51 protein-coding genes are annotated in these 56,655 nt (G+C 65.0%); 20 read left to right on the plus strand and 31 right to left on the minus strand.

What is annotated here, in order from left to right:
* Positions 1 to 131: 131 nt before the first annotated feature.
* Together QRQ56_RS19465 and QRQ56_RS19470 are read right to left on the minus strand one after the other, a co-directional pair.
* Positions 132 to 1,361, minus strand: coding sequence for an ABC transporter substrate-binding protein (locus QRQ56_RS19465; RefSeq protein WP_438742372.1), 1,230 nt, complete (start codon positions 1,359 to 1,361; stop codon positions 132 to 134).
* 115 nt (positions 1,362 to 1,476) lie between these two features.
* On the minus strand, positions 1,477 to 2,403 hold the full coding sequence (locus QRQ56_RS19470) for a methyltransferase domain-containing protein (RefSeq protein ID WP_438742375.1): 927 nt from the start codon (positions 2,401 to 2,403) through the stop codon (positions 1,477 to 1,479).
* 134 nt (positions 2,404 to 2,537) lie between these two features.
* On the opposite strand from QRQ56_RS19470, the gene QRQ56_RS19475 reads away from it, so the two are divergent.
* From QRQ56_RS19475 to QRQ56_RS19495, 5 genes are all read left to right on the plus strand, one after another.
* Positions 2,538 to 3,575 (plus strand): ligase-associated DNA damage response exonuclease, encoded by a 1,038-nt coding sequence (locus QRQ56_RS19475; protein WP_438742377.1) that lies wholly within the window; start codon positions 2,538 to 2,540, stop codon positions 3,573 to 3,575.
* Positions 3,572 to 5,233, plus strand: a complete 1,662-nt coding sequence (locus QRQ56_RS19480; RefSeq protein WP_438742379.1) for an ATP-dependent DNA ligase — start codon at positions 3,572 to 3,574, stop codon at positions 5,231 to 5,233. Before QRQ56_RS19475 ends, QRQ56_RS19480 begins: the two co-directional genes overlap by 4 nt.
* A 292-nt stretch (positions 5,234 to 5,525) precedes the next feature.
* Entirely contained in the window at positions 5,526 to 5,828 is a 303-nt protein-coding gene (locus QRQ56_RS19485; RefSeq protein WP_438742381.1) for a DUF6460 domain-containing protein, read from the plus strand.
* Positions 5,829 to 5,858: 30 nt separating this feature from the next.
* The gene (locus QRQ56_RS19490) at positions 5,859 to 6,593 is read left to right on the plus strand and encodes an MBL fold metallo-hydrolase (RefSeq protein WP_438742383.1); all 735 of its coding nucleotides are present in this window, start codon (positions 5,859 to 5,861) and stop codon (positions 6,591 to 6,593) included.
* 1 nt (position 6,594) lies between these two features.
* The gene (locus tag QRQ56_RS19495; RefSeq protein ID WP_438742385.1) at positions 6,595 to 7,920 is read left to right on the plus strand and encodes an MATE family efflux transporter; all 1,326 of its coding nucleotides are present in this window, start codon (positions 6,595 to 6,597) and stop codon (positions 7,918 to 7,920) included.
* A gap of 151 nt (positions 7,921 to 8,071) precedes the next feature.
* Here the strand turns inward: QRQ56_RS19495 and QRQ56_RS19500 are convergent, their stop codons facing one another.
* Together QRQ56_RS19500 and QRQ56_RS19505 are read right to left on the minus strand one after the other, a co-directional pair.
* Complete coding sequence (locus tag QRQ56_RS19500; protein ID WP_438742387.1) at positions 8,072 to 9,169, minus strand: quinone-dependent dihydroorotate dehydrogenase; 1,098 nt, start codon at positions 9,167 to 9,169, stop codon at positions 8,072 to 8,074.
* A complete protein-coding gene (locus tag QRQ56_RS19505; protein ID WP_438742388.1) occupies positions 9,166 to 9,510 on the minus strand; it encodes a DUF952 domain-containing protein in 345 nt (114 codons plus the stop codon). Before QRQ56_RS19505 ends, QRQ56_RS19500 begins: the two co-directional genes overlap by 4 nt.
* A gap of 296 nt (positions 9,511 to 9,806) precedes the next feature.
* Here QRQ56_RS19505 and QRQ56_RS19510 point away from each other — a divergent pair, with 296 nt between their 5' ends.
* Entirely contained in the window at positions 9,807 to 10,460 is a 654-nt protein-coding gene (locus QRQ56_RS19510; protein ID WP_438743004.1) for a S24 family peptidase, read from the plus strand.
* Between the two features lie 12 nt (positions 10,461 to 10,472).
* Here the strand turns inward: QRQ56_RS19510 and QRQ56_RS19515 are convergent, their stop codons facing one another.
* Genes QRQ56_RS19515 through QRQ56_RS19525 form a run of 3 tightly spaced genes read right to left on the minus strand, consistent with a single transcriptional unit; the run spans position 10,473 to position 12,191 of the window.
* Positions 10,473 to 11,177, minus strand: a complete 705-nt coding sequence (locus QRQ56_RS19515) for an aquaporin (protein WP_438742390.1) — start codon at positions 11,175 to 11,177, stop codon at positions 10,473 to 10,475.
* Between the two features lie 7 nt (positions 11,178 to 11,184).
* On the minus strand, positions 11,185 to 11,676 hold the full coding sequence (locus tag QRQ56_RS19520) for a DUF3237 domain-containing protein (RefSeq protein WP_438742392.1): 492 nt from the start codon (positions 11,674 to 11,676) through the stop codon (positions 11,185 to 11,187).
* A 56-nt stretch (positions 11,677 to 11,732) separates the two neighbouring features.
* Positions 11,733 to 12,191, minus strand: a complete 459-nt coding sequence (locus tag QRQ56_RS19525) for an ester cyclase (protein ID WP_438742393.1) — start codon at positions 12,189 to 12,191, stop codon at positions 11,733 to 11,735.
* A gap of 95 nt (positions 12,192 to 12,286) precedes the next feature.
* Between QRQ56_RS19525 and QRQ56_RS19530 the strand changes: the two genes are divergently transcribed.
* Positions 12,287 to 12,898: a TetR/AcrR family transcriptional regulator gene (locus tag QRQ56_RS19530; protein WP_438742394.1), complete on the plus strand. Its 612-nt coding sequence runs from the start codon at positions 12,287 to 12,289 to the stop codon at positions 12,896 to 12,898.
* Between the two features lie 96 nt (positions 12,899 to 12,994).
* Positions 12,995 to 13,747 carry a carbonic anhydrase gene (locus QRQ56_RS19535; RefSeq protein ID WP_438742395.1) on the plus strand — a complete coding sequence of 251 codons (753 nt, stop codon included), beginning with the start codon at positions 12,995 to 12,997 and terminating at the stop codon, positions 13,745 to 13,747.
* 343 nt (positions 13,748 to 14,090) lie between these two features.
* Here QRQ56_RS19535 and QRQ56_RS19540 read toward each other — a convergent pair whose 3' ends face one another.
* The 14 genes from QRQ56_RS19540 to QRQ56_RS19605 form a co-directional block, all read right to left on the minus strand.
* Positions 14,091 to 14,636, minus strand: coding sequence for a tetratricopeptide repeat protein (locus tag QRQ56_RS19540; protein ID WP_438742396.1), 546 nt, complete (start codon positions 14,634 to 14,636; stop codon positions 14,091 to 14,093).
* Positions 14,637 to 14,754: 118 nt separating this feature from the next.
* Positions 14,755 to 16,611, minus strand: a complete 1,857-nt coding sequence (locus tag QRQ56_RS19545; protein ID WP_438742398.1) for a TniQ family protein — start codon at positions 16,609 to 16,611, stop codon at positions 14,755 to 14,757.
* A complete protein-coding gene (locus QRQ56_RS19550) occupies positions 16,601 to 17,695 on the minus strand; it encodes a TniB family NTP-binding protein (RefSeq protein WP_438742399.1) in 1,095 nt (364 codons plus the stop codon). Before QRQ56_RS19550 ends, QRQ56_RS19545 begins: the two co-directional genes overlap by 11 nt.
* Before the next feature lie 3 nt (positions 17,696 to 17,698).
* Positions 17,699 to 19,960, minus strand: coding sequence for a hypothetical protein (locus QRQ56_RS19555; protein ID WP_438742401.1), 2,262 nt, complete (start codon positions 19,958 to 19,960; stop codon positions 17,699 to 17,701).
* A gap of 6 nt (positions 19,961 to 19,966) precedes the next feature.
* Entirely contained in the window at positions 19,967 to 20,689 is a 723-nt protein-coding gene (locus tag QRQ56_RS19560; protein WP_438742402.1) for a hypothetical protein, read from the minus strand.
* Positions 20,690 to 21,199: 510 nt separating this feature from the next.
* Entirely contained in the window at positions 21,200 to 22,165 is a 966-nt protein-coding gene (locus QRQ56_RS19565) for a hypothetical protein (protein WP_438742403.1), read from the minus strand.
* A 350-nt stretch (positions 22,166 to 22,515) separates the two neighbouring features.
* Positions 22,516 to 24,393, minus strand: coding sequence for a hypothetical protein (locus tag QRQ56_RS19570; protein ID WP_438742405.1), 1,878 nt, complete (start codon positions 24,391 to 24,393; stop codon positions 22,516 to 22,518).
* Between the two features lie 2 nt (positions 24,394 to 24,395).
* Positions 24,396 to 24,899: an ABC-three component system middle component 2 gene (locus tag QRQ56_RS19575; protein WP_438742406.1), complete on the minus strand. Its 504-nt coding sequence runs from the start codon at positions 24,897 to 24,899 to the stop codon at positions 24,396 to 24,398.
* Positions 24,887 to 25,888, minus strand: coding sequence for an ABC-three component system protein (locus tag QRQ56_RS19580; RefSeq protein ID WP_438742407.1), 1,002 nt, complete (start codon positions 25,886 to 25,888; stop codon positions 24,887 to 24,889). The genes QRQ56_RS19575 and QRQ56_RS19580 overlap by 13 nt, the downstream gene beginning before the upstream one ends.
* Before the next feature lie 196 nt (positions 25,889 to 26,084).
* Positions 26,085 to 27,779: a lysine--tRNA ligase gene (locus QRQ56_RS19585; RefSeq protein WP_438743005.1), complete on the minus strand. Its 1,695-nt coding sequence runs from the start codon at positions 27,777 to 27,779 to the stop codon at positions 26,085 to 26,087.
* 183 nt (positions 27,780 to 27,962) lie between these two features.
* Positions 27,963 to 28,898, minus strand: coding sequence for a transporter substrate-binding domain-containing protein (locus tag QRQ56_RS19590; RefSeq protein WP_438742408.1), 936 nt, complete (start codon positions 28,896 to 28,898; stop codon positions 27,963 to 27,965).
* Positions 28,899 to 29,146: 248 nt separating this feature from the next.
* Positions 29,147 to 29,737 (minus strand): SCO family protein, encoded by a 591-nt coding sequence (locus tag QRQ56_RS19595; RefSeq protein WP_438742409.1) that lies wholly within the window; start codon positions 29,735 to 29,737, stop codon positions 29,147 to 29,149.
* 24 nt (positions 29,738 to 29,761) lie between these two features.
* Positions 29,762 to 29,956, minus strand: coding sequence for a hypothetical protein (locus tag QRQ56_RS19600; protein WP_438742410.1), 195 nt, complete (start codon positions 29,954 to 29,956; stop codon positions 29,762 to 29,764).
* A 123-nt stretch (positions 29,957 to 30,079) separates the two neighbouring features.
* A complete protein-coding gene (locus tag QRQ56_RS19605; protein WP_438742411.1) occupies positions 30,080 to 30,604 on the minus strand; it encodes a hypothetical protein in 525 nt (174 codons plus the stop codon).
* Between the two features lie 282 nt (positions 30,605 to 30,886).
* On the opposite strand from QRQ56_RS19605, the gene QRQ56_RS19610 reads away from it, so the two are divergent.
* From QRQ56_RS19610 to QRQ56_RS19640, 7 genes are all read left to right on the plus strand, one after another.
* Entirely contained in the window at positions 30,887 to 32,545 is a 1,659-nt protein-coding gene (locus tag QRQ56_RS19610; RefSeq protein ID WP_438742412.1) for an FAD-binding dehydrogenase, read from the plus strand.
* Positions 32,546 to 32,548: 3 nt separating this feature from the next.
* A complete protein-coding gene (locus QRQ56_RS19615) occupies positions 32,549 to 33,466 on the plus strand; it encodes an alpha/beta hydrolase family esterase (RefSeq protein WP_438742414.1) in 918 nt (305 codons plus the stop codon).
* Positions 33,467 to 33,580: 114 nt separating this feature from the next.
* Entirely contained in the window at positions 33,581 to 33,931 is a 351-nt protein-coding gene (locus QRQ56_RS19620; RefSeq protein ID WP_298245756.1) for a RidA family protein, read from the plus strand.
* Positions 33,932 to 34,087: 156 nt separating this feature from the next.
* Positions 34,088 to 34,453 carry a nuclear transport factor 2 family protein gene (locus tag QRQ56_RS19625; protein WP_438742416.1) on the plus strand — a complete coding sequence of 122 codons (366 nt, stop codon included), beginning with the start codon at positions 34,088 to 34,090 and terminating at the stop codon, positions 34,451 to 34,453.
* A gap of 277 nt (positions 34,454 to 34,730) precedes the next feature.
* The gene (locus QRQ56_RS19630) at positions 34,731 to 37,328 is read left to right on the plus strand and encodes a ligase-associated DNA damage response DEXH box helicase (RefSeq protein ID WP_438742417.1); all 2,598 of its coding nucleotides are present in this window, start codon (positions 34,731 to 34,733) and stop codon (positions 37,326 to 37,328) included.
* Positions 37,329 to 37,370: 42 nt separating this feature from the next.
* Complete coding sequence (gene pdeM / locus QRQ56_RS19635; RefSeq protein ID WP_438743006.1) at positions 37,371 to 38,042, plus strand: ligase-associated DNA damage response endonuclease PdeM; 672 nt, start codon at positions 37,371 to 37,373, stop codon at positions 38,040 to 38,042.
* 117 nt (positions 38,043 to 38,159) lie between these two features.
* Complete coding sequence (locus QRQ56_RS19640) at positions 38,160 to 38,591, plus strand: hypothetical protein (RefSeq protein ID WP_438742418.1); 432 nt, start codon at positions 38,160 to 38,162, stop codon at positions 38,589 to 38,591.
* A gap of 141 nt (positions 38,592 to 38,732) precedes the next feature.
* Here QRQ56_RS19640 and QRQ56_RS19645 read toward each other — a convergent pair whose 3' ends face one another.
* A complete protein-coding gene (locus tag QRQ56_RS19645) occupies positions 38,733 to 39,515 on the minus strand; it encodes a DUF2865 domain-containing protein (RefSeq protein ID WP_438742419.1) in 783 nt (260 codons plus the stop codon).
* Positions 39,516 to 39,725: 210 nt separating this feature from the next.
* The gene (pyrE, locus tag QRQ56_RS19650; protein WP_438742420.1) at positions 39,726 to 40,289 is read right to left on the minus strand and encodes an orotate phosphoribosyltransferase; all 564 of its coding nucleotides are present in this window, start codon (positions 40,287 to 40,289) and stop codon (positions 39,726 to 39,728) included.
* Between the two features lie 213 nt (positions 40,290 to 40,502).
* Between pyrE and QRQ56_RS19655 the strand changes: the two genes are divergently transcribed.
* Positions 40,503 to 41,129, plus strand: a complete 627-nt coding sequence (locus QRQ56_RS19655; RefSeq protein WP_438742422.1) for a glutathione S-transferase family protein — start codon at positions 40,503 to 40,505, stop codon at positions 41,127 to 41,129.
* Positions 41,130 to 41,296: 167 nt separating this feature from the next.
* On the opposite strand, the gene QRQ56_RS19660 is transcribed toward QRQ56_RS19655, so the two are convergent.
* From QRQ56_RS19660 to QRQ56_RS19670, 3 genes are all read right to left on the minus strand, one after another.
* Positions 41,297 to 41,932 carry a LysE family translocator gene (locus QRQ56_RS19660; protein WP_438742423.1) on the minus strand — a complete coding sequence of 212 codons (636 nt, stop codon included), beginning with the start codon at positions 41,930 to 41,932 and terminating at the stop codon, positions 41,297 to 41,299.
* A 223-nt stretch (positions 41,933 to 42,155) separates the two neighbouring features.
* Complete coding sequence (gene polA, locus QRQ56_RS19665; protein WP_438742425.1) at positions 42,156 to 45,233, minus strand: DNA polymerase I; 3,078 nt, start codon at positions 45,231 to 45,233, stop codon at positions 42,156 to 42,158.
* A 237-nt stretch (positions 45,234 to 45,470) separates the two neighbouring features.
* On the minus strand, positions 45,471 to 46,535 hold the full coding sequence (locus QRQ56_RS19670) for an acyltransferase family protein (protein WP_438742426.1): 1,065 nt from the start codon (positions 46,533 to 46,535) through the stop codon (positions 45,471 to 45,473).
* 194 nt (positions 46,536 to 46,729) lie between these two features.
* Here QRQ56_RS19670 and QRQ56_RS19675 point away from each other — a divergent pair, with 194 nt between their 5' ends.
* From QRQ56_RS19675 to QRQ56_RS19690, 4 genes are all read left to right on the plus strand, one after another.
* Entirely contained in the window at positions 46,730 to 48,046 is a 1,317-nt protein-coding gene (locus tag QRQ56_RS19675) for a UDP-glucose dehydrogenase family protein (RefSeq protein ID WP_438742427.1), read from the plus strand.
* 123 nt (positions 48,047 to 48,169) lie between these two features.
* Positions 48,170 to 50,644, plus strand: coding sequence for an ATP-dependent helicase HrpB (gene hrpB / locus QRQ56_RS19680; protein WP_438743007.1), 2,475 nt, complete (start codon positions 48,170 to 48,172; stop codon positions 50,642 to 50,644).
* Positions 50,645 to 50,806: 162 nt separating this feature from the next.
* Positions 50,807 to 51,319: a TIGR02281 family clan AA aspartic protease gene (locus QRQ56_RS19685; protein WP_438742429.1), complete on the plus strand. Its 513-nt coding sequence runs from the start codon at positions 50,807 to 50,809 to the stop codon at positions 51,317 to 51,319.
* A 191-nt stretch (positions 51,320 to 51,510) separates the two neighbouring features.
* Positions 51,511 to 53,010 carry a phosphomannomutase/phosphoglucomutase gene (locus tag QRQ56_RS19690; protein ID WP_438742431.1) on the plus strand — a complete coding sequence of 500 codons (1,500 nt, stop codon included), beginning with the start codon at positions 51,511 to 51,513 and terminating at the stop codon, positions 53,008 to 53,010.
* 159 nt (positions 53,011 to 53,169) lie between these two features.
* Here QRQ56_RS19690 and QRQ56_RS19695 read toward each other — a convergent pair whose 3' ends face one another.
* The 5 genes from QRQ56_RS19695 to QRQ56_RS19715 all read right to left on the minus strand — a co-directional run bounded on the left by QRQ56_RS19695 (position 53,170) and on the right by QRQ56_RS19715 (position 56,561).
* Positions 53,170 to 54,639, minus strand: coding sequence for a methyl-accepting chemotaxis protein (locus tag QRQ56_RS19695; protein WP_438742432.1), 1,470 nt, complete (start codon positions 54,637 to 54,639; stop codon positions 53,170 to 53,172).
* Positions 54,640 to 54,654: 15 nt separating this feature from the next.
* The gene (locus tag QRQ56_RS19700; RefSeq protein ID WP_438742433.1) at positions 54,655 to 54,975 is read right to left on the minus strand and encodes a hypothetical protein; all 321 of its coding nucleotides are present in this window, start codon (positions 54,973 to 54,975) and stop codon (positions 54,655 to 54,657) included.
* Positions 54,976 to 55,095: 120 nt separating this feature from the next.
* On the minus strand, positions 55,096 to 55,935 hold the full coding sequence (locus QRQ56_RS19705) for a sterol desaturase family protein (protein ID WP_438742435.1): 840 nt from the start codon (positions 55,933 to 55,935) through the stop codon (positions 55,096 to 55,098).
* A 9-nt stretch (positions 55,936 to 55,944) separates the two neighbouring features.
* Positions 55,945 to 56,265 carry a cysteine rich repeat-containing protein gene (locus QRQ56_RS19710; RefSeq protein ID WP_438742437.1) on the minus strand — a complete coding sequence of 107 codons (321 nt, stop codon included), beginning with the start codon at positions 56,263 to 56,265 and terminating at the stop codon, positions 55,945 to 55,947.
* Positions 56,266 to 56,339: 74 nt separating this feature from the next.
* Positions 56,340 to 56,561: a hypothetical protein gene (locus QRQ56_RS19715; protein WP_438742438.1), complete on the minus strand. Its 222-nt coding sequence runs from the start codon at positions 56,559 to 56,561 to the stop codon at positions 56,340 to 56,342.
* Positions 56,562 to 56,655 lie beyond the last annotated feature (94 nt).

Consider the following 56,655-nt stretch of genomic DNA (forward strand, 5'->3'; position numbering starts at 1 on the left):
CCAGCCGACAGAGAACTGTCACCCATCCATCCGGTCTACTTTGTTACCTATCTATCCGGTCTGGACAGCGCGCCACCTTCTCCCACAAGGGGAGAAGGGAAGAGGCGGCGGCGCCGCCTCGCGCCGCCGGACTACTCCGACATCGGCTTGTCGGAGATGTCCCAGTCCTTGCCGCTGAAGGTCGAGATGAACAGCGTCTTCATCGGCGTGTAGTCGTCGGGCGTGTAGTCGTAGGTGACGCCGTCGAGGAAATAGGGCGAGTGGAAGCCCTTGAGGTTCGACGCCTGCTTCAGCACGTTGGCGCGGGTGAGATCGTCGCCGCAGCGGCGCAGGATCTCGCCCATGGTCACCGCCTGGCCGTAGCCGGCAAAGGCGATGGTGTTGTCTTGATCAATCGCCGGCGTGTATTTCTTGCGCAGCTCCTCGAACGCCATCACGTCGGGGTCCTTCTCCCATTTGGGCAGGCCGACCTCCTTGTTGTAGCGGATGGCGACGATGCCGGTGGCGTTCTCGAGGCCGGCAGCATTGAGGATCGAGCGACCGGTCGAGCCCGCCGACAACAGCTGCAGCGGCTTCCAGCCGAGCTCGGCGACCTTGCGGATCGACTGCGACGTCGCCTTGCCGGTGGTGATGTTATAGAAGACATCGGCGCCGGATTTCGAGAGATTGATCAGCTGGGAATCGACCGTGGGATCGGTGAGATCGTAGGTCTGCTCCATGATGACGGATGCGGTGCCGCCCGCGTCGGCCAGCACCTTCTTGAAGGGACCTAGGAAGTCGCGGCCGAAATCGTCGTTCTGATAGAGGATGCCGACCTTGGCATTCGGCTTGGTGGCAACGACGTGCCGCGCCAGGATGCGCGCCTCGGTCGGATACAGCGGCAGGCCCGCCATCGTCCATTTGAACTCTTTCGGGTTATTCCATTTCGACGCGCCGGTGTTGAGCAAGAGCTGCGGCACGCCCTTGGAGTTCAGGTATTTGTGCACGGACGTCTGCGGCGCGGTGCCGAGCGAGCCGTAGAGCGCGAGCACTTCCTCCTGCTCGACCAGGCGCCGTGTCGCCTCGACGCATTTCGGCGCGCTGTAGGCGTCGTCCATGGTCAGGAACTTGATCTTGCGTCCGTTGATGCCGCCCTTCTCGTTCAGCATCTGGAAATAGGCTTCGCCGATGCGCCCGAGCACGCCATAGAGCGAGCCGGGACCGGAATGCGGCACGGTCTGGCCGATCTTGATCTCGGTGTCGCTGGCGCCCGCATCGTATTTTTTCTCCGCGGCCCAGACATAGGGCGCGGGCAATGTGGATGCGGCGATGGTGGCGAGCGCGGCGGCGCTGAAATCGCGCCGCGATGGATTCTTCGTCATTATTTGTTTCTCCCTGGCGCGCGCATTGTGCTGGCATCGCAGCACGGCTCGCAAGTGGGAAGTCGCGGCTTTGCGACGCAATGACGCTTAAATGTCAGGACGTTAGCGCCTAGACTCAAGTTTTCTCGGCGACGACGACGAGGCCGCGCACCGGCTCGTTGTTCTCGATGCGCGGGGACGCTGCCTGCAACGTCAGGAGCTTCAATCCGGTCCTGACGAGCGCGCTCCGCACATATTCCGCTGCATGGGCATAGCGCAGGCCTGCTCCGAGAATGATGCCGCTGCCATCGTGCGTCTCGAGCGTGAAAGCAAGCACGCCTCCCGGTGCAAGCACGCGCCTTGCTTCCGTCAGCACCGACGCGAGATCCGACAGATACACAAACGCATCCGCTGCCACGATCAGGTTTGCGCTTCCCTGGGGCTTGCCTTGCAAGCCCTCGATCATGTCGGCGATTTCGAGCTCGGCATAAAGGCCCGTCGCGCGCGCCTCCTTGATCATGCCGGGGGAGAGATCGATCCCCGTGAAACGATCGACCTGCCTGGCGAAGGCGCCCGCCGCAAGCCCGGTGCCGCAGCCGAGATCGATGGCGTGCTTGAACAGAGCGGGCTTCCTGGCGGCGACGCGCGCGGCGATCACCGCCTTGAAGATGAGGGACGGCGCGCGATAGTCGAGATCGTTGACGAGCACATCCTCGAAATGCGGCGCATATTGATCGAACAGGGCCTGCACATAGGCCTTCGGCATCTCGGAGAGTTGCTCGTCGCCCAGCCGTATCAAATGCAGGCTGGCGCCGTGCTGGTCCTCCGGGTCGGTCTCGCGCGCTTTCCGGAATGCGGCGATGGCCTTGTCGCGCTCGCCGAGTTCCTCGCGGAGTTCGCCGAGCGTGAACCACGCTGATGTGAAATTGGGCGCGAGCTCGAGCGCCTGCTCCAGCAGGTCGGCGGCGGCGGGCAAATCGCCCTTGAGCTGGAGGTCGCGCGCGAACTCGAAGCGGCGGTCGGCCCTGAGGTCGCCGGAGGTCTGGAATAGGCGCAGTGGCATTGGAGGAACCGATTGTCATCGCCGGGCTTGACCCCGCAATGCATCAAAAAAGGAACTCTTTAAGAGGATGGATGCGCGGGTCAAGCCCGCGCATGACAGCTTAATTTGGAGCGCTTGCAACCTATATACCAATCATGCGTCCGCAAGACATCCTGTTGCCAGCTGCTGCCGGCCTGTGCTGCAAGCCCGGCGGCTTCCATATCGATCCCGTCCGTCCCGTCGAGCGGGCCGTGATTACCCACGGCCATTCCGACCATGCCCGCGCCGGCCATGGCGCGGTGCTGGCGACGCAGGAAACGCTGGACATGATGCGGCTGCGCTATGGCGAGAACTTTGCCGGCTCGACGCAAGTCATCCGCTACGGTGAGGAGATCCGGCTCGGTGACGTCCGCGTGAAGTTTCACCCCGCAGGCCATGTGCTCGGTTCGGCGCAGGTCGCGGTCACTTGCGAGGACACCTGCATCGTCGCCTCCGGCGATTACAAGGATGCGCCTGATCCGACCTGCACGCCATTCGAACTGGTGCCCTGCGACGTCTTCATCACCGAGGCGACGTTCGGCCTGCCGGTGTTCCGGCATGGCGATGCCGCCGACGAGGTCAAGAAGCTGCTTGCATCCGTCGCGCTGTTTCCCGAGCGCGCGCATCTGGTCGGGGCCTATTCGCTCGGCAAGGCCCAGCGCGTGATCAAGCTGCTGCGGCAGGCCGGCTACGACGCGCCGATCTATTTGCATGGCGCGATGGAGAAGATCACCGAATATTATCAGAGCCGCGGCATCGATCTCGGCGAGCTCAGGCCGGTGAAGGGCGTCAAGAAGGCGGCGCTTGCCGGCACCATCACGCTGGCGCCGCCCTCGGCCACGTCGGACGTGTGGACGCGCCGCTTTCCCGATCCCGTCACCGCCTTCGCTTCGGGCTGGATGCGCGTGCGCGCCCGCGCGCGACAGCGCGGCATCGAGCTGCCGCTGGTGATCTCAGACCATGCCGACTGGGACGGCCTCACCGCCACGATCGGCGCGACCGGTGCCGGCGAAATCTGGGTCACGCACGGCCAGGAAGATGCGTTGGTGCATTGGTGCCGGAGCAAGGGCTTGAAAGCGCAGCCGCTCGATCTCGTCGGTTATGGCGACGAGGAGGAGACCGAGACGCCGGCCGCCGGCGAGGCCGAGGCATGAATCGTTTCGCCGAACTTCTGGACCGTCTTGCCTACGAGCCCGGCCGCAACAACAAGCTGCGCCTGCTCACCGGCTATTTTCGCGAGGTCGGCGACCCCGATCGCGGCTACGCGCTGGCAGCATTGACTGGCGCTCTCAGCTTCAAGCATGCCAAGCCGGCGCTGATCCGCAATCTCATCGCGTCGCGTACCGACGAGGTGCTGTTCGGACTGAGCTACGACTATGTCGGCGATCTCTCGGAGACGGTCGCCCTGATGTGGCCGAAGACCGAGCTTGCCGCTCACAACAACCCGCCGCCTCCCACCCTCACCGAGGTTGTCACCACGCTGCGCACGCTCGGCAAGACCGAATTGCCAAAGCAGCTCGAGCGCTGGCTCGACGAGCTGGACGAGACCGGGCGCTGGGCGCTGCTGAAGCTCGTCACCGGCGCGCTTCGCATCGGCATCTCGGCGCGCCTCGCCAAGACCGCGGCTGCGGCGCTCGGCGACAAGGACCCGCACGAGGTCGAGCTGATCTGGCCTGGCCTCTCGCCGCCTTATCTCGATCTGTTCGCCTGGCTCGAAGGACGCGGCGACAAGCCGGTCAATCGCGATCCCGCGCCGTTCCGCCCGGTGATGCTGGCGCATGCGATCGAGGACAGCGATTTCGCCGCGCTCGATCCCGCCGACTACATCGCCGAGTGGAAATGGGACGGCATCCGCGTGCAGGCCGTTGCCGGGCGCGACGAGCGCGGCCACATCATTGCGCGGCTCTATTCGCGCACCGGCGAGGACATCACGGGAAGCTTTCCGGATCTCCTGCCCTCGCTGCATCTGCCGGGCGCCATCGACGGCGAGCTGCTGATTTTGCGCGAGGGCCGCGTGCAGAGCTTCAACGTCCTGCAGCAGCGGCTCAACCGCAAGGTCGTCTCGCCAAAGCTGATCAAGGAATTTCCGATCCACCTGCGCGCCTATGACCTGCTCGGCGACGACGAGAACGATCTGCGCGAGCTGCCGTTCGCCGAGCGGCGCGAGCGGCTGGAGACGTTCATCGGCAAGCTCGGCGATCCCCGCATCGACCTGTCGCCGACGGTGCCTTTCGCAAGCTGGGAAGCTCTGACGGCCGCGCGCGCCGATCCCGCAAGTGCCGGCGCCGGCGAGGATGCGGACGCTGTCGAGGGCGTCATGCTGAAGCGGCGCGATGCGCCTTATTTGCCGGGGCGTCCGAAGGGGCAGTGGTGGAAGTGGAAGCGCGATCCGCACATCATCGATGCCGTGCTGATGTACGCGCAGCGTGGCCACGGCAAGCGCTCGTCCTACTATTCCGATTACACGTTCGGCGTCTGGACCTCAGGGGAGGGTGGTGACGAGCTGGTGCCGGTCGGCAAGGCCTATTTTGGCTTCACCGACGAGGAGCTGCTGCAGATCGACCGCTTCGTCCGCCGCAACACCACGGAAAAGTTCGGTCCCGTCCGCCATGTCGTGCACGAGCCGGAGCAGGGGCTGGTGCTGGAGGTTGCCTTCGAGGGCCTCCAGCGCTCGCCGCGGCACAAATCCGGTGTGGCCATGCGCTTCCCCCGCATCAGCCGCCTACGCTGGGACAAGCCGCCGCGCGAGGCGGACAGGCTGGAGACGCTGGAGCGGATGTTGAAGGGGGAGGCGGCGGAGATCGAGGCGTGATCTCGCCACGACGGCGGCGCGCTCCCTCCCCCACTTGCGGGGGAGGGTTGGGGAGAGGGCTGTCTCCGCGGTGGGACTCCCCCAGAGGAGAAAGCCCTCACCCGCGCCTTCGGCGCGACCTCTCCCGCAAGCGGGAGAGGTCGGAGCCCGCGGTCGGCAGTTTGTCCAAATCAAAGCCCGGTGCGCTTTGCCCGAATTAAACTCCCGTAACCCGATTGACGCCCGGTTGCGGGTTCCCCATGTGCCTCGCCGTGCCCTATAATGGGGGCTGAATTCGCCCAAGGAGCTTGAGATGGTCCAAGACGTCAGAGATTTGCCGGCCGGCCGCAGTGATGGCCTGCACCGCTTTCTCGGCGGCTCGCCGCTGGCGGTCGCGTTTCGCCTGGTCCTGCTCTCCATCCTGGTCGGTGTCGTGCTCGCGGCGATCGGATTCGATCCCTGGAACATCCTCACCAGCATCCGCCTCTTGTTCCAGCACCTGTGGGATCTCGGCTTCGATACCGTCAACTGGCTGTGGCGCTACTTCCTGCTCGGCGCTGTCATCGTGATCCCGATCTGGCTGCTGTCGCGCGTGTTCGGCACGCCGCGCCGCTAGTTCAGCTCAAAGGTTAAGGAGCCGCAGCCGATGCAATTGCGCTTTGTCGGCTGCGGCGACGCCTTCGGATCCGGCGGCAGGCTCAACACCTGTTTTCACGTCTCAGGCCGCGCGGCCAATTTCCTGATCGATTGCGGCGCGTCGGCGCTGCCGGCGTTGAAGCGGCTCGAGATCGAGCGCGACGAGATCGACCTGATCCTGATCACGCATTTCCACGGCGATCATTTTGCCGGCCTTCCCTTCGTCCTGCTCGATGCGCAGTTTTCGCGGCGGACCAAGCCGCTGACGATCGCAGGTCCGCAAGGCATCGAGAGACGTTTGCGTGAGGTGATGGAGGTCCTGTTCGAGCATTCCTCGAAAACCAAACAGCGCTTCGATCTCAGCGTCGTCGAGCTCGCGCCCGAGCAAAGCCGCACCTTCGGTGTCGTCACGGTCACGCCCTATTCCGTCGTCCACGGCGAATCCGGTGGCCCCTTCCTCGCCTACCGCGTCGAGGCCGAGGGCCGCACGCTCGCCTACAGCGCCGACACCGAATGGACGGAGACGCTCATTCCACTGGCGCATGGCGCGGACCTTTTCATCGCGGAAGCCTACATGTACGAGAAGGTGGTCAAGAACCATCTCAGCCTGAAGACCCTGGAACAGCACTTGCCTGACATCGGTGCAAAACGCCTCGTCCTCACCCATATGAGTGACGACGTGCTGTCGCGGCTGGATGATATTGCGCATCTCGCCGCCGAAGACGGCATGGTCCTCGTATTCTGACATGCACGCGCCTGCCCCCCTCGAGATCAGCTCCCGCCAGGTGTTCGCCATCGCCGGTCCGGCGATGGTCGCGAATCTGACGACGCCGCTGATCGGCGTGGTCTCGACCACGGCGATCGGGCGGCTGGACGATGCCGCGCTGCTCGGCGGGGTCGCGATGGCCTCCGTGCTGTTCGACTGCCTGTTCTGGCTGTTCGGTTTCCTGCGCATGAGCACGCTCGCCTTCACCGCGCAGGCGCTCGGCGCAGGCGATACGCGCGAGCCGGCCGCGATCCTGGCGCGAGGCTTCATCGTTGCCGGCCTGATCGGCGCCGCGCTGATCGTCCTGCAATTGCCGCTGGCCGCGCTCCTGCTCGACCTCATGGGCGGCAGCGAAGGCGTGACGCGGGCCGCGAAGACCTATTTCAAGATCCGGATCTGGTCGTCTCCGTTCGCGCTCGCCAATTACGTCATCCTCGGCTGGCTGATCGGCCTCGCCCGCGCCAATTCGGCGCTGCTGCTTCAGGTCGTCATCAACCTCGTCAACATGGTAGCGACGATCCTCTTGGTGCTGGTCTACGATACCGGCATCGCCGGTGCGGCGATCGCCGCGCTGCTGTCGGAAGCGGTCGGACTTGCCCTCGGCGTGATCGTCTGCCGGCACTATGCCGATGCCGGCTTCGCCGTGCCGTATGCGAAGCTGCTCGACCGCGACAAGCTGCTGCGGCTGCTGGCGGTGAATTCCGACATCATGATCCGCACCGCGGCACTGATCGCCGTGTTCCTGTTCTTCACCGCCAAGGGCGCGCAGGCCGGCGACGTCACGCTGGCCGCCAACTCCGTCCTCAACAATTTCCTGCTGATCAGCGCCTTCTTCCTCGACGGTCTCGCCAATGCCGCCCAGCAGCTCTGCGGCCGCACGCTCGGCGCGCGCGACCCGAAAGGCTTTGCCGCGTCGACCCGGCTGGTGCTGTTGTGGGGGCTCGGCTTTGCGGTCGTCGTCGCCGTGCTATTCGCGCTGTTCGGCCCGGCGCTGATCGATTTCATGACGACGAGCGACGAGGTCCGTCGTGCCGCGCGCGAATTCCTTCCTTTCGTCGTGCTCGCACCCATCCCCGGCGTGTTCGCCTTCGGCTTCGACGGCATCTATATCGGCGCGACCTGGGCGCGCGAGATGCGCAACCTGATGCTGGCCTCGCTAGTGATCTTCCTCGGCACCTGGTGGGCGCTGCAATCGTTCGGCAATGCCGGACTGTGGTGGGCGCTGCTGGCCTCTTATGTCTCGCGCGGCGGCTTGCAGGCCGCGAGGTATCCGGCGCAGTTCAGGGCGACGTTTTCGAAGCTATGACACGCGTGTCCCGGACGCGCTGCAGCGTGAAACGCTGCTGCGCAGAGCCGGGACCCATCTCTCCTCGAACTCGCTGCCACATAGGCCCCGGCTCTGCAGCGCACCACGCCGAAGACGGCACGCTGCGCTGCGTCCGGGGTACGAGAGTGCCTCACATCCCCGGCCAGTCTTCCGCCGTCAGTGTTGCGGCATCGGCGCCGACGATCTCGGACAGCGAATCGCGCCCGGTGCGGAGCAGCGTCGAGGTGAGGTCGCGCTTGATCTCGTCGACGAGGCCGAGGCCCTTGTAGACCAGTGACGAATAGAGCTGGATCAGGCTCGCGCCGGCGCGGATCTTTGTCAGCGCGGCGCCGCCGGAATCCACACCGCCGACGCCGATCAGCGGGAACGCGCCCTCGACACGCACATAGGTCTCCGCGACCATCCGCGTCGACAGGCGGAACAGCGGCCGCCCGGACAGGCCGCCTTGCTCCTTGGCGCGCATTGCCTCACGCAGCGTGCTCGGCCGCGCGATCGTCGTGTTCGAGACGATCATGCCGTCGACCTTGCGCGAACGGGCGACCTGCACGACGTCGTCGAGCTGGGCGAGGCTGAGATCCGGCGCGATCTTGAGCAGCACCGGCGTGTCGCCGGCCTTCTGCCTGACGCGCTCGCGCGCGTCGATCACGCGCGCAAGCAGCTCGTCGAGTAGCGCGCCTTCCTGCAGATTGCGCAGGCCCGGCGTGTTCGGCGAGGAGACGTTGACGGTGAAATAGCTCGCGACCGGCGCGAAGGTCTCGATCAGCTTGACGTAATCGGCGACGCGGTCCGGCGAATCCTTGTTGGCGCCGACATTGACGCCGACGATGCCGCCGTGCTGCGCGCGCGCGGCAAGCCGGCGCAGCGCGGCGTCCGCGCCGTCATTGTTGAAGCCCATGCGGTTGATGATGGCTTCGTCGCGCTCCAGCCGGAACAGCCGCGGCCTGGGGTTGCCGGTTTGCGGCTTCGGCGTCACCGAGCCGATCTCGACGAAGCCGAAGCCGAGCCGCAGCAGCGCGTCCGGCACCTCCGCGCTCTTGTCGAAGCCCGCGGCCATGCCGATCGGGTTGGGGAAGTTGAGCCCGAAGGCGCGCATCGCGAGCTTGGGGTCGTCCACGCGCGGCTTGATCGGCGGCAGGAAGCGCAGGCCCTGGATCGCCAGGCGATGCGCGTCTTCCGGATCGAGCCAGCGCAGCACCGGCAGCGAGAAAGCGTCGAAAGCGCGGATCACGGCGCAAGCTCCGGAACATCGTGGCCGCCGTCGGAGCGGATGCTGAGGTTCATCACCGATAGGACGGCGCCGAGGTCGAGCTCGCCATAGAGATGTGGAAACAGCTCGTCGTTACGCGAGCGCTCCCAGCGCAGTTCGCTGCCGAGCGCATCGCCGTCGACCTCGACCAGGAACAGCGCGCGCTGTCCGAAATAGTGCTTGCGCAGCGTCTCGGGAACCTGGGCGGCGGTGGAAAAATGGATGAAACCGTCGCGCGCATCGTCCGCGCTGCCGAGGTAGACACCCTGCCGTTCCGCCTCACGCCAGGCCGAGGCCGGACAGATTTTGTAGATCTTGACCACCGCTTGCGCAGCCCTGTTTGCTCTTTGAGTCTTTTGGGTTTTTTCGTCTCGTGCGGGGCCTTAAAAACCCCGGCGCGACCGTAAAGGCCGCCCCTGCCGAACTCAAGACCCAGAGCCATTTACGGCCCGATGAAATCCGAAGGGGGCCGGGAGGATTGGCATTTTGGCGTGTTTTCCGCCCGCGAACCGGCTGCCGCATCTCTTGAAGGGGCTTTCGGTCGCCGCCCCTTGCGCGAAAAACGGAAAACCGGTTGATTTGAGGACAGTTTTCCTGGGTTGCGACGGGCTGGACCATGATGGTCAGACAGGCCAAAGCGCAGAGGATACTCACACACGACCAGATCTGGGTCGCACTGGATCGGCTGGCGGCGCGCGCCGGTCTGTCGCCGTCCGGCCTTGCCAAGCGCGCCGGTCTCGATCCCACCACCTTCAACAGGTCCAAGCGCGTCACCTCGGACGGCCGCGAGCGCTGGCCCTCGACCGAATCGATCGCAAAGGCGCTCGCCGCCGCCGATTCCTCGATCGAGAGCTTTGCGCGGCTGATCGAGGATGACGCCGGCGACGGCCACTCGGTCCCGCTGCTCGACTTCGCGCTGGCTGGCGCGAGCGGTGCCTTCGACGCGGCCGGGCTTCCTTCGGGAAAGGGCTGGACCGAAACCGCGCTTCCCACCACCGAGGACAGCCGCACCTTTGCGTTGGAGATTTCCGGCGATGCGTTTGCGCCTGTCTATCGCGACGGCGACATCGTGCTGGTTTCGCCGGGCGCGCCGGTCCGCAAGGGCGATCGCGTGGTGATGCGCAGCAAGGCGGGCGAGGTGACGATCGCAACGCTGAGGCGCCGCACAGCGAAGGCCCTGGAGCTGCAGTCGCTCGATGCCTCGCAGGCCACGCGCACGATGGCGGCGGGCGACGTGGCATGGATTGCGCGGATCGTGTGGACGAGCCAGTGAACCGGCGCTTCGTCAGCGCAAATTCGGCACCAGCCAGCGAAACAACACCAGGGCCGCCAGGGCGCCCAGCGTCTCCGCAACGAGGAAGCCGGGGACGTCGATCGGACGAATTCCGGAAAACGTGTCGGTGAATGCGCGCGCCAGGGCGACCGCGGGATTGGCAAAATCCGTGGCCGTGAACCAGAAGCCGGCTCCGATATAGGCGGCGACCGCGCCGGCAAGAGCGGACGGCCGCAGGCGTGAGCAGGTCCACACCATTCCGATCAGGCCGAACGTGACCAGGAATTCGCTCAGCCATTGCGAGGGACCGCTGCGAAGATGAGACGACAGCGCGTAGGGCGGCATGTCGAACATCGCGTCCGCGAGGGCAACGCCGGCGACGGCGCCGGCCAGTTGGGCGGGCACGTAGAATGCGGCGACGCGCGGGGCGATATCGCCGCGACACGCCAGCATCAGCGAGACCAGCGGGTTGAAATGCGCGCCCGACAACGGCGCGAGCCAGACGATCAGGGCATAGAGCGCGGCTCCCGTCGAGAGCGCATTGGCGAGCAAGGCCAGCGCGACATTGCCGGCTGCCAGCCTCTCGCCGAGAATGCCGGAGCCGACGATTGCGATCAGCAGGTAGGCGGTGCCGAGACCTTCCGCGACCAGCGACCGCGCGAGTGAGGATTTGTCATTGCGGTCGCCGGCATGATGCAGCTCGCTCAACGCATCCACGGACGTCTCACAGCACTTCGAAGATCTTGTAGGCCACGGCGCCCTCGACGAGATAGCCCTTGCCGACACAGACGATGTCGTTGACCCAGGCGTAGGTCTGCGAGCCCGTTTCGAACAGCGGATTGGTGCGGAAATAATATCCGGCGGGATCGACCTTGGTACGCCCTGCGGGATCGGCCATCTCGGCGCGCAGGGACTGCGGCGTCACCCAGCGGCCGCCATAGGTCATGTAGATCAGCTCGCCGTCATGCGTCCGCAGCGACAGGCGGACATCGAGCGTCATGGCGCCGTCGGCGCGGAACAACGCCCAGTCGCCGCCGCCCCGTAGCACCTCGCCGCGCAGGCGTGGGCCTTCGAACGATCCCTTGGTCGCGCCGAACAGCACGCGCTGCCCGACGGGGCCTGCGCCGAAATTGAGGCGCGGATCGAGATCGACGACGATGTCGAAGAGATGCCGGGTTGCGAGATCGCCGAGCGATTTGATGCGGGGATCGGCCATGGGTCTGCTCTCCTTGTTGGGTTGGTTGATGTCCTGAATGGAAGGGCCCTGGCGACCTAGGCCGCCTGCGTCGCATCGCCGAACAGCTTGCGCCTGACCGCATCGGTCGAGAGGCCGGATTGCGCGCACAGCTCGGAGAGATCGAAGACGAAGCGTTCATGCGCGATCTTGTCGTCGCGGAAGGCGAAGGCGATGAACACCGGCAGCTCGGCGCGGCGCCCGTTGGGCTCGCCCCCGAAGCGATCGCCTGTCATCGTCATCCGGGCGGTGCCCCAGCAGATCAGGGTATCCGCTGAATTGGCGTGGCCATCGAGCGTGACGTGATAATCCGGGAACGACTTGAAGAAGCGCGTCAGGATGCGCTCGTTGTCGGCAAGGCCCTGCACCCGGGTACCGAAGGCCGGCGTCTCCAGCACCATGTCCGGATGCAGGACTTGCAGCGCCGCAGGGACATCCTGCCGGCTCTTCGCGATCGCCAGACGTTCTGCCAGCTCGAACATGCGCATGCCGTCCATCGCTTACTCCCATAAACATTCTACGTGTCTAATACATACATCGTGTATGTTGTATGGTGTTTGATACCGGCGCGTCAAGAGTTAGGTTGCGCGCGATGCGGGCGAAGGATCCTCCGAAAAGCCGTCGGGAAGAGTACAGCGAGGCCACCAGGCAGGCGCTGCTCGATGCCGGACGCGAGGCGTTTGCCGCGAATGGCTTTCAGGCGGCGGGCATGGAGGCGATCTCGCGGGCGGCGCGGGTCACGCGCGGCGCGTTCTACCATCACTTCGAGGACAAGAAGGCGCTGTTCGACGCCGTGGTGGTTGCCATGCAGCGCGAGGCGGCCGCCAGGATCGAAGCCGCGGCGCGGGGCGAGCGCAAGATCTGGGATCGTCTCAGCGCCGGCATCGACGCCTATCTCGACGCCTGCGAAGAGCCGGCCTATGCGCGCGTCGTCATCCAGGAAGCGCAGGCCGTGCTCGGCGAACCCCGTTACCGCGAGATCGAGGAGACCTACCCGACCGCGCTCCTGATCGCGACGCTGCGGGCGCTGAAGCGCGACGGCGAATTGAACGCGGAGGATGTCGATCTGCTCAGCCGGATGATCGACGCGATGATCTGCAAGATCGGGCTGTTGCTGCCCTACGCGGATGATTCCAGGAAGCTGCGCCGAAACGGTCAGAAGATCGTGGCGACGGTGCTGGAGACCTTCCGCAACAAGGCGTGAGCCTTCCCGATCCCCGCGATCGCCATTGCGACTCACCGACCCTCTCGCATAGGTTGCGCCGATACTACCGGCCCAGCTTTATCTTAGGGGAATACGATGAATCGCCGTCACGCCTTGAAGGCCCTCGCTGGCCTCGCGCTCTGTCCGCTGTGCAAGCCAGCTTTCGCCGCCGAAGGTGCGCATTGGAGTTATGAAGGCGTCGGCGGCCCCGCCAAATGGGGCGATCTCGATGCGGCCAACAAGGCCTGCGCGGTCGGCCTGCAGCAATCGCCGATCGATATCGAGGGGACGATCAAGTCGCAATTGCCGCTTCTGAAGCTGAATTGGGGCAAGAGCGCTGACACGATCGTCAACAACGGTCACACCATCCAGCTCAACTTCGCCGAAGGCAGCACCCTGATGCTCGGCGACGTCAAGTACAAGCTGCTGCAGGTGCACTTCCACCGGCCGAGCGAGCACATGATCGGCGGCAAGAATTTTCCGATGGAGGCGCATTTCGTCCATCGCAACGAGGCCGGCGGGCTCGCCGTGGTCGGCGTGCTGATGGCCGAGGGCAGGGCGAACCCGGCGTTCGGCAAGATCGTCAAGACCATGCCGGCAGCCGAAGGCCCGGCGGTAAAGGCCGATGCCGGCATCGATCCGCACGCCATGCTGCCCACCAAGCTCAGCTATTTCCGCTATCCGGGCTCGCTGACGACGCCGCCCTGCTCGGAAGTGGTGGAATGGCTGCTGCTGACCACGCCGATCCAGGTCTCGGCCGCCGACGTCGCCGCGTTCGCCAAGCTCTATCCGATGAACGCGCGCCCGGTGCAGAAGGACAACAGGCGCTACGTGCTCAAGTCGATCTGAGCTGCGTCACTTCGGGACGTCGCGACCTTGTTCGATGTCATTCCCCGCGAAGGCGGGGAATCCAGTACGCCGCGGCGTTTCGATTCTATAACCAAGGCCTCTGGGATACTGGATCGTCCGCCCCTGTGCGCAATTGCGCACTAGGCGGACGATGACATCGAGAGTTCGCCTCACGCGCTCCTTGCTGCTGCCCGACCCATAGTATGTCCGCAGCCGCCGAATTCCGGTCCTTGATTTTGTTAGAGATTTTTTAGATGGCAAAAGTGGATTTGCCCGCAGCTGGAAGCATAGTTCGCCCGCTGAAGACGCGCCGGCCAGGCTCCAGTAATTATCGGTCGGCCGCCTAATTCGCGTTTCTGTCGTGCCAGACGGCGTCGGCGGTCTCGTCCTTTAAGAAGCTTTTATAGAAGCTGGAGAAGGACGATAACCAGAAGATGCCAGTCAGGAGGAAGCCTGGCACGAACCAGTAGCAAGCCAAGAGCGCCCAGACGATCGCAGTCGTCGTAACGCTATAAGTCAAGGCTTTATGGGCCGCCCTCTCTGTCGGCTTCTTCGCGCTCCAGGCCCGCTCTGGAGAGTGTGAGACCATCTGCGGGCGGACCAAAGGCCGCGCAAAATGCGTTGCCGATCCCAGTTGAACCATTGCCTCCCTACGATGCTCTTTCGCCTTCCTGAGGTTCGGGTTGATGTGCAAAGCAACTTCAAAATCATCAATCGCCTTGTACAGATCCCCCTTTTTCTTCCAGGCAAGCCCGCGAGCATAATAGCTTCGATCATGATCAGGGCTGGCTACAATTGCCTTGTCGAATTCTGAAATAGCGGCATCGTACTCGAATTGCCGCGCATGCTGCATGCCGCGCTCATAATGATTTGCGTCGAGATCTCCCATTCCTTTAGGAAGCCCGCCCGCGTTTCAAGTGTCAACGGATGCTTTGTTGACAGACTTGGGTGGGCGGCAGCTTCACGGCTATCGATAACCAGGACCACTCAAAGCAGCGGCTGCGAATTTAGGCGCAAGTCCGCACGTCCACCCGCCGATAGAAAATCGTGAAGACCTCCTGCTTATGGAGTGCTGGTTTGATGCCCCAGCGATCGAGTTTGGCTTTCATGGTCGCGGAACGCAGCCCGCGGCCTCTGGCGAGTTCGCCGAGCGACACGTAACGTTGACGGAAGACCTTCACCGCCGAAGGCCGGATCCGGGCGATGCGATGGCCGGCGCGTTCGATGGCAGCGGATTTGACGTAGCCGCGCGCGACCAAGGCGTGCGCCGTCTGCTTCCGCAAGCCCAGCCGGTCGGCAAACTCGGACACCGAGATCGTCCTTGCCTCTCGTCCATGAACCAAGGCGCGGACCTCGCGCAGATCCACGAGGAGCGATCGGTAGCCGCTTTTACCGGCCATGGTGCCGACCCACTTCAGCCGGCCCTCGATGATCAGTCTGGCGATGTCGACCTGGGAGCACGCGACCTTGCGGGACGCGTCCAGAAGGGTCGCATGACTATTTTCCCTGACAGTCACGTGCCGGCCGCGCTTCAGCAGGGTATTGACGAATTTATCAACTGCGGTCGGAGAGAACGTCGCCCGAAGCCCCAGCTCGTCGTTCGCAATCGGATCGAGAAGGCCGGCCTTCACGAACATCTGCACCTGATATCGGCCGGTGCCGATCCGCTTGGCGGCTTCGTCGTACGAGAGCGCTGCGACGGCTTTGCGGACGATCCTTCCGCCGGCGGCGGCATCGAACACGATGTTCGGATTGGCCAACCGCGCCTGCTCCTCATCGATCAGTCCGGCGAGCAGGAGGACCTTCTTCACGCGGTCGGCGCCGCATCCGATCTCCTTGGCTAGGGAGGTCACGGAGTGCAGCCTCCTCACCGTGATGACCTCGCCGAGGACATTGTCGCCGGGCTTGAGCGGGAAGCTGGCTTTGATGAAATCGGAAACCACGTCCCGGAGGGGCGCGAACGCCGGCACCCGCCAGGTCGGGCGCTTCGGATTGACGTGCAGGTAGTTGTAGATGGAGGCGAACGCCTGGCGCACGATCTGGTCACGGACGGTCGTGCGCCGGCGCGCGTGGGTCATGGCCATGGTCCGCAGGAGCTCCTCGATGGCCTCCTTGCCCTTGCTGGCGATCTCGAACCCGCGGATGCGCGCCTGCCGCAGCTTTTCCCCAGCGAGGTTGTCGCGCTTGCCCTTGCGTCCGAAGCAGGCGGCCGCCCCCAGCATCTCGCAGGTCCGGATCGCCGCAAACAGGGGCATGGCGTCGAGGAACGGCGCGCCTGTGTCGCGGCCGTCCAGGCGGGCCAAAACGTAGTCTTGCAGGCCCGTCGGATCGCGCAGGGGCGCCTTGTCCGCCATCTCCGCGAGCCCGGCCGCCTTGAGGGCGAGGATGTCCGAGAAATCGAAGCAGTAAGCGGTGCCGGGCGCCTTGTGCACGGTGGCCATGGCGCAGCCGTGGACCGGGCAGGTGTCGACCGCGTCCAGAAGCCACTCGCCTTGGCAGACGTAGGCAACGTCAGACGGCGCCTTGCCTGCGTTCCGCGCGTCCTCGACGAGGCACCGGGGGCAGACGTCGAGGCGCCCCACGACGAGGCTCTCCCGGCGGAGTGCCTGGCCGCGGTAGGCGAAATCGTGGTCGCCGGTCCTGACGAAGGCCCACGCCGCCAGATCGGCCTCGTCGACACCGCCGAGGGCCGCGATCTTCGCGATCGAGGCATGGTCGCCGTTGGTCAGCTGCCAGTGCTTAATTCCGAAGTCGCTGCAGAGCTCCCTCGCCAACAGTTCGTGCGCCCGGGCCAGACGCGAGGCGTAGGCCGTGGGCGGCTCTCCGGAGCAGTGGGGAGGGGCGAGATCCAGCTTAGCGGTCATAGCGCCGGGCCTCCGACTTCCTGGCCGGCTTCTTGGCCTTCTCGGCCTGCTCATTCTCCTTTTCGAAGATGATGCTGGGGTCGATGGTCTGCCATGCGGCGGAAGCGAAAATGTTGAGTTCGTCGGGCTGAGCGGTCCGTTCGGCGTAGGCCTCGATCAGGTGGTCGATGCAGAAGGTCTTGCTCTTGGCAGTCACGGCCACCTCGATGGCGTCCAGGAGAATCTCGAACACGAGACCGAACTGGTAGGCCGCCGCGTGGATCAGGCGCTCGACGATGGTCGACCCGGCCCGCTCGACGTATTTCAGGCCGGCGGCCTCGGCGAAGTCCTTGACGGCGTCGCCAATCCAGGCGGCGTCGTCCGCAGCGACCAGATTGTCGAACATCACGTATTTGAGCCGGCGTTTGAGCTGCCGGTCCTTCTGGAAGATCAGGAGGGTCTCCTCGATCCCCGACAGCACCAGCTGCACCGGCCACACGCGGGAGATCATCAGATTGCGGAGGGTCGCCTGGATCTTCTTGATTTCCCGGTCATGCGCATTCTGCAGGACGTTGTGAACGTCGTCGAAGTGCAGAAACATGACGCGCTTACGGCGCAGGAGCTTGCGAACCCTCTTCCATGCCTCGTTCTCCCGCAGGGGCTTTTCGGCGTGGTAATCGAGCGCCTCCAGCGCGGCGTCACCAAGCTGTGTCAGCGTGCAGGGCGAAGGCACCAACACAGTCACGAAAACGCAGCCCGAGCCTGCGACCCCGTAGCCCGGAAAAGCCGGATGGTCCACCAGCGCCCGCTCAAGGGCGGCCGTCTTGCCCGAGCCGCTGCCGCCGATGACCACGAATCCAACTCCGGCCCGACGGTTTTCGTCGCCCTCCGGGCGTTTCGGATATCGCTTTTTCAGGGCGTTGCGGATAAGGCGCGTAATCTGATTGCTTACGGCCTCGTCGCGCTCGGATTCGATGTAGCAGGCCTGCAGCTTCTCTATGATCGCCGCAACGCGGTCGTCGTCGTGCTTCAGGAAGGCCTTGAGCGGCCCCGTCCGGTCGATCGGCGGCGCGAGCGCCTGGTTTTGCTGGACGTTGTTCGACATGTCTCACTCCTCAAATTTCCAGCGTGCGCGGCGGTCCTTGGCCAGCGACTTCTTTGCCGTGTCGCCCGGGCGGCCCGGAGCGGCCTTCCGCGCCGCCTTCGCGGCGGCCTGCTGCGGCTCGGCGCTCTGGGCGGCGTCCTCGACACCGGACGCGACCTGAGGTGCGTCACCGCCGACGACGAGGGAGCCGTCCATCAGGTCGACGGGCTCCTTGGCCGCCTCCTTGATCCGCTCGCTGGCGAATTTGACTCCGATGCCCATGCGCTTCTGGTGGTAGGCGAGCTTCTCCGCATCCATCGGCTCCTCGGCGATGTTCCGGCGCTTGCGGGCAATGCGTCCGACCTCGACCAGGTGGGCGATACTATCGTCGAGGATGTCGCGGGTGATGGCGTCGACGACCGCGTTGCGAGCCTGCAGATCGTCCCAGACGCAGATCCAGTCCTCCGCCGTGACGCGGAAGAGCTCGGGCGCGCCGTCAACCGTGACCCAGTCGTCACCGATCTTGGCGGAGATGGCGCCGAGATTGCGTAGGTCGACCCGGACCTCCACGTTGATGTGGTCCGCCTGCCTGAACAGCGCGTTGAGCTCGTCGGACTGATAGTCGATGCCTAGGACGCGGAGTCCGTGCGCCCCGAGCATCGGGGACAACCGTTGGCCGAACACAACACGGCGGAGGTTGTCGTCGGGCGGCGGGTCGACGCCGAGTTCCTCGGTCAGACGAAGCCAAGCGGCGCGGGGCGTTTCGCCGCCGAGCCCTTCGTGAGGGTGGTTGTGATAGTGGTCGATCTTGTAGCGGACGAGCGCCAGGACGAACTCGTCGATGGTGAGGCAGGCGTTGCCCTCACTGTCGTACTCGCCCTTTTCCACCACGTTGCCGAAGGTGCGACCGGCGAAGAGTGAGATGAACTTGTCGTCGATGGACCGGAAGATGCGCTCCACGCTGCCGCGGAGCCACGGTAGGCCGGCCACCGTAGTCGTGAACTTGATGCCGAGATCGACGTTCCTGGCGTGGAAATCGTAGTTGGCGAAGCTCGATCCCGCGTCGGCCACCGCGGTCTCGGGAGTGCCGCACATCTCCCACGGCGTCGTCGCGCCGGCCGCGTCAGCGTAGGACTGCTTGTCCGAGACCGTCATCTCCAGGCAGCGTACCGCGTTTTCCGGGCAGGCAGTGAGGGCGACGCTCATGCCCACGACGCACTTGGTGGCGACGTCGAGCGCTACGCAGAGCACCAGACGCACCTTTTCGACAGCCTTTTTCTGCGCCTCGCTCCACGTGTCCCACACGCCGGTCATGACGGCGAGCACATGCAAATGCACCTCCCACTCGTCGAACTCGACACGTTGCAGCGCACGGACCACGTCGGACAGTCCAGAGGTGATGGCGCGGAAGTAGTTTCGAGCGATGTCCGTTCCCTTTCGGCCAGCCATCATGTCGTAGGCGGGGATCGCGTCGATCTCTTCGCGGAGGCGCTTTTCCGACGGCACTTTGAGCTGGTCGGTAGGCGGTCGCCTCTTGTTTTCCGCCGCGATCGCGGAGGACATCTTGTCCCAAATCACCGGCGCCTTGGGCTGATCCGGCGTGGCGGCCAGGCGGGCGAAGCGGACCAGGAAGGCATATTCCTCGGGATGTAGGCGATCGAGCCTGTTGCCGCACCTGCGTAGCTGGTTGCGCAAGGCCAAAGGGTTCATGCCGCCGGCGATCAGCGCATTGCACCACTCGCGGAGGCACTTCTTCCCAGGACCCTCGACGACCACGATCTTCTGGCCGGCCCGCTTCCGCTTGCCGCCTTGCGCGATGACCTTCTCGAGCTTGCCGATCTCCTTGGCGATCTGCGGGATGGCGACCTCGAGGCTGTCGTCGCTGAACGAGATTTTCTCGGGGTGCGCCCGGTCGAGATGCTTCCGGCGCAACGCGGCCAGACACCAGCGCTCCTTCCAGAGGATTTCCTTCTGCTCCGCGTCCGGCAAGTCGCTGACATAAGGGACGCCGGCATGTTTCCGCGCCCGCGCCGCCTCCGGATTGTAGAAGTCCCGCTTGTAGCTGAAGCCCCTACTGTGGCGGACCACGTTCATATCGTCGCGCGACAGCGTCTGCGTCACGTTCGGGTTGTCTTCCCGCGCAATCGTGACCATGCCGCGCACCAAGCCGACGACCGTGTACGCCACCCTGTCGATGACGATCTGGTCGTGGGGCCCGTAGCGGAACGGCGGAGCACCGACCGGGATCGGCGGCGGGGCCGGGGGCTGAGTGCGGAGGTGCGCCATCGGGGCTCAGCGGCTCTTCGGGCGGCGAACAACCGCATCCGACGTGATCCGGACATGGTCGACCAGTTTGAGCTTGCGGTCCGCGATCGCGCGCACGATGGCGCGATAGGCGGCGCCGCGCAGCCCGCTGTCCACGCGCAGCGCTCCGACCGTTGTGGTGCCATGGAGGTCGGCGATCAGCCTCTCGATGACGACGTCGTGCTCGGGCACCGGGAAGCGGCGGGCCATGTAGATGGCCTCGGCGTTGAAACGGTCCTCGGGCTTCAGCTTCGCCTCGGTGATCAGGTTGATGCGGTTGGCTTGCGCCGGCGACATCTGCCGCTGCAGCAGGAGGTGGATCTCCTCCACCTCCGACGCCTCGACCTTGCTCGCCGGCTTGACCGAATGCGCGGTGCGCGACCCGTCAGCGTGGACCGAGGTAAAATCGAAGGTGAACCGACGGAGCACGCGATCGCGGTCCATGTACCGCACCTGGGGCCACTGGCTGACGACGTCGACGATGGCGGGCTGCGCCAGCATCCATAGGCCGCTGTAGAGCTCGAGGTCCGACTCCGCGCCCTCGACCTTGCCGTCCACGACGAAGACCGTGCGGGACGATCCCTTCGACGAGAAGCCGATCGAGCGCGCTCCGCGGGTCGCCTGCTCGCTGGGGAGCCTCCACCGGCGCGGCAGGGCCCGCGGCGCGGGGATGTTCGGATCGGGCGTCAGATACTGTTCACGCGTCATCATGGTCGGTTCGGTCCGGACAAGGCTCCGCCGTCGCCGGAAACGGGGTTCCCGGGCGTGACGATGGATTCCGTGGATCTGAGGAAGAGGTGCCGCGGGCCGGTCTTGCCAACCCGGCCCAGAGATGGTCTGGTCCGGGTGCTAGTTGGTGTTGGCCGGTTAGAGGCTTCCTCTTCCGAGGTTCTTCTCTGGTTTTCCCATCGAGAGCGCGGTCCGGTTGCACGGGCCGCGTTTTCGTTTTGGGGTCGCTTCTCCTTTTCGCTGGTTTCACCCTGACGATCGCGATCGTCGCGCGCAATAAGCTTGTTTCCAGGCCGGAGAGCTGCTCCAGCCGCCTGGCTTCAGAATTCGTTAACCTCGTTCATGGCCGCGGAATCGACGTTTCCGCCGATCCGCCTCCAAACGAGTCCTTGAGAAATCCGCCACTCGCCGGCGCCGTGGTCCGCCCGACCAGGGGTGGTTTTCAACAGGCTGTCCACAGCGATCACGCTGTCGCGTCAGATTCCGTTTCCATCATGGCCCCCTGAGCCGAGCCCAGCGCACGTCTGGGTCGGCATCGAGAATCGTCTCCTGGACCAGGTCGAAATCGTCGGGCCAGCGGTGTCTGACCAGCGAGCAGGCGAACGCCGCCCGTTCTGCCCAGAGCTCGTCGTCACGCATGCAGTGGGCCGCGATCGCGTAGGCGGACGGGTCCAGCGCGGTGAGCTCGATGGGACGCGTGTCCCGGCTAAAGGTCAGGCCCTTGGCACCGGGCCCCCGGAGCATGGCCTTGAGCTCAAGATGGGCATCGCCATCGAGCCGCCGAACGAAGTAGGTCGGCAGAAAGACCTCGGCCAGCAGGCGCCTTTCGCGCTTGGTCCGGATCAGGTACCGGTCGTCATCGTATTTCCAGGTGGCGCCTTCGTTGTCGACGTCGCAGGCCTCGGCAATCTCGGCTAGATTAAGGGTCTCGAGGTCCTCGGTCCGGGCGACGAACTGCAGGTGCTGGTCTTTGATCAGCGCCGCCGGTGCCAGGATCCCGGAGCCGCTTTCGTAGGCGAGCAGAGCGGTGCCGCCGAACACCGAAAGCCGACTTGAGGCCCCCGTGTACCAGAGCCAGTCGAGGGTCTCGGCCAAGCGGCCATGCAGCCGGGCGACGCCGTAGGCCTTCGCGAGCTTGCAGGACATCAGGACGTCCTCTCTCAGCTCCCTCCGGACCCGCCGGGCCTTCAACACGGTGCTCTCGAACTGCTCGAAAATGGCTTCGGTCTCCGGGGTCCGTCGTCCGAGGGATTTGACCTTCTGCTTGCCATCCTGGCGCGTGTAGCGCGTCAGGTACTCGATGCCGTCGACGGTCCGCCAAGCCATGCCGCCGCCGTCGGAAGCGGCCAGCACCTGCAGGGAATGGCCGAACTCGGGCCACAACTCCTCGATCCGGGCAAATTGCGCGGCCTGGGGGATGTTGAGCTGAACGAGATCGACCTCTTCTGCAGTCTCCATAAAATTCCAAATAAGCTATCAGGGGTTCCGTGTCAAGTGCGCACATGTGCGCCTGGTCTCCTCTGATGTTGCTGCCATGAACGGGCCGTGCATCATGGTTAACGCGGTCGAATCAGGGGGATAAGGTGGCTAAGACGGGTAAGCCGAAGGCGGAGCGGAATAGCCGGAGCGGACCTCGCGCGCCCGAAGGCAAGGCTCCGCTCCAGGTGCTAATCGACGAACAGACAATCGAAGACACCAAGATCAAGGCGATCCGAGACAAGACGAGTGTCTCGGCGGTGGTTGGAGAACTCTTGGCTGGGTGGCTGGATGGCACCTACAAGCTTCCGAAGCGGGAATAACAAGTTAGATCAGTCCACTCTCTTAACGGGAAACAGCCCGTAGCGTCCCGAGTTCGGGTTGGCCGTGAACGTCTGGATCGGCATCGGCTTGGCAACGTCGGCCGGCGGATCCTTGTTCTCGATGACGACGAACTGCGCGACATCCTTCAGGCTTGCCAGGTGATCGTAGAAACGCGTCGCCAAGCCCGTCCGCTGCAATTTCAGTTCGTCCGCAGACAACTCGCCGTATTTGCTCTCTAGCGGTTCGCGATAGGTAAGCAGAGGCGTATCAAGCACCACGAATCCGGGGTGTGGCAGATTGCGCTCGCGACAGTAAAGCAGCAGCGCAACGTTGACCGCCGCATGCAGAATGGCCTTCACGCCCTTTCCACTGTCTGCGCGAGCGTTACCACCAATGGTGACATCGCTGGTGGCCAGATCGAACTGCGCTTCGGACGCGTCGGGGAAGCCCCATATCTCGAGTATCTCCCGAACGACCTTCCCAAACGTGTATGCGGTGGGGCCGTCAATACCGACCTGCATCTTATCTTCGGGCTTCGTTGCCGCCGGCTTTTCCTCAACTTGAGATTTTTTAACTACGAGCGAGTCTCGTCGTGCGAGAAGCGAGGTGATCTTCTCGAGTTCACCTTTCTTCGAGAAGAAGACCTCGTAGTCGTTTCTTGCCGCAGCCTCTTTCGGCCGTGCATCGAGGATCGTCTGCTCAATGCCGATGAGCGCGCGATCGAGTTCTGCAATTAGGGATCGCAGTCCCCCGGTTTCAGCCGTCAGGGACGCGACGGTGCGTGCTAGAACGCGCTGCTCGCGCTCGATCTTGCGAACCTCGGCCGCGGCCGCCGCATGCGACCGCTCGATCTCATCAGCGGCGTGATTGTGCCGTTGCGCGCTCGGAGGAGCGCCGCATACGGCACAATCTTGTCCATTCATGGCCCTGAGAATGAACCCTCCCTCCTCAAGTGCCTCGAGCCTAGCGATGTCGGAGCTATAGACCGCGTCCAGGCTCGCGAAGCGCTGCAGAGTGACTTCGAGCTCTGCCAGGCGCGCGGAGAGTTCCAGTTTCTTGTCGGTCTTTGTCCGTCGTTCGGAGACCAGCGAGTCGATCTCGTCCTGGGCGCGCTGCATGGTTTCGTACAACGCCGCCAGAGAGGCATCGATACTCTCAATTTGCCTCTGAAGGTCAGCGCGATCAATCTCGCCTTCGCCCAACTGTTCGTCGATCTGTTGAATAAATTCGTCGAGGAGTTCGACCTTTGCGTTCGTAGCTACCGTGCGGGCGCCCTTCGACATCACCGTTTGAACGCCTGAATCATCCAGACCAGTCAGCAGCAACCGAAAGAGGTTCTTTTCAAAAGTGACTTCGGTGTGTTGCTGCGAATAGAGGATCGGACTGCGCCCAGAGATGATCCGGTCTTCTTCGACCAGAAAGAGGGGCGCGAGCAGCCGGATCGAAAGCGGCTCCTTATCCGCGCTGGCGTTTCTGACGACCTGTTTGTCGGCCAAGCCGATCGCGGCTAGCAGAAAGTGAGAGACGGTCTCGTCTTTCTTGTTGTCGGCGATCGCAAGCACGACGCCGCTGTTCTTCGGAGCATCCGTTACCAATCCATCATGAAGCCTCATGCCGCCGCCCTTGGTCGAGCGATACAAGGTGACCTCCCGCCCCGAGGGCAGCACCAGCCCGAGCCAGGCCGAGTCGTAGCCGTTACTTTGGGGGATCTTCGGCAACTTCGCTCGGGCCCCCAGCATGTAGGACATGGCCTTTACGATGAATGACTTGCCGGTATTCGATGCGCCAAAGACGACATTCACCCCGTCTTCGAACGACAGAGCCGCCGGCTCCCGTCCCGGGCCGGTGAATACGAGATGTCGAAGGGCGAGGCCGTGCTTGGGCACATTCAGCTCGTAGAAGCGTGGGGGATCCGGAATTCAGCCGTCCACCGGCCGATTTTCTCATCGACCAGATCGCGGATTGTCGCTTTAGACAGCGAGGCAAAATGTGCGGCTAGCCAGGCCGCGCGCTTCTTCAATTCAAGGGTATAGGGCGCCTTCAGCAATGCAAGAAAGCTCGGCGCGTCCTCGCTAGCCGTGAAGCCGATACCTTCCGCACCATCAACCACGTCGACCAAGTGCATTCGCTGCATAAGCCGTAGGCTGTCCTCAATTAGCCGGCGCCGGACAAGAAGCTCGCCGGTCCTATTGGGAAGATCCGGATGGAGGCTGATTGGAACGTCCTCGCCCGGGATGTCACCGGTATGCACGACCAGGTGATCGAACCAGGTAAGCTCGGTGAGGTCGCAAAGGCGCGGATGGAAAGCTTCGAGTATCACGAGGGCCCGAATGCCAGTCTCCAGCGCGGAGTTGAACGGGTGGGAGCGGGGCCCCTCTGTCACCTTCTCCATGGCAGCCGTCCTTCATTGGCGAATTGATGACAAGTTCCCTGCTTGACGGCAACTGTCGCATGCCGCCCCAAGACACCTGCCGGCGAAACTTGCGAGGCTTGCGCCAAGACCCTCAAAACACGGGCTAATCCGTCGTGATGCTGATCGCGGTACGTGTCCGCGACCCCATCGTAAAGGTCGCGCTTGAAAGTCACCAGATAGTCTGGCGGCGTCGAGTCGCGGTAATGTCGGTCGAACGAGGCGGCATCAAAATATCGAGTGCGCTGGTCTCGCAGATGCTGCCCCCACTCCGGGTCCGCCAGCGCTGCGTCGTAACCGTCGAAGCTGACGTTGAGCCGTTGCCCGTAAACATGGATTAGCTGCTCGATGTACGGCGCTTCCTCCTCCTGCGGCGCCTCCGGAGTGACCCCCGGAGGTGCGGCGCCGGGGTCATGGTCGAACCAATGTACAAGTGCCGCTTTCGCATAGGGATCGTCGGCTAACCCCACGGCATCGAGCCAATAGACGCGTTCGAACGTGAAGCGCCCTATGACGTCGCGAATCTCCGGCGTGAGCGCGATTACCTGGTTTTCGACGAGCTGCGGCGCGATGATCTCCTCCCATTTGTCGAGGAACGCTTGCCGAAAGCGGTTGGGATTGGCGACGTAATTTTGAACCTTCCGCACGACGCCTTTGGGCGCCACAAAGGTATAGGATCTTGGCAGACTGTAGTCCCCAGCCGCCGCGTGCATGAAAATTTTCCCGAGTTCGACGAAGGCGTCGTTTTCCGAGAGCCTTGCCGATAACTGCTTGCACTGGAAGTTGTCCCAGTCGCCTTCATGCCTATACGGCGTGGCGTATCCGACAACGTCGCGGCCCATGTCACCTGGGCCGGACCAGCGCTGCGTTTCCACGTAATCGCGCGTGCGGCGGCTCACCCAGTCCTTCACGAATGCTTCTAACCGCTCATCATTGAGAGCCCGGATATGGGCCGCGAAATTGGGTATCACGGGTTTCTCCGGATTCGGTTAACCGCCGAGCGCATGCGTTCGTGTCCATCTCTGCCGTCGAAGGGGAGACGATCATAGAGCCCGCCGTCGCGGGCCGCTGTCAAGCGCGTCGTTTCGTTGTCCGAGCGCAAATCGCCCTAAGCCTTCCTGTACCGATAGGGGCTTGCGGTGCTAGAGGCGCCCGGTCGCGGGCGCACTATGCTTCCGTTTGCGGGCCGACTTGGTCAGTCTGCGGGCTTACTTTGGGTCGGTTGGCACTTGCCAGCGCGCCGTCGATCATGTTGACGGCGTTCTGCACGCCATACACAGCGACGAAGGAGCCGAAGCGCGGGCCCTTCTCCTGGCCGAGCAGCACCTGGTAGAGCATGTTGAACCAGTCCAGCGTGACGCCGGGACGGCCGTCCTTGCCCTTCTTGACCTGGTCCAGGAACGGCTCGCGGCGGCCGATCTCGTAGACGACGTTCTGGATGTCCTCGGCCGAGGCGTCCGGCGCAAGCTGCGACAGCGCATCGCGCAGATCCTGCAACGCGGCGCGCTCGGTGTCGGTGGGCACGCGGAACGTCTTCGTCGGCGCGACGAAGTCGCGATAATAGTTGATGGCGTAGCCGACCATCGCATCGAGCTTCGGATGCGTCTGCGGGCTCACGCCCGGACGATAGCGGCCGATGAAACCCCACAGCGTCTCGGCATTCTCCGCGTTCGACGACGACACCAGCGTCAGCAGCAGCTGGAAGGTGACGGGCATGTCGGCCTTCGGCGGCTTGCCGTTGTGGATGTGCCAGACCGGATTGCCGAGCTGCTGCTTGGCGTCCTGCTTGGCGAAGCCATCGCTGAACTGCTGGTAGTCGTCGACGTTGCGCGGGATGACGTCGAAATACAGCCGCTTCGCCGCCTTCGGCTCGCGATACATGAACAGCGTCAGCGATTCCGGCGAGGCGTAGCGCAGCCATTCGTCGATGGTGAGGCCGTTGCCCTTCGACTTCGAGATCTTCTGGCCCTTCTCGTCGAGGAAGAGCTCGTAGTTGAAGCCTTCGGGCGGCGTGGCGCCGAGCGCCCGGGCGATCGCGCCGGAGAGCTTCACGGAATCGATCAGGTCCTTGCCGGCCATCTCGTAGTCGACGCCGAGCGCGACCCAGCGCATCGCCCAGTCGGCCTTCCACTGGCACTTGACGTTGCCGCCGGTGACCGGCGTCTCGACTTCCTGGTTCGTATCAGGGTCGACATAGGTCACCGTGCCGGCCGCGACGTCGCGGCGGATCATCGGCACCTGCAGCACGATGCCACTGGTCTTGCTGATCGGCAGGAACGGCGAATAGGTGGCGCGGCGATCGGGGCCGAGCGTCGGCAGGATGATCTCCATCACCTTGTCGTAGGCGGCGAGCATCTTGAGCAGCGTCGCGTCGAAGCGGCCCGACGTGTAGTAGTCGGTTGAGCTTGCGAACTCGTAGTCGAAGCCGAAATGATCGAGGAAGGCGCGCAGCCGCGCATTGTTGTGGTGTCCGAACGAGGGGTACTCGTTCGAGAACGGATCCGGCACCCGCGTCAGCGGCTTGCCGATATGAGCGGCCAGCATCTCCTTGTTGGGGACGTTGTCGGGTACCTTGCGGAAGCCGTCCATGTCGTCGGAGAAGGCGAGCAGGCGCGTCCTGATCTTGTCCTCGGTCAGCACGCGGAAAGCATGGCGCACCATCGAGGTGCGCGCGACCTCGCCGAACGTGCCGATATGCGGCAGGCCCGACGGGCCGTAGCCGGTCTCGAACAGAACCTCGTCCTTCGGGCTCTTCTTCAGCCGCGCGACAATGGCCTTCGCCTGCTCGAACGGCCAGGCGTTGGATTGTTCGGCGAGCGCACGTAAGTCGCTCGGGCTCATGCTGGGATCGATAACAGACATCAAGAAGGGCCTCCGGGCCGCGGAAAATAGCGATTTTTGCGCGGAATGCAAAAGTTGCGGGATGGTGTAACCACCCCCACCGTCATTGCGAGCGTAGCGAAGCAATCCAGAGTGCTTCCGCGGAAAGATTCTGGATTGCTTCGTCGCTGCGCTCCTCGCAATGACGACGAGGAGGCAGCGGGATTAGAACGGGCTCACCGAGAAATACCGCAGCCACAGGTCGGTGTAGCGGCCTTTTTCCCAGACCCGGAACAGTGCCCAGTTCAGGGCCTGGCGCAGCACGTCGTTGCCTTTGCGGACGGCGATGCCGACGCCTTCGCCGAAGAAGCGGCTCTCGACGAAGGGGCCGCCGGAGAAGGCGCAGCAATCGCCGGAATCGGTGCCGTTGATCCAGAACGCCAGCGAAATGGCGTCGCCGAAGATGAAATCGACCTCGCCCTTGCGAAGTGCGGCGCGCATCGCATCGTCGTTGGGATAGGGGTGCAGCTCGGCGTCGGTGAACATCGCCTTGAGATAGGCTTCATGCGCGGAGCCGGCGATCACGCCGACCTTCTTGCCCTCGAGATATTCGGGCCGGATCTCCGGCATCACCGCGTCCTTGCGTGAGGCGAAGCGCGCCGGCACGCGGTAATAGGGATCGGTGAAATCGACCCGGGCGCGCAGCTGCGGGCTCACTGCCATCGAGGCGATGATGGCATCGCCCCGGTTGGAGGAGAGCGCATCGACCAGCGTCTCGAAGCGGCGCATCTGCACCGTGCAGGTGACCTTGATCTCCTCGCACAGGCTGCGGGCGAGATCGACGTTGAAGCCGGCCGGGTTGCCGTCGGCGCCGGTGTAGTTGAACGGCGGGTAGTCGGTCTCGGTCAGGAAGCGGATCACGGTCAGGCGCGACAAATCCGGCCGTTCGGGACGACGTCGCGGATCCCAGAAGCCGGGCACGGCCTGCGGCGCCGCCTGGGGGGCGACCTGCGGCGTGGCCTGGGGCGCCGCCGGGGGGCGCTTGGCGGGTGCCTGGGCGTTTGCGGTGGGGAGGCCTGACAGCAGGCAGAGGCCGGCGGTCAGCGCCGCCAGCAAGCCACGGACAGATTTGAACGATTTCGCCTGGTGCGACGGAGCCATCGGCCGGAATGAACGAATTTCACTGGGATCGGAAGGCGTTATAGACCATCCCGGCGGGAACGCGAGCGCCGATTGTGGGCCGAAGTCTCTCCGCCGTCATGCCCGGGCTCGTCCCGGGCATCCACGAACTTTCCCGCCGCCCCAAGAACGTGGATGGCCGGGACATAGGCGAGCGGAAGCGACGCCGTCCTTCGGACGGCTATGCCCGGCCATGACGATGTGGATACGGTTGGGCCCAAACGCAGCCCTCAGAGATACTTCTTCAAATCCGCCGCCGCCTCTTCCGGGGTCCGTTTCATATTGAACGGCGAGACGAAACGGCCGTCGCGGTCCATCAGGTAGATCAGGGCGGTGTGGTCCATGGTGTAGTCGCCGTCCTTGGTCGGGACCTTCTTGGCGTAGACCCGGTAGGCGGTGACGACCTTGGCGGTCTCGGCGGGATCGCCTGACAGGCCTTCGAGGTGCGGATCGAAGCTCGACAGATATTCCTTCATGGTCGCCGGCGTATCGCGCTCGGGATCGACCGAGATGAAGACGGCGTTGACCTTGTCGGCATCCTTGCCCATCACGCGCAGCACTTCCGAGATCTCGAACAGCGAGGTCGGGCAGACGTCGGGGCAATGGGTGTAGCCGAAGAAGATCAGGGTCGGCTTGCCCTTGAGGTTCTTCTCGGTGACGGCCTTGCCGTGCTGGTCGGTGAGCTGGAACGGGCCGCCGATCGCGGCCGGCTGCGCCACCTTGCTGACGCCGCCCATGGCCCAGAACAGGATCAGGAGCCCGACAACGAGGCTTGCGGCGAAGGCGGTCGCGATCACCAGCGGACGGGTGGCGGAACTCATGAGCGGAAAACTTCCTGTCGCGGATCAGAAGCAGGCGGCGAAACCGGTCCTGATGATTTCGAAGAACATTTGCGTGCCGTAGTGAAACCACAGCCCCAGCGCGCCGAGCAGGAGCAATCCAAAGACCGCCGCGCCCGTCCACAGCAGCACGGACGGCGTTCGGCCGGCAGTGGACGAATTGTCCTGTAACGGATGCGTCGGGTGCAGTGGTTGAGCCATGACAACGATCGGGGGCGAAGGCCCCGGTTCCCAAGCCCACAGATAGGCTTTGGCCAGCCGGCGGGCAAGGCGCCGCCAGCCCTCAAGGCGTCACAGGCGGGTCGGAATGTCAGGCCGGGAGGGTTAGTGCAGCAGCTGGCCGCGGGCGGATTCGACTTGCTCCCCCTGCTGCGGCAGAGGCCGGCGCGGCGGCTTGATGGTCGAGGCCTGCGCGTCCAGGTAGCAGGGCTTGTACATGGCCTGGAGCTGCTTGCCCTTCAGGAACAGCATATGGGGGGTGAGACCACCGCGCTGGCTGATCCAGCGCTTCACCTGCGAGGGGTACATCGCATAGAGCATCTGGGTCGCCTCGGGATTGGTGACGGCGCGGCCATTGTTGCCGAAGTCCCAGGCGGCGTGGAAGCCGAGCGTCGCGCTCGAGGTCACGCAGATGCGATCATGCGGGATGGCGCCGAGGACGATGGTGCAGGCGGAGGCACACAGGCCGTCGATGATGACGGTCTCGCCGGATTGACGCAGGTCCTGGTACTTGTCGACGTAGGTTCCAATCCGGCCGCCGCGGTCATCCGCGATCCGAACCACCGCGTGAGATGCCCCCATGCCAGCGATCAAGAGAACCGCCGCAAGCAACCCCGTCAGAAACTTCATTGTCCCCCGCCCCAGTCGAATTCGAATCTGCGTGTCAGGTGGTGATGCACTGCTAGCGTCCGTCGTAACCGCGGTTTTGTCTAGGCAGGCCGGCTGGCTCAAAACAAATTCAAATCCAGTGTTGCGTCCGCGCTGCACTCGCAGGGTCTTTATCCCAAAGTGGAACAAGTTAACGATGTCTTGCGCGCCACGTCCTTGATCTCAGTTACAACCGCTGGCTTCAATCCGGGCAAATACAGGGGGAACCCATGAAAGGGGGAATCATGGCAAAGGGGGAAAACCATGGCTGAGGAGACGGACGTCATCGTCGTCGGCGCCGGATTGTCGGGCCTCGTTGCCGCAACCGAGATCGCGGATGCGGGCAAGCGCGTGATCGTGGTCGACCAGGAGGGCGAGCAGTCGATCGGCGGCCAGGCGTTCTGGTCGTTCGGCGGATTGTTCCTGGTGAATTCGCCGGAGCAGCGCCGGCTCGGCATCAAGGACTCCCAGGACCTCGCCATGCAGGACTGGCTCGGCACCGCCGGCTTCGACCGCGACGAGGATTTCTGGCCGCGCAAATGGGCCGAGGCCTATGTCGCGTTCGCCGCCGGCGAGAAGCGCGACTGGCTGCGCGCGATGGGGCACCGCATTTTCCCCGTGGTCGGCTGGGCCGAACGCGGCGGTTATGACGCGATGGGCCACGGCAATTCCGTGCCGCGCTTTCACGTCACCTGGGGCACCGGCCCAGGGATCGTCGAGCCGTTCGAGCGGCGCGCGCGCGAGGCGGTGAAGAATGGCCGGCTGACCTTCAAGTGTCGCCATCGCGTCGATGCGCTGTCCATCACCAACGGCACCGTCGACGGGATCAGCGGCGCCGTGCTCGCCCCCGATGACGTCGAACGCGGCAAGAGCTCCTCCCGCAATGTCGTCGGTGAGTTCGCGATCAAGGCACAGGCCGTGATCGTGGCGTCCGGCGGCATCGGCGGCAATCACGAGCTGGTGCGGCAGAACTGGCCGGAGCGGCTCGGCACGCCGCCGAAGTTCATGATCTCCGGCGTGCCCGAACATGTCGACGGCCGCATGATGGGCATCACGGAGAAGACTGGCGCGCGGCTGATCAACCGCGACCGCATGTGGCACTATGTCGAGGGCATCCAGAACTGGTCACCGATCTGGCCGCGCCACGGCATCCGCATCCTGCCTGGACCGTCGTCGATGTGGTTCGACGCCACCGGCACGCGACTGCCGGCGCCGCTGTTCCCGGGCTCCGACACGCTCGGCCAGCTCAAATACATCATGTCGACCGGCTATGAATATTCCTGGTTCATCCTGACCCAGAGCATCATCAAGAAGGAGTTTGCGCTGTCGGGCTCGGAGCAGAACCCCGACCTCACCGGCAAGAGCTGGCGCATGACGATCAAGCGCGCCACCAACAAGGGAGCGCCGGCGCCGGTGGAGGCGTTCAAAAGCCATGGTGTCGACTTCATCGTGCGCGACAAGATCGAGGACCTCGTCGCGGAGATGAACAAGCTTGCCGGCAGCGACCTTCTCAAGCTCGAGCACATCAGGACGCAGATCGAGGCGCGCGACCGCGAGATCGCCAACCCCTACGTCAAGGATGCGCAGGTGATGAACATTCACAATGCGCGTCGCTACATCGGCGACAAGCTGATCCGCACCGCGTCTCCCCACAGGATCCTGGATCCCGCGCAGGGACCGCTGATCGCGGTCAAGCTCAACATCCTCACCCGCAAGACGCTGGGCGGTTTCGAGACCGACCTCGACTCGCGCGTCTTCGGCAGCGAGGGCAGCGTCATCCCCGGCCTCTACGCGGTCGGCGAGGCCGCGGGCTTCGGCGGCGGCGGCGTGCACGGCTATCGCTCGCTGGAAGGCACCTTCCTCGGCGGCTGCCTGTTCTCGGGCCGCAATGCGGGGCGCGCGGCGGCGAAGGCGGTGGGATAGGCCATGCGGCGGTGGATGCGCATCGGGGCACTGGCCGCGGCATTGATCGCGGCCTCGGCCGCATCCGCCGAGACGATCGACGTCAATGGCGTGAAGCGCTCCTACGCCGCGCAGCTTCCCGCGAAGAAGCCTGCACCGCTCGTGGTCGTGCTGCACGGCAAGACCCAGCGCGGCGCCGATGTAATCGCACGCACGGCGTGGCCGCAGGTCGCAAAGCGCGAGGGGCTGGCCGTGGTCTTCCCCGATGGCCTCAACCACGCATGGGCGGATGCGCGAACCAAAGCGGGGCCTGCGCTCCGCGGCCCGCCCGAGGGCACCGACGACGTGGCCTTCATCGCAACGCTCGTCGAGAAGCTGGTGGCGACCGGCACCGCCGATCCGAAGCGGGTTTACGTCACCGGCATCTCCAATGGCGGTGCCATGGCGATGACGCTCGTCTGCGCTCGCGCCGATCTGTTCGCGGCGGGCGCGAGCGTGATCATGAATCTCACCGACGAGGCCGCCGTCACCTGCCATCCGTCACGGCCGCTGCCGATGCTGCTCATGAACGGCACGGCGGACCCGCTGGTCCCCTATGCAGGCGGCCGCGGATCGAGCTATTTTGCCGCAGACGGTTTCTGGTCGACCGAGGAGACGCTGGCGTTCTGGCGCAAGCTCAATGGCTGCGAGGCCGATGATGCGGCCAGCACCGATCTGCCGGACCGGAACGCTGCGGACCAGTCCACGGTGACGCGGATCTCCTCACGCTGCCCTCGAGGCCACGACGTCGTGCTCTATCGCGTCAACCATGGCGGCCATCGCATGCCGGGGTTCTCGCCGGATGCCCGCTTCCCGAGGGTCGCAGCCGGCCTGCTCGGGCCGCAGAATGCCGACATCGACGGCGCCGAGACGATCTGGGCTTTTTTCAGTCAGTTTCAGTGAGGGCACATGCCTGGCGGTGACGCATGCGCCGCAGGCGATGCATGCGCGCCGGGGGTGGCACACGTTAAGTCGCTGGGCTAGACAGTGTCGCCATTCCAGTGAGGAGATCCGCAAATGAGCATTCAGCGTTTCGAAACCGGCCCGCGCATGAGCCAGGTCGTCGTGCACGGCAATACCGTCTATCTCGCCGGCGTCGTCGCCAACAAGGCGGCCGGTGAAAGCGTGACGAAGCAGACCCAGGACATCCTGGCCACCATCGACGGTCATCTCGCCAAGGCCGGCACCGACAAGTCGAAGCTGCTCTCGGCCACGATCTACATCACCGACATGAAGACCTTCGGCGAAATGAACGCGGTGTGGGACGCCTGGGTGTCGGCCGGCAACACGCCAGCGCGCGCCACCGTCGAAGCCAAGCTGGCGGCGCCGCAATACACCGTCGAGATCATGGTGGTTGCCGCGAAGTAATCGTCGCAGACAATCGCGTAAGCGAATGGAGCGCGATGAGACCCTCATCGCGCTCCCATTTTTTCGCGCAACGATGACCTCAGAGGTAATCGATCAGCGCGCGTGAACCTTCGATAGTCAGGACAGCCGATCACGGCCACATCGAAGGAGAATACCATGACCGACCCCGTCACCATCGCCCGCCGCTACATCGAGCTCTGGAACGAGCGCACGGCCGGCCGCCGCCGCGAGCTGCTCGGCGAGAACTGGACCAATGACGCGAGCTATGTCGATCCCCTGATGAAGGGCGATGGACGCGACGGCATCGAGGCGCTGATCGCCGGCGTGCAGCAGCGCTTTCCCGATTTCAAGTTCAGCCTGATCGGCGAGCCCAATGGTTATGGCGACCACATCCGGTTTTCCTGGGGCCTCGGTCCCGACGGCGCCGACAGTCCGATCAAGGGTACGGATTTCGCCGTGCTGAAGGACGGCCGCATTAGAAGCGTGACCGGGTTTCTCGACCAGGTCCCGGCCGGGGCGTGAGGCAGTCGGCCGCTCGCGGAGCGATCTTGCCTGTGGCCATCCTTCGAGACGCCCGCCGTTGGCAAGCCCTCAGGATGAGGACCGAGTGCGCTGCGCAGGGTTTCAACGAGTACCGATGCACCTTAGCCTCACCCTGAGGAGACCGCGAAGCGGTCGTCTCGAAGGGCGAGGCGCTTGCGTAGGTCGTGCGACAATGACCGAGTGGTAGCCCTCCTCGTGCAGGCGGAGAGGGCCGCACCCCTCGACGAAGCCATCCCTACGGCTTACCTGTCATGGCGTGACGCGCCGTATCCTCAAGAGTCAGGCCGAGACGCCTGCGCTGCTGCCTGACCGCTTCAAGGCGTGGTTCGCGGCCCGCGGCTGGTCGCCGCGCGCGCATCAGTTGGCGCTGCTGGAGAAAGCGCGCGAGGACGCCAGTGCGCTGCTGATCGCACCAACCGGCGCGGGCAAGACGCTGGCGGGGTTCCTGCCGACCCTGGTGGAGCTCTCGACCGAGGCGGCCGAACGGAAGGCGAATGAGAAGCAAAGCCTCGTCTCCACCGGCCGCGACCTGCAACGAACCGGCGGCCTGCACACGCTCTACATCTCGCCGCTGAAGGCACTTGCCGTCGACATCGCGCGCAATCTGGAACGGCCGATCGCGGAGATGGGCCTGCCGATCAAGGTCGAGACCCGCACCGGTGACACGCCAGTATCGCGGCGCCAGCGCCAGCGGCGCTATCCGCCTGACGTGCTGCTGACGACGCCCGAGCAGCTTGCGCTGTTGCTGTCCTCCGACGACGCGCCGTTCCTGTTCTCTTCGCTGAAGCGCATCGTGCTCGACGAGCTGCATGCGCTGGTGACGTCCAAGCGCGGCGACCTGCTCTCGCTCGGCCTCGCGCGGCTGTGGCGGCTGGCGCCGCAGATGCGCGCGATCGGCCTGTCGGCCACGGTGGCCCAGCCGGATCAGCTCGCGCGCGTGCTGGTGCCGCAGCCGGATGGAAGGGAAGCCGCCGCCGACATCGTCGTGGCCGGCGGCGCCGCGCCGCCGCAAGTTCAGATGCTCGACACGCGCGAGCGCCTGCCCTGGGCCGGCCACAGCGCGCGCCACGCGCTCCCCGAAATCTACGAGCTGATCAAGGCGAACAAGACCACGCTGGTCTTCGTCAACACCCGCAGCCAGGCCGAGATGCTGTTCCAGAATCTCTGGAGCATGAATGACGACGGGCTTGCGATCGCGCTGCATCACGGCTCGCTCGACGTCGCCCAGCGCCGCAAGGTCGAGGACGCGATGTCGGCGGGACGCTTGCGCGGCGTGGTCTGCACCTCCTCGCTTGATCTCGGCGTCGACTGGGGCGATGTCGATCTCGTCGTCAATATCGGCGCCCCCAAGGGCTCCTCGCGCCTGATGCAGCGGATCGGCCGCGCCAACCATCGTCTCGACGAAGCCTCGCGCGCGGTGCTGGTGCCGGCCAACCGCTTCGAAGTGCTGGAGTGCCGCGTTGCGATAGACGCCATCGCCGAGAATGCGCAGGACACACCGCCCTTGCGCACCGGCGCGCTCGACGTGCTGGCCCAGCACGTGCTCGGTTGTGCCTGCGGCGAGCCGTTCCTCTCCGATGAACTTTATGCCGAGGTGCGCACGGCCGCGCCCTACGCCGAGCTGTCGCGGCCGGATTTCGACGACGTGGTCGATTTCGTCGCCTCCGGCGGCTACGCGCTGAAGACCTATGAGCGCTTCGCCCGCATCAAGGAGGACAAGGAGGGGCGCTGGCGCGTCGCCAATCCCAAGGTGCGGCAGAGCTACCGGATGAATGTCGGCACCATCGTCGAGGACGACATGCTGAAGGTGCGGCTGGTGCGCTCGCGCGGCGGCGGTCAGGGAAAAACGGGCGGCTCCACCGGCGTGATCGCACGGGGCGGCCGGCTGCTCGGCGAGATCGAGGAGGCCTTCATCGAGGGCCTCTCGCCCGGCGACACCTTCGTGTTCTCGGGCGAGGTGGTGCGCTACGAGACCCTGGTCGAGGACCAGGTCTATGTCTCGCGCGCGCATGACAAGGACCCCAAGGTTCCCTCCTATATGGGCGGCAAATTTCCGCTCTCGACCTATCTTGCCGAGCGCGTGCGCCGTCTGCTCGACGACGGACGCGCCTGGGGCGGCCTGCCGGAGCAGGTGCGCGACTGGCTGTCGCTGCAGAAGGACGTCAGCCGCGTGCCTGGGGTGCGCGAGCTCCTGGTTGAAAGCTTCCCGCGCGCCAACAAGCATTATCTGGTCTGCTATCCCTTCGAAGGCCGCCTCGCGCACCAGACCCTGGGCATGCTGCTGACGCGCCGGCTGGAACGGATGCGCGCGCGGCCGCTCGGCTTCGTCGCCAATGAATATGCGGTGGCGATCTGGGGGCTCGGCGATCTCTCCTCCATGATCCGCGACGGCCGGATCGACCTCAACGCGCTGTTCGACCCCGACATGCTCGGCGACGATCTGGAGGCATGGCTTGCCGAATCTGCATTGATGAAGCGCACATTCCGCAACTGCGCCATCATCTCCGGCCTGATCACGCGCCGGCATACCGGCGAAGAAAAGAGCCGCCGCCAGGTGCTGTTCTCGACCGATCTCGTCTACGACGTGCTGCGCAAGCATCAGGCCGATCACGTCCTGCTGCGCGCCGCACGCGCCGATGCCGCCACCGGCCTGCTCGATTTGCGCCGCCTCAGCGACATGCTGATGCGCATCCACGGCCGCATCACCCATCGGGAACTCGACCGCGTCTCCCCGCTGGCCGTGCCCGTGATGCTGGAAATCGGCCGCGAGTCAGTCTATGGCGAAGCTGCAGACGAGCTCTTGGCCGAAGCCGCCGACGAGCTCGTCAAAGAGGCGATGGATAGAAGCGGGTAGGACGTGACGACAGGCGCGCAGGTTTCGGAGGATATCGACGACATGCGCGTGTCCACGGTCACCATCAGCGACGTGACCTTCGCTGCCGATCTCTCCGGCGCGCTGTTCTGGGAAGAGCAGCGGCTGCTCGTCGTCTCCGACCTGCATCTGGAGAAGGGCTCCAGCTTCGCGATGCGGGGCGTGCTGCTGCCGCCCTACGATACGCTGGCGACGCTGAGCCGCCTCGCTGCTGTCATCTCCCGCCATGATCCGCGCACCGTCATCGCGCTCGGCGACAGTTTTCACGATCGCTCCGCGCACGAGCGCCTGTCGGTGGACGATCGCGAGGCCGTCGCCGCGCTCCAGACCGGACGCGACTGGATCTGGATCTCCGGCAATCACGATCCGATGCTGCCGCGCGATCTCGGCGGCACCGTCGCCGACGACGTCACGATCGGCCCGATCACCTTCCGTCACGAGCCGACCGGCGCGCGCGGCGAGATCGCCGGCCATCTTCACCCCAAGGCACGCGTCTCCGCGCGGGGCCGCTTCCTGGAGCGCCGTTGCTTCGCTTCCGACGGATTGCGCGCGGTGATGCCGGCGTTCGGCGCCTATGCCGGCGGCCTCAGTATTCGCGACGCCGCCTTCGCAAGGATCTTCCCGGCCAGGGGCTTCGTCGCCCATCTGCTCGGTGACCGCCGCGTCCACGCCATTGCGGCCTCGCGCTGCTCCTGAAATTTCGGCGGGATGCAGAACAAATTAAGAACACTTTAGCAAGTCTTTGATATATCATTGTGATTCGGCGCGTTGCCGACACAATATCTAGCGTATGTCAGATTTTGCGAGGACTAGATGTCCACCATCGCCTTCGATCAATTCGCTCTCACCCGGATCGCCGATTTCGCGCGGTCGCTGTCGCGGCTGCATCAGGCGGCGCGGCGCCAGCGGATCGACGACGATCAGTTCGACCGCGAGTTCAACGCGGTGTGCCAGTCGATCTGGGGTTATACCATCGACGACGTCAGCGATGATCTGTTCTCGACCGAGGATCATCTGTTTCTGGACACGCTGGACGAAGCGCAGGCGCGCATCTTCGCAGCCGGGCAGGGCTACGACCTCGTCGCCGAGACGGGAATGCTGACGGACTGGTGGGGCTTTTGCTGGATGATCCTGGCCGAGAAGCGCGGCCTGCTGACGGCGGAAAACCGCGCCGCCGCGCGCGCGGCGATCGAGGAGAAATATCTGGCGGCGCCGAACGTGATCGGGGTGATCATCGGGAGATAGTCTCGTGCCCCGGACGCAGCGCAGCGCTCCTTCAGCGGTGCGCTGCAGAGCCGGGGCCCATGTCTTCTGGAGTGTGGCGTGGGTCCCGGCTCTGCGGAGCAGCGCTACGCGCCGCACCGCGTCCGGGACACGAGAGCGAGCTTAATCGAGCCCCGCCCGCTTCGCCGGCTTCTGCGTCGTCGTCTTCGGCACCGTCACATTGGGCAGCGCCTCGCGCACGATCTCGGCCTGGGCCGGAGCATCTGCCGACACCGTCTCTGCGCGCACGGGGGCGACCTTCATCTCGCCGAGGCGGGCGCGGACCTGGGCGGTGAGGCCGGGATAGGAGGCGACGGGCGTGAAGTCCGCAGCCTGGTCGTTGCCGACGCGGATGCCGGTATAGGCGACGAGACCATCGGTGGTGGCGATCACGTCGCCGGCCTTCAGCGAGGAATCCAGGGCGAGATCGACCGGGGCAAGGCCGACCGGCTCACGGCCGTTGCAGGTGCAGTCCGACCGCAGCGCCTTGCGGTAGGCGAAGGCGTTCTCGCTGTCGGCGTAGCGCTCGCCGGTCTGCGAGGCGGCGCCGTCGATCGAGGAGCCGAAATAAACCTTGGTCGCGCTGGCGGGACAGAACGCCTGACACATCTGGGCCGGCGAGGCGAGGCCGCGCATCAGCGGAAAATATTTGCCGTCGCAGCTGCGCACGCAGAAGGCCGGGCCGGAGCCTCCGGCCGCGGCAGCGCGGGTCGGCGGCACATATTGGGGGCCTGCGGGATTCTGCTGGCCGGTGAAGGGATCGGCGTAGGAATTCGCCTGCTGCGGCACCTCGCGCTGCGGCCGCTGCTGCTGCATGCCGCCGAAGAAGAAGTCGAACAGGCCTTCGGCCGAGACCGGGGCCGGAGCTGCAAGCAGCGGTGCTGCAAAGGTGGCGGCCACAAGCATGGCGCGACGCCGCCGGCGCGCATGGGACAGGACTGTACGCAACGCTCACTCCACCCGACGCTACTGAACCGGCCGGGATCCCCTTGGGGATCTCAGCACATGATTCACCATAAGACGGGATGGTAAATGAGCGGTTGAGGGTAGACGCGTCTCGTGCCCCGGACGCAGCGCACCGCTACGTGCTGCGCCGCGCTCGGGACACGAGAGCCGTTACGCCTTCAAAAATTCCGACGCCTTGTAGAGCGAGCGGAACGGCAGGCCGGCCTCGCCGAAGGTGTCGGTGGCGCCTTCCTCGCGATCGACCATGGTCAGCACCAGCACCACTTCGGCACCGGTCTCGCGCACGGACTCCACCGCCTTCATCGCCGAGCCGCCCGTCGTGGTGACGTCCTCGACGATGACGACGCGCTTGCCCGCCAGCGTCTCGCCCCTGGGCAGGCCTTCGATCGCGAGCTTGGCGCCGTGCTCCTTCGGCTTCTTGCGGACGAAGAAGGCCGCGATTGGATGGCCCTTGATCCAGGAGATCTGCGCCAGCGCGCCGGCGAGCGGCACCGCGCCCATCTCGAGGCCGCCGATGAAATCGAGATTGTCGTCCTTCAGCGCCTCATAGGTCAGCTCGGCCAGCAGCGTCGCGCCCTCGGGGTCGAGCATGGTCGGCTTGAGATTGAAGTAGAAATCGCTCTTGCGGCCCGACGCGAGCGTCACCTCGCCGCGGCCGAAGGAGCGCCGGCGGATGATTTCGAACAGGCGGGCGCGGGAGGCAGATTTCGACACGGCGGTCCCTCGAACAGCGATTTTAGAGGAGGCGGAATTTATCCGCGACCGCCGCGACATTCCAGAGGGGGCGTCCCTCGTCAACAGGGATCGGCCATCCCCGGCCGCCGGTTGTGGGGACGCGACCTTCTGGGGTAGGTGAGAGCCCGGATCGGGCCGATACCTCCCTGGCAGGAAACGGGCAGAGGAAACGGGCATGGGAAGGAAACGAAAATGACCATCGAGCTGCACACCTGGAACACGCCGAACGGCCGCAAGATCTCGGTCGCGCTGGAGGAGATGGGGCTGCCCTACAAGGTGATCCCGGTGAACATCAGCAAGGGCGAGCAGATGGCGCCGGAGTTCCTGAAACTCTCCCCGAACAACAAGATTCCCGCGATCGTCGACCCCGATGGACCGGACGGCAAGCCCGTCAGCATCTTCGAATCCGGCGCGATCCTGCTCTATCTCGGTGAAAAGACCGGCAAATTCCTGCCGAAATCGCTTGGCCAGCGCATTCCGGTCTACGAATGGCTGATGTGGCAGATGGGCGGCTTCGGCCCGATGCCGGGCCAGGTGCACCATTTTATCGCGCTCGAGAACGAGCAGGACCGCGCCTACGGCCTGAAGCGCTACATGGCCGAGACCCGCCGGCTCTACGGCGTGCTCGACCGCCGCCTCGCCGACCACGATTTCGTCGCCGGCGACCTCTCGGTTGCCGATTTCGCCATTCTCGGTTGGGCCTGGCGTCACCCTCGCCACAAGGTTGATCTGGTCGACTTCCCCAACGTCAAGCGCTGGTACGAGGCGCTGATGGCCCGCCCGGCCGTGAAGCGGGGTATGGACGCGAAGCTGGATTGATCGTGGATGATTTTACCCTCTCCCCTTGTGGGAGAGGGTGGCTCGCCGCAGGGCGGCGAGACGGGTGAGGGGTCTCCATCCTCACGGGCGGACTTGCGCGTAGCGAGAACCCCTCATCCGGCGCTTCGCGCCACCTTCTCCCACAAGGGGAGAAGGAAGAAAGAACCTCACACCTTCTTCGCTTCCACCGCCATCCGCACCGCGAGCCCGGCCAGCACCGTCCCCATCAGCCAGCGCTGCACCAGCATCCAGCTCGGCCGGCTTCCCAGGAACAGCGCGATCGATCCGGCGGCGAGCGCGATCATCGCGTTGACGCTGACACTGATCGCGATCTGGATCGCGCCCAGCAGCATCGACTGCGTCAGCACGCTGCCGGCGGCGGGATCGATGAATTGCGGCAGCAGCGCCAGATACAGCATCGCGATCTTGGGGTTGAGCAGATTGGTGACGAAGCCCATCGCGAACAATTTGCGCGGGCTGTCGACCGCAAGCTTCCTGACCTGGAACGGCGAGCGTCCGCCCGGCTTCACCGCCTGCCAGGCGAGCCAGAGCAGATAACCCGCACCGGCAAAGCGCAGCGCGTCATAGGCAAAGGGAATCGCGAGCAGCAGCGCCGTGATGCCGAACGCCGCGCACAGCATGTAGAACACGAAGCCGAGCGCGACGCCGCCGAGCGACACGATGCCCGCCGCGGGACCTTGCGTGATCGAGCGCGAGATCAGGTAGATCATGTTCGGCCCCGGCGTGAGCACGAGACCAAGACAGACGAGAGCAAAGCCGAGCAGGGCGGATGTGTGGGGCATGAGCGAACCGCGGTGGGAGATGCAGCGGTTCTAATATGCGCGGTGATGTGGGGCCATCGCGCAATTGCTCGGAGGACAATTGAGGTCTCGTGTCCCGGACGCGGCGCAGCGTGAAACGGTGCGCCGCAGAGCCGGGACCCAGTGAGCGCGACGTGGGCCCCGGATCAGCAGCGCATCACGCCGCGAAGGGCGGCGCGCTGCGCAGCATCCGGGGAAAGCCGCCCTAATGCGCCTCGTCCCAATTGTTCGCCGCGCGCGCATCCACATGCAGCGGCACCGAGAGCAGCACCGCCGGGAACGGCGCGTCCTGCATGACGTGCTGCACGACCGGCAGCGTTGCCTCGACCTCGGCATCCGGCACCTCGAAGATCAGTTCGTCGTGCACCTGCAGCAGCATCTGCGCCGACAGCTTCTTCGCGGCGAGCGCGTCCTCGACCCGCGTCATGGCGCGGCGGATGATGTCGGCGGCGGTGCCCTGCAGCCGCGCGTTGATCGCGGCGCGCTCGTTGAAGGCGCGCACTGAGGCGTTGGAGGCCTTGATATCAGGATAGTGGCATTTGCGACCGAACAGCGTGACGACGTAACCGTTCTGCCGGCAGAAATCCCGCGTCTCGTCCATGTAGGCGCGGATGCCGGGGAAGCGCTCGAAATATTTCTTGATGTAGGCCGAGGCTTCCTCGCGCGCGATGCCGAGCTGGTTGGCGAGGCCGAACGCGGAGATGCCGTAGATGATGCCGAAATTGATCGCCTTGGCGCGGCGGCGGATCTCGCTCGGCATGCCCTTGATCGGCACGCCGAACATTTCCGACGCCGTCATGGCGTGAATGTCGAGGCCGTCGCGGAACGCCTGCTTCAGCACGGGAATGTCGGCGATCTCCGCGAGCAGGCGCAGCTCGATCTGCGAATAGTCGGCGGAGACCAGCTTGTGTCCCTTCGTCGCGATGAAGGCGCGGCGGATCTTGCGGCCGTCCTCGGTACGAACCGGGATGTTCTGCAGGTTCGGCTCGTTCGACGACAGCCGGCCCGTCGTGGTCGCGGCCAGCGCGTAGGTCGTGTGCACGCGGTGGGTCTGCGGGTTGACGTAAGTGGGCAGCGCGTCGGTATAGGTCGATTTCAGTTTCGAGACCTGGCGCCACTCCAGGATCTTGCGCGGAAAATCGTGCCCCTGCTCGGCGAGATCGTCGAGCACCTGGGCGGTGGTGGACCACGCGCCGGTCTTGGTCTTGGTACCGCCCGATAGGCCCATCTTGCCGAACAGGATGTCGCCGATCTGCTTGGGGCTGCCGACATTGACCGGCTCGCCCGCGATTTCCTGGATCTCGGCCTCGACGCGCGCGGCGGTCTGGGCGAAGTCGCCGGACAGGCGCGACAGCACCTGGCGGTCGATCGAGATGCCGCGGCGTTCCATGCGCGCCAGCACCGACACCAGCGGCCGCTCCAGCGTTTCGTAGACCGCGGTCATGTGCTCGGCGACGAGGCGCGGCTTCAGTACCCGCCAGAGCCGCAAGGCGACGTCGGCGCCTTCGGCCGACAGCGCGGCGGCCTTGTCGATCGGCACCTGGTCGAAGGTGATCTTGCCCTTGCCGCTGCCGAGCAGCTCGCTCTCCTTCAGCATGGCATGACCGAACCAGCGTTCGGACAACGAGTCCGGCTCCTGCGAGCCGCGGCCGGCATCGAGCACGTAGGAGATCAGCTTCGCATCGTCGGTGTTGCGCAAGGTGATGCCGTGCTGGGCCAGCATCACGGCGGCGAACTTGATGTCGAAGCCGATCTTGAGGATGCCCGGCGATTCCAGCACCGGCCGCAACGCCTCGATCGCATCCGCATGCTTGACCTGGTCCGGCGCGAGGCCGGCGTCGAACAGGCCGCCATCGCCGCCGGACTGCTTGTGCGCCAGCGGCAGGTAACAGGCCTCGTTCGGCGCCAGCGCCAGCGCGATGCCGCAGAACTCGGCCTGCATCGGATCGATGGAGTTGGCCTTTAGCTCGATCGCGACATGGCCGGTGTCATGGATGCGGGCGATGAAGGCGTTGAGCTCCTTCAGCGACTTGATCGCCTGATATCTGGTTCGATCGACCGGGAGCTTGCGCAGGGCCTCCTCCCGCGCGGCAGCCAGCGAGATCGGCGCACCCTTGAGGCTCGCCGATTTGTCGCCCTTGTCGCCGCCCGTTGCCGTGGCCGCCGGCGCGGCGAAGAGATCGCCGGACGCATCGGACGGTCTTGCAGCCGAGGCGCCGGCCTTGGCGCTGCTGCTGTTGCTCGCATCGGCATCGACATTGGCCGGATCGATCTGCGAATAGTCGGCGACGCGGCGCGTTAGAGTCGAAAATTCCATCGCCTTCAGGAAGGCGACCAGCTTGCGCGCGTCCGGCTCGTGGACGGCGAGATCGTCGAGTGGCACCTCGAGCTCGACCTTGTCGTCGAGCAGCACCAATTGCCGCGAGATGCGCGCCTTCTCGGCATTTTCCAGCAGCGCCTCGCGCCGCTTCGGCTGCTTGATCTCGGTGGCCCGGAACAGCAATTGCTCGAGGTCGCCATATTCGGTGATGAGCTGCGCCGCGGTCTTGATGCCGATGCCGGGCACCCCGGGCACGTTGTCGGTGGAATCGCCGGCCAGTGCCTGCACCTCGACGACCTTCTCCGGTGGCACGCCGAACTTCTCGATCACCTCGGGGATGCCGATGCGGCGATCCTTCATGGTGTCGTACATCATGATCTTGTCGTTCACGAGCTGCATCAAGTCCTTGTCGGAGGACACGATAGTCGTGGTGGCGCCGCGCTCGCAGGCCTGCCGCGCATAGGTCGCGATGAGATCGTCGGCCTCGAAGCCGCCCTGCTCCAGGCAGGGCAGGTCGAACGCGCGCACCGCTTCGCGGATCAGCGCGAATTGCGGAATGAGATCCTCGGGCGCCGGCGGCCGGTGGGCCTTGTATTCGGGATAGATCTTGTTGCGGAACGTGACTTCCGACTTGTCGAACACGATCGCCAGATGTGTCGGCCGGTTGTCGGCGGGCATGTCGCGGAGCAGCTTCCACAGCATGTTGCAGAAGCCGAGCACGGCGTTGACCTGCAGGCCGTCGGACTTTCGGTTCAGCGGCGGCAGCGCGTGATAGGCGCGGAAGATGTAGCCGGAACCGTCGACCAGGAAGATGTGGTCGCCCTTGCCGGCGGCCTTTGCTGCAACAGGTTTGGCCGAAACCGGTTTGGCAGCAGTTGGCGCAGCCTTTTTGCTGTCGGCGGCCTTGGGCTCAGCAGCCTTGGTGTCAGCTTTGACGGAGGTCTTCGGGGAGGTTTTGGGCATGGCCGCAATGTATGAATTTTTGCGGGCTTTGACAGCCTTGGAAGGGGGAATTTTGGGCAACTGGTGCCGCTATCCCCACTGTCATCCCGGGGCGCGCGACGCGCGAGCCCGGGATCCATAGCCATAGGGAGTAGTTTGGCGAAGACTCGTGGTTGCCATCTTCTCCAACGACGTCATCCTGGGGGTATGGGTCCCGGGCTCGCGCTTTGCGCGCCCCGGGACGACGGCCGAGCGCGGCTATTCCGCCGCCTGCAACCGCACGCCAGCCTTCTTCGGCGCAATCCAGAACGCGGCCGGCCGCTCGAACAGGAAGTGCGCATTGAGCCGCAACGCGATCCGCCAGATCGCGAGTGCGCCGAGGACGCCCGCGACGGTGACGATCAGCGACACTGCGCCGATGTCGGGAATGATGCCGGTGCGCAGCAGCAGCGTCCGTGTCGTTGCCATCGGCAGGAAGAAGGCGAGATAGATCACGATCGAATGCTCGCCGCAGAAGCGCAGGAAGTTCATCCATTGGGCGCGCGCGAGCAGCGTGCCCATGGTGATGATCGCGCAGGCGCCGGCAAAGCCGAGCACGAGCGAGACGATCTTCCATTCGCTTGCCTCCAGCATGACGAGGCCGGCATTGACCAGAACCCAGGTCGCGAGCGCTGCGAGCGCCAGCCCCGGATGCTTCCGTGCGCGATCCGACAGGGCGAACACGTAAGGCGCGAACAGATAGCCAGAATAGAAATAGACGAAGCGCGAGCAGAACTCGTCGATCGCGGTCCAGCCGGTCGAGATGCGCGCCGTCTCCAGCGCGGCCGCGACGAGCCAGATCGCGGGCGGCGGAACCTTGCGTGTCAGTTTTGTGACGACGAAGAAGACCGGCAGGAGATAGATGAACCAGAGCGTGCCGAACGGCTCGACGAAAGATTCGAGGTACAGCAGGCCGACATGGTGCCAGCTCGTCTCCGCCGCGAAGGAAGGCGCCTTGAAGCCGAACTGAATCGTCACCCAGACGACATAAAAATAGGCGAAATGCACCACCTTGCGGTCGAGATAGGTGCGCCAGTCGCGGTCGATCACCAGCGGCAGGAACAGGCCCGAGATCAGGAAGAAATCCGGCATCCGGAACGGTTTTGCGAAGGCCACGAGAACATGCATGAAACCGGTCTTGCCGGCGGCGAGCTCGACCCCCAGCACCGAATGCATCATCACGACCATGATGATGCAGATGCCCTTTGCGTAGTCGACCCAGTCGACACGCGCGGGCGGGGCTTTGCTGCCTCCGCTCCCTGCGATTGTGCCTGATGGTGCCATGGTGTCTCTTTTCGAGGCGTGTTCCGCCCCGTCCTGTGCGGGGGTGGGTCAGTGTGGGGCCGCTACGGTTTCCCACTTCTTTACCGATTCACTTTCCGTGCCGCTTTTTTCGATGCGGACTGTTCCTTCCCTTCGGGAAAATGCTAAACCGCCCCGCGTCGGGGTTTCGTTAACCAATTAAGACAGGGATTTTCATGCGCATCGCGATGATCGGCACGGGCTATGTGGGACTGGTGTCCGGAGCCTGCTTCGCCGATTTCGGTCACGACGTGACCTGCGTCGACAAGGACGAAAAGAAGATCGCGGCACTCCACCGCGGCGAGATCCCGATCTACGAGCCCGGCCTCGAGGAGCTGGTCGCCACCAACGTCAAGGCCAAGCGGCTCGACTTCACCACCGACCTGAAGCAGCCGGTCGCGGACGCCGATGCCGTGTTCATCGCGGTCGGCACGCCGTCGCGTCGTGGCGACGGCCATGCGGATCTGTCCTACGTCTATGCCGCCGCGAAGGAGATCGCGCAGTCGCTCCAGGGCTTCACCGTGGTGGTGACCAAGTCGACCGTGCCCGTCGGCACCGGCGACGAGGTCGAGCGCATCATCCGCGAGGCCAATCCCAACGCCGACGTCGTGGTCGCCTCGAACCCTGAATTCCTGCGCGAGGGCGCGGCGATCCGCGACTTCAAGTTTCCCGATCGCGTCGTCGTCGGCACCTCCGACGAGCGCGGCCGCAAGGTGATGGGCGACATTTATCGCCCGCTGTCGCTGAACCAGGCGCCGCTGATGTTCACCGCGCGCCGCACCGCCGAGATGATCAAATACGCCGCGAACGCGTTCCTGGCGACCAAGATCACCTTCATCAACGAGATCGCCGATCTCTCCGAAAAGGCCGGCGCCAACGTGCAGGAGGTCGCGCGCGGCATTGGCCTCGACAACCGCATCGGCACCAAGTTCCTGCATGCGGGTCCCGGCTTCGGCGGCTCGTGCTTCCCGAAGGACACCAAGGCGCTGATCAAGATCGCGCAGGACTACGACGTGTCCTTGCGCATCGTCGAATCCGTCCTCGCCGTGAACGAGAACCGCAAGCGCGCAATGGCGCGCAAGGTGAGCCAGGCGCTCGGCGGCAATCTGCGCGGCAAGACCATCGCGGTGCTCGGCCTCACCTTTAAGCCCGACACCGACGACATGCGCGATGCGCCGTCGATCCCGCTGGTGACGGGCCTGATCGACATGGGCGCCAAGGTCAAGGCGTTCGATCCGGTCGGCATGGAGCAGGCCAAGGGCGAGTTGCCCAGCATCATTTATTGCGAGGATGCCTATGCCTGCGCGCAAGATGCCGATGCGCTCGTCATCGTCACCGAGTGGGTGCAGTTCCGCGCGCTCGATCTTGACCGGCTGAAGAGCGTCATGGCGCAGCCCGTCGTCGTTGACCTCCGCAACATCTACCGTCCCGAGGAGATGGAAGCCGCCGGCTTCACTTATGACAGCATCGGCCGCCCGTCGGTGCAGGGCTGATTGCTGCATATGATTGTCATACCCCGCGAAGGCGGGGTATCCAGTAATCCACGATCTCGGTGATAACCGGGATCCAAGTTGACTGGATCACCCGCCTGCGCGGGTGATGACGGACACGAGATTTTGCCCCGCAGCTTCGACACGCCCTTACCCATCGATGCCGTGCTCGACGACCTCTCGCGCACGCTGGAGGCGCATAATGCGGCCGTGCTGGTGGCGCCTCCGGGCGCCGGCAAGACCACGCGCGTGCCGCTGGCGCTGCTCGACGCGCCCTGGGTCAAGGGCAAGAAGATCATCGTGCTGGAGCCGCGCCGGATCGCGGCGCGGGCCAGTGCCGATCGCATGGCCAAGTCGCTGGGCGAGCGCGCCGGCGAAACCGTGGGCTACCGCGTCCGCTTCGGCTCGAAGATCTCGCGCGCGACGCGCATCGAGGTGGTGACCGAGGGCATCTTCACCCGCCAGATCCTCGACGATCCCGAACTGTCAGGCATTGCCGCAATCCTGTTCGACGAATTCCACGAACGCTCGCTCGATGCCGATATGGGCCTCGCGCTCGCGCGCGATGCGCAGACCGGCCTGCGCGAGGATTTGCGTATCCTCGTGATGTCGGCGACGCTCGACGGCGCGCGCGTGGCAAAGCTGCTCGGCGATGCGCCCGTCGTCGAGAGCGAGGGGCGCGCCTTCCCGGTCGAGACGCGCTATCTCGGCCGCAAGGCGGATGCGCCGATCGAGCGGCAGATGGCGGATGCGATCGCATCCGCGCTGCGCGCGGACGGCGGTTCCGTGCTGGCCTTCCTGCCGGGCGCCGCCGAAATCCGCCGCACCCAGAATTTCCTTTCCGAGCGTGTGCACGACGCGTCGATCGAGATCGTGCCGCTGTTCGGCGCGCTCGACGCCGCGGTGCAGGATCGCGCGATTTCGCCCGCACCCAAGGGCATGCGCAAGGTGGTGCTGGCGACCTCGATTGCGGAGACCTCGCTGACGATCGAAGGCGTGCGCATCGTGGTCGATTCCGGTCTTGCCCGCGTGCCGCGCTACGAACCCGACATTGGCCTGACCAGGCTCGAGACTGTGCGTGCCGCGCGAGCGGCGGTGGACCAGCGTCGCGGCCGCGCCGGCCGCACCGAGCCGGGTGTTTGCTACCGGCTCTGGGACGAGCCGCAGACGGCCTCGCTCGCACCCTACACCCAGCCGGAAATCCTGAGCGCCGATTTGTCCTCGCTGGTGCTCGATCTCGCGCAATGGGGCGTCGCTGATCCCTCAGCGTTGTCGTTCCTCGATCCGCCGCCGGGGCCGGCGTGGAAAGAGGCCAAGAGCCTGCTCGAAGAACTCAACGCGCTCGATGGCGACGGCCGCATCACCGCCGAGGGCAAAAGCCTGCGCGCGCTGGCGCTGCCGCCGCGGCTGGCGCGCATGATCGTGGATTCGCATCGGGTCGGCGAGGGCGAAGCCGCCGCCGAGATCGCCGCCATCATCACCGAGCGCGGGCTTGGCGGCGACAGCGTCGATCTCGAGCACCGGCGCGACCAGTTCCGCCGCGACCGCTCGCCGCGCGCCGCCAGCGCGCGGGACCTCGCGCGCCGCTGGGCTTCGCAGGTCGCGGCCTCCGAGAAGGCGGGACCGGCGGAGGATCTCTCCACGGGGCTGATGCTCGCTTATGCCTTCCCCGACCGGGTCGCGCGCAACCGCGGCAATGGCAGTTTTGTTCTTGCCAACGGCCGCGGCGCCGCGGTCGAGCAGACCTCCTCGCTCGCCCGTGCGCCCTATATCGCCATCGGCGAGATGACGGGCACGGCCGCGAGCGGACGCATCCTGCTCGCTGCCGCCATTTCGCAGGACGCGATCGAGCAGCATTTTGCCGCGCATATCGAGAGCGCCGACGAGATCTCGTTCGACCGCGGCGCGATGGCGCTGCGTGCGCGGCGCAAGCGCGTGCTGCATGCGATCACCTTGTCCGAAGCGACGATGGCCGTGTCGCCCTCGGAGGACACCGCACGCATTTTCGCCGATGGATTGATCGCCGCCGGACTCGACCGGCTGCCCTGGTCGAAGGCCGCCAAGCAATGGCGCGACCGCGTGATGTTCCTGCGCAAAGCCGAGGGTGATAGCTGGCCGGACCTGACGGATGACGGGCTGATCGCGCGGCGCGACGATTGGCTGGTGCCGGCGCTCTACGACAAGATCGCGCTGAAGGACATTTCGCCGGGCGATCTCTCCGACGCGCTGATGGCGATGTTGCCGTGGGAGATGCGCGCGCGGCTCGACCGCGAGGCGCCGACGCATTTCGAGGCGCCGACGGGAAGCGTGCTCGCGATCGACTACGAGGCCGAGCAGGGGCCGACCATCGCCGTGCGGCTGCAGGAATTGTTCGGCCTCAACACCCATCCCTCGATCGCTGCCGGCAAGGTGCCCCTGGTGCTGGAATTGCTGTCGCCGGCCCAGCGCCCGGTGCAGGTGACGCGCGACCTTCCGGGCTTCTGGCGCGGCAGCTATGCCGCCGTGCGCTCCGATTTGCGCGGCCGCTATCCGCGCCATCCCTGGCCCGACGATCCCGCGAGCGCCGTGCCCACCCGCCGGGCGAAGCCGCGCGGGACTTAAGAGGTCTTTTCCCTCGCCCCGCATTGCCGAGGAGAGGTTTAGGTCACCCCATTAACCGTCCGCTCATCCTTTTCGTCAAAATGACACGGGCGTCGGCGTGGCTCCGCTCGCGGTCGGCCTTGCCGCGTGGTGAAATCGGGCTCCCGGCTCGGAACTGGTGTAATGCGTAACATTATGATCTTCGCGGCCGTACTGATCGGCCTCGGCACTTTCATGGCGCAGATGGCGGACAGGATGAGCTCCGCGTCCGCAACCTCGGCGCCGCGCACGACGATCGCCGTTGCGGCGACCGCGCCGGCCGGCGGCCGAAGCCTCGCCATTTCCCGTGACGGCCGCGGTCATTTCCAGACCGAGGGCCGGATCGACGGCCAGCGCATCGGCTTCATGGTCGACACCGGCGCCTCCGTGGTTGCGCTGAATGAGACCTCGGCGGCCCGCTTCGGCCTGCGTCCCTCGCGCAGCGAGTACAACGCCACCGTCTCCACCGCCAACGGTACCATCAAGGCCGCCCGCACCCGCATCGCCATGCTCGACGTCGGCGGGCTCGTCGTGCGCGACGTCGATGCCATGGTGCTGCCGGACGAGGCGCTGTCGGAGAACCTGCTCGGCCTCTCCTTCCTGTCCCGCCTGAAGCGCTTCGAATATTCCAACGGCCAGATGGTGCTGGAGCAATAGGCGGAGCCCGCCACGATCAGCCGCCGTCCATTTCAAACGAGATTTCTTTGCCTTTACCGCCCCGGCGGTAACGTTTCTTCGTTACCAAACTGCCGCAATTATCGGCCATAAGCCTTCATTCCCGCCTTCCGCTGCAGCCCCGCATTCGCTAAGGCTGCCCCAATTCCTGCCCTTTTCACGAGACCGTCTCAATGTTCCCGAAGCCGAAATCCGTCCTTCTGCCAAACACCTATGCCTTCGAATCCGAACCGATGGTGAAACCGACGGGCTTTCGCGAATATGACGCGCGCTGGTTGTTCCAGAAGGAAATCAACCTGATGGGCGTGCAGGCGCTCGGCATGGGGCTGGGTGCGCTGATCGCCGAGCTCGGCGTCAAGCAGGAGATCGTTACCGGCCACGATTTCCGCGGCTATTCGGCCTCGATCAAATATGCGCTGATCTCCGGCCTGATGGCGGCGGGCTGCAAGGTGCACGACATCGGGCTTGCGGTGACGCCGATGGCCTATTTCGCGCAGTTCGATCTCGACGTGCCCGCCGTCGCGATGGTCACGGCCTCTCACAACGACAACGGCTGGACCGGCGTGAAGATGGGCGCCAACCGTCCGCTGACCTTCGGCCCCGACGAGATGACGCGTCTGAAGGAGATCGTGCTCAACGCCGAGTTCAAGAACAAGGCGGGCGGCGCCTACCAGTTCCACGAGAACTATCCGGCGCGCTACATCGCCGATCTCACCAATCGTCCGAAGCTGAAGCGCAAGCTCAAGGTCGTCGCGGCCTGCGGCAACGGCACCGCCGGCGCGTTCGCGCCGCAGGTGCTGGAGGCGATCGGCTGCGAGGTGATCCCGCTCGACACCGAGCTCGACCACACCTTCCCGAAATACAATCCGAACCCTGAAGACATGGAGATGCTGCACGCGATCCGCGACGCGGTGCTGCATCACAAGGCCGATGTCGGCCTCGGCTTCGACGGCGACGGCGACCGCTGCGGCGTCGTCGACAACACCGGCGAGGAGATCTTCGCCGACAAGGTCGGCGTGATGCTGGCGCGCGACATGTCGGCGATCCACAAGGACGCGCATTTCATCGTCGACGTGAAGTCGACCGGCCTGTTCGTCACCGATCCCGTGCTGCAGAAGCAGGGCGCTAGGACGGACTATTGGAAGACCGGCCATTCCTACATGAAGCGCCGCACCAACGAGACCGGTGCGCTCGCGGGCTTCGAGAAGTCCGGCCACTTCTTCTTCAACAAGCCCTATGGCCGCGGCTATGACGACGGCCTGGTCTCGGCGATCGCGATCTGCGACATGCTGGACCGTGCGCCCAGCAAGTCGATGGCCGATCTGAAGGACGCGCTGCCGAAGACCTGGTCGTCGCCGACGATGTCGCCGCATTGCGCGGACGAGACCAAATACGGCGTCATCGACCAGGTGGTGAAGCATTTCGAGGGCTTGCAGGCCAAGGGTGCCAAGATCGGCGGGCAGTCGATCCGCGATCTCGTCACGGTCAACGGCGTGCGCGTCACGGTCGAGGACGGCAGCTGGGGCCTGGTGCGCGCCTCCTCCAACAAGCCGGAGCTCGTCGTCGTGGTCGAGAGCCCGGTCTCCGAGCAGCGCATGCACGACATGTTCGAGATGGTGAACAGCGTGCTGCGCACGCATCCCGAAGTCGGCGAGTACAATCAGACGATCTGAGCTGGCTTTAACGTCTGATCGCCGTACCCACCGCTGTCATGCCCCGCGAAGGCGGGGCATCCAGCACGCTGCGGCTTCTCGATTTGATCACTGACGTCACGGAATACTGGATCGCCCGGTCAAGCCGGGCGATGACAGCGTTTGTGCGGCGGCTACGTCTCACGCCGTCCGCAGCGAGCCCAGGAAGCCGTCGACCTCCGCCTTGAGACGCTCGGATTGCGATGACAGTCCGGCGGCGGCCTGGTGCATCTTCGAGGCGGCCATGCCTGCCTGCTCTGACGCCTTGCTGACGCCGACGATATTGTTGTTCACCTCGCGGGTGCCGGTGGCGGCCTGATGCAGGCTGCCCGCGATCTCGCGCGTCGCCAGGCCCTGTTGGTCGACCGCGGAGGAGATCTGGCCGGAGATCTGATCGATCTCCGCGATGGTTGCGCCGATCGCCTGGATCGCGTTGACGGCGTCGTTGGTTGCGCTCTGGATGCTCTGGACCTGCGCCGAGATCTCCTCGGTGGCTTTCGCGGTCTGGTTTGCCAGCGCCTTCACTTCGCTCGCGACGACGGCAAAACCCCTGCCGTGCTCGCCGGCACGGGCGGCTTCGATGGTGGCATTGAGCGCCAGCAGATTGGTCTGGCTCGCGATGGTCTGGATCAGCGTGACGACCTCGCCGATCTTCTGCGTGCCGCTGGCAAGGCCTTCGACCACCTCGTTGGTGCGGCGGGCTTCGCTCGCGGCCTTGGCCGCGATCTCCGCGGAGCGGGAGACCTGCTGGGTGATGCTGCTGACCGAGGCGGTGAGCTCTTCGGTCGCAGCCGCCACCGTCTCGACATTGCTGGAAGCCTGGTTCGACGCAGAGGCCGCGGCGGCGGTCTGGCGCGCGGTGTCCGCGCTGTTGTTGCTCATCGCCGAGGACAATTGCTGCACTTCGCCGGCGGCGAGCGCCACGGCCTGCACGATGCCGCCGATGCTGCGCTCGAAATTGCCGGCGAGCCGCTGCTTGGCGGCCTCACGCTCGTCCTTGGCGCGTTGCTCGACGTCGTGGCGCTCGTTGTTGGCCCGCGCTTCCGCGGCCACCGCCGTCTGAGCCTCGGCCGTCTTGACGGCCGTGGTCTCGAACAGCTCCTGAAGCTTGAGCGCGAGCGCGATCAGCACGCCGGCCTCGATCAGCAGGATCACGGCATGCAGCACGACGCGGCCGAAATCGGAGCCGCCGGGATAGATCGCCGCGGGCAGCAGGAAGTTCAACGCGATATGATGCAGCGCCACCGCCACCGTCGCGGCGACGATCGGCCGGTAGTCGCAATAGGCGACGATGCAGGCCAGCGCCGCGAAGAAGTACATGTGCATGTCGATCTGCCAGGGATGTCCTTCCAGCTGGTAGGTGAACATCGACACGCCGCTCATCAGCGCGACGGCGAACACGAGGCGCGTGGAGAGGCCGTTGCCCGACATCCGCCAGGACAGGGTCGCCGCGAGCGCGAAGATCGTCATGAACACGGCGGGGACGAGCCAGGCCTTGCCCAGCATGAGTCCGATGACCACGCTGATCGGCACGTGCAGCCAGAGCACCGCGGCAAGGACCTTGCTGGTGGTTTGACGCAGCGATTCCAGTCCGTCGTTCTCGACAATCATTTCATCCCCCCGGAGCTATCTGCCAAAACATGCTGCAACCGCTTGCGCGTCCATCACGAACCAGGCGCCTGCTTCGTGCAGGCGCGTCAGTCCGTCATGGTCATCCGGGCGGACGACGAGAAGAGTGGGAAGGGCGGTGGCCCTGACGACCGCCGCTTGCGCCGATCCCGCAGCCTGAAACACCTGCTGCGTGCTCCACCAGGGTGGAAACGCAACTGCGACGACTGTCGCGCCCGGACGAACCTGTAAGGTGAGGATTGCGAGCGCGATCCAGCCTGCGACCAGCAACCCGGTCGCATTCGCCCAGGCAGGCCACCGCCGGGACGGAATCGCCATTCTCCCCTCCATTTCCCGAAACTAGGCGGGCATGGCTAATCCCCGGTAAACATCCGGTTAGGACCGGTACGTAAGACTACTGTGCCGGCGGCGGTGCGTGGCGTGGAGGCACTCGGGAACCTAGCCTCCTGGCGGGCCGAACAGGGCGCGCAGCTTCGCGCCCGCACCGCGCGCCCTCCAGGCATCGCCCAGCATCGCGCCCCATTCGCCGAGCGCGATCCGCACTGGATTGAAGGAGGGGGTGCGGCCGACGAGGCCGAAGCGAAGCGGCTGATCCGACGGTCGTTCGGCAAAGGTGCCGAACAGGCGGTCGAACACGATCAGGATGCCGCCGTAGTTCTTGTCGAGGCACGGCTCGTTGCAGGCATGATGCACGCGATGATGGCTCGGCGTGTTGAGCACCCATTCCAGGATGCCGAGCCGTGGCGCGAAGCGGCTGTGGATGAAGAACTGGTAGAGCAGGTTGATCCCGAGCATCGCGACGATCGCAAGGGGATGGAAACCGATCAGCGCAAGCGGCAGGAAGAAAAGGAAGTTGCCGGAGATGTTGCCGGTCCAGCCGAGCCGGATCGCCGCCGTCAGGTTCAGCCGCGTCGTCGAGTGATGCACCGCATGAGTCGCCCACATCCAGCGAATCCGATGCGAGGCGCGATGCTGCCAGTAATACAGGAACTCGCTGCCCAGGAATAATCCCGCGAGCGCAAGCGGGCTCGCCTGCGCGAAGTCGAGCAGGCGATGCTCGTACAGGCAGGCGAACGGCACCGCGAGAATCCCGGCCTCGACCGCGCGCAGCACGTTCTGGCCGAGCGCCACGCCGAACGACGCCATGCTCTCACGCCAGTCGTGGGTCTCGCGATGAGCAAGGTGGCCGATGCCGTATTCGAGCAGCATCAGGCCGATCGCCGTTGCCAGGACAACGCGCCGGAGCGTCGGATCGAGCAGAAGTGTGGCGTAGCCCACGGCATCCTCCTATTTCGGCGCGACGCCGGTGCTGACCGCGCTGTCCCTCAGCGCTTGCGCGCGGGGCAGTGTTTGTGCGCAAGTCGAAGTGAGCTGGCCGGCATGGGATTGCAGGCAGGCCAGGATGCGTCCACCACCCGGCGCGACGTTGCTGCAAAGGCTCTCGTAATCAGTGCGGCAGGCCTGCATGACCGCGCGTGCTTCGCTGCGCATCTGCGGCGTGATCTGCGTTTGCAGCTGGCTCTGGGCGAACGCCGGGGTGGAGGCGCCGAGGGCGACGATGGCTGCGGCTTGCGGCAGGAAGCGGAGGGAATGGAGAATGAATGGCACGATGCTGATCCTTTCTGATCCGATGCGGCTGGTCGCCGCCGCGCGGGGCGAGCGCGGCGACGATGTCGAGAAGCTCAGCGCGTGACCGTGCCAGTGCGGGTGTAGGTGTTGCCGGCCGGGCCGGTGCGGGTGACGTTGCGCGAGCAGTTTCCGTTGGCGCAGCCTCCCGTCGCGGTGACGGTGGAGGTACCCCGCGGCCCGCTCGCCGTCGCCGACCGCGTCCACGCATTGGCGTCGGCTGCCGCGGCAACCGAAAGGGCGCCGATGACGAGGGAGGTGAGGAAGAGCTTGTTCATGGTCGTCGTCTCCTTTGTGGTGGCTGCCGCGAGCGGGAGCCATGCGGAGGAGACTGGAGCTGCGGCGTCTGCGCCGCATTGCCGGGACGAAACG

The organism is Bradyrhizobium sp. U531, from assembly GCF_051710265.1.
In the GTDB taxonomy this organism is placed as follows: domain Bacteria; phylum Pseudomonadota; class Alphaproteobacteria; order Rhizobiales; family Xanthobacteraceae; genus Bradyrhizobium.

What these genes read in the sequence shown, in the direction of transcription:
- QRQ56_RS19465 (WP_438742372.1), bottom strand. Translation starts at nt 1,361, where the DNA reads ATGACGAAGAATCCATCGCGGCGCGATTTCAGCGCCGCCGCGCTCGCC.
- QRQ56_RS19470 (WP_438742375.1), bottom strand. Translation starts at nt 2,403, where the DNA reads ATGCCACTGCGCCTATTCCAGACCTCCGGCGACCTCAGGGCCGACCGC.
- QRQ56_RS19475 (WP_438742377.1), top strand. Translation starts at nt 2,538, where the DNA reads ATGCGTCCGCAAGACATCCTGTTGCCAGCTGCTGCCGGCCTGTGCTGC.
- QRQ56_RS19480 (WP_438742379.1), top strand. Translation starts at nt 3,572, where the DNA reads ATGAATCGTTTCGCCGAACTTCTGGACCGTCTTGCCTACGAGCCCGGC.
- QRQ56_RS19485 (WP_438742381.1), top strand. Translation starts at nt 5,526, where the DNA reads ATGGTCCAAGACGTCAGAGATTTGCCGGCCGGCCGCAGTGATGGCCTG.
- QRQ56_RS19490 (WP_438742383.1), top strand. Translation starts at nt 5,859, where the DNA reads ATGCAATTGCGCTTTGTCGGCTGCGGCGACGCCTTCGGATCCGGCGGC.
- QRQ56_RS19495 (WP_438742385.1), top strand. Translation starts at nt 6,595, where the DNA reads ATGCACGCGCCTGCCCCCCTCGAGATCAGCTCCCGCCAGGTGTTCGCC.
- QRQ56_RS19510 (WP_438743004.1), top strand. Translation starts at nt 9,807, where the DNA reads ATGGTCAGACAGGCCAAAGCGCAGAGGATACTCACACACGACCAGATC.
- QRQ56_RS19520 (WP_438742392.1), bottom strand. Translation starts at nt 11,676, where the DNA reads ATGGCCGATCCCCGCATCAAATCGCTCGGCGATCTCGCAACCCGGCAT.
- QRQ56_RS19525 (WP_438742393.1), bottom strand. Translation starts at nt 12,191, where the DNA reads ATGGACGGCATGCGCATGTTCGAGCTGGCAGAACGTCTGGCGATCGCG.
- QRQ56_RS19530 (WP_438742394.1), top strand. Translation starts at nt 12,287, where the DNA reads ATGCGGGCGAAGGATCCTCCGAAAAGCCGTCGGGAAGAGTACAGCGAG.
- QRQ56_RS19535 (WP_438742395.1), top strand. Translation starts at nt 12,995, where the DNA reads ATGAATCGCCGTCACGCCTTGAAGGCCCTCGCTGGCCTCGCGCTCTGT.
- QRQ56_RS19540 (WP_438742396.1), bottom strand. Translation starts at nt 14,636, where the DNA reads ATGGGAGATCTCGACGCAAATCATTATGAGCGCGGCATGCAGCATGCG.
- QRQ56_RS19545 (WP_438742398.1), bottom strand. Translation starts at nt 16,611, where the DNA reads ATGACCGCTAAGCTGGATCTCGCCCCTCCCCACTGCTCCGGAGAGCCG.
- QRQ56_RS19550 (WP_438742399.1), bottom strand. Translation starts at nt 17,695, where the DNA reads ATGTCGAACAACGTCCAGCAAAACCAGGCGCTCGCGCCGCCGATCGAC.
- QRQ56_RS19555 (WP_438742401.1), bottom strand. Translation starts at nt 19,960, where the DNA reads ATGGCGCACCTCCGCACTCAGCCCCCGGCCCCGCCGCCGATCCCGGTC.
- QRQ56_RS19560 (WP_438742402.1), bottom strand. Translation starts at nt 20,689, where the DNA reads ATGATGACGCGTGAACAGTATCTGACGCCCGATCCGAACATCCCCGCG.
- QRQ56_RS19565 (WP_438742403.1), bottom strand. Translation starts at nt 22,165, where the DNA reads ATGGAGACTGCAGAAGAGGTCGATCTCGTTCAGCTCAACATCCCCCAG.
- QRQ56_RS19575 (WP_438742406.1), bottom strand. Translation starts at nt 24,899, where the DNA reads ATGGAGAAGGTGACAGAGGGGCCCCGCTCCCACCCGTTCAACTCCGCG.
- QRQ56_RS19585 (WP_438743005.1), bottom strand. Translation starts at nt 27,779, where the DNA reads ATGTCTGTTATCGATCCCAGCATGAGCCCGAGCGACTTACGTGCGCTC.
- QRQ56_RS19590 (WP_438742408.1), bottom strand. Translation starts at nt 28,898, where the DNA reads ATGGCTCCGTCGCACCAGGCGAAATCGTTCAAATCTGTCCGTGGCTTG.
- QRQ56_RS19595 (WP_438742409.1), bottom strand. Translation starts at nt 29,737, where the DNA reads ATGAGTTCCGCCACCCGTCCGCTGGTGATCGCGACCGCCTTCGCCGCA.
- QRQ56_RS19600 (WP_438742410.1), bottom strand. Translation starts at nt 29,956, where the DNA reads ATGGCTCAACCACTGCACCCGACGCATCCGTTACAGGACAATTCGTCC.
- QRQ56_RS19605 (WP_438742411.1), bottom strand. Translation starts at nt 30,604, where the DNA reads ATGAAGTTTCTGACGGGGTTGCTTGCGGCGGTTCTCTTGATCGCTGGC.
- QRQ56_RS19610 (WP_438742412.1), top strand. Translation starts at nt 30,887, where the DNA reads ATGGCTGAGGAGACGGACGTCATCGTCGTCGGCGCCGGATTGTCGGGC.
- QRQ56_RS19615 (WP_438742414.1), top strand. Translation starts at nt 32,549, where the DNA reads ATGCGGCGGTGGATGCGCATCGGGGCACTGGCCGCGGCATTGATCGCG.
- QRQ56_RS19620 (WP_298245756.1), top strand. Translation starts at nt 33,581, where the DNA reads ATGAGCATTCAGCGTTTCGAAACCGGCCCGCGCATGAGCCAGGTCGTC.
- QRQ56_RS19625 (WP_438742416.1), top strand. Translation starts at nt 34,088, where the DNA reads ATGACCGACCCCGTCACCATCGCCCGCCGCTACATCGAGCTCTGGAAC.
- pdeM (WP_438743006.1), top strand. Translation starts at nt 37,371, where the DNA reads ATGCGCGTGTCCACGGTCACCATCAGCGACGTGACCTTCGCTGCCGAT.
- QRQ56_RS19640 (WP_438742418.1), top strand. Translation starts at nt 38,160, where the DNA reads ATGTCCACCATCGCCTTCGATCAATTCGCTCTCACCCGGATCGCCGAT.
- QRQ56_RS19645 (WP_438742419.1), bottom strand. Translation starts at nt 39,515, where the DNA reads ATGCTTGTGGCCGCCACCTTTGCAGCACCGCTGCTTGCAGCTCCGGCC.
- QRQ56_RS19655 (WP_438742422.1), top strand. Translation starts at nt 40,503, where the DNA reads ATGACCATCGAGCTGCACACCTGGAACACGCCGAACGGCCGCAAGATC.
- QRQ56_RS19660 (WP_438742423.1), bottom strand. Translation starts at nt 41,932, where the DNA reads ATGCCCCACACATCCGCCCTGCTCGGCTTTGCTCTCGTCTGTCTTGGT.
- polA (WP_438742425.1), bottom strand. Translation starts at nt 45,233, where the DNA reads ATGCCCAAAACCTCCCCGAAGACCTCCGTCAAAGCTGACACCAAGGCT.
- QRQ56_RS19670 (WP_438742426.1), bottom strand. Translation starts at nt 46,535, where the DNA reads ATGGCACCATCAGGCACAATCGCAGGGAGCGGAGGCAGCAAAGCCCCG.
- QRQ56_RS19675 (WP_438742427.1), top strand. Translation starts at nt 46,730, where the DNA reads ATGCGCATCGCGATGATCGGCACGGGCTATGTGGGACTGGTGTCCGGA.
- QRQ56_RS19685 (WP_438742429.1), top strand. Translation starts at nt 50,807, where the DNA reads ATGCGTAACATTATGATCTTCGCGGCCGTACTGATCGGCCTCGGCACT.
- QRQ56_RS19690 (WP_438742431.1), top strand. Translation starts at nt 51,511, where the DNA reads ATGTTCCCGAAGCCGAAATCCGTCCTTCTGCCAAACACCTATGCCTTC.
- QRQ56_RS19695 (WP_438742432.1), bottom strand. Translation starts at nt 54,639, where the DNA reads ATGATTGTCGAGAACGACGGACTGGAATCGCTGCGTCAAACCACCAGC.
- QRQ56_RS19700 (WP_438742433.1), bottom strand. Translation starts at nt 54,975, where the DNA reads ATGGCGATTCCGTCCCGGCGGTGGCCTGCCTGGGCGAATGCGACCGGG.
- QRQ56_RS19715 (WP_438742438.1), bottom strand. Translation starts at nt 56,561, where the DNA reads ATGAACAAGCTCTTCCTCACCTCCCTCGTCATCGGCGCCCTTTCGGTT.